This window comes from Curtobacterium sp. NPDC087080 (assembly GCF_044745105.1).
GTDB lineage: Bacteria > Actinomycetota > Actinomycetes > Actinomycetales > Microbacteriaceae > Curtobacterium.
This window is the reverse complement of the sequence record NZ_JBIUZP010000003.1, coordinates 229,921-284,519: the sequence shown is the minus strand read 5'-3', so window position 1 is coordinate 284,519 and position 54,599 is coordinate 229,921. Positions and strand designations below refer to the sequence as shown.

General features: G+C 71.7%; 59 protein-coding genes and 4 tRNA genes (1 of these 63 running past the window's edge). 45 read left to right on the top strand and 18 right to left on the bottom strand.

The annotated features are described in order from the left end of the window. Positions 1-50: 50 nt before the first annotated feature. A complete protein-coding gene (locus ACIPEQ_RS09610) occupies positions 51-821 on the bottom strand; it encodes a winged helix-turn-helix domain-containing protein (protein ID WP_126890915.1) in 771 nt (256 codons plus the stop codon). Between the two features lie 741 nt (positions 822-1,562). Continuing rightward, positions 1,563-2,198 carry a uracil phosphoribosyltransferase gene (gene upp / locus ACIPEQ_RS09605; RefSeq protein ID WP_058729799.1) on the bottom strand — a complete coding sequence of 212 codons (636 nt, stop codon included), beginning with the start codon at positions 2,196-2,198 and terminating at the stop codon, positions 1,563-1,565. A 75-nt stretch (positions 2,199-2,273) separates the two neighbouring features. Here upp and ACIPEQ_RS09600 point away from each other — a divergent pair, with 75 nt between their 5' ends. After that, positions 2,274-2,705 (top strand): nucleoside deaminase, encoded by a 432-nt coding sequence (locus ACIPEQ_RS09600; RefSeq protein ID WP_402715252.1) that lies wholly within the window; start codon positions 2,274-2,276, stop codon positions 2,703-2,705. Positions 2,706-2,800: 95 nt separating this feature from the next. Here ACIPEQ_RS09600 and ACIPEQ_RS09595 read toward each other — a convergent pair whose 3' ends face one another. Next, positions 2,801-3,757, bottom strand: coding sequence for a cation diffusion facilitator family transporter (locus tag ACIPEQ_RS09595; RefSeq protein ID WP_209824189.1), 957 nt, complete (start codon positions 3,755-3,757; stop codon positions 2,801-2,803). Between the two features lie 94 nt (positions 3,758-3,851). Between ACIPEQ_RS09595 and proC the strand changes: the two genes are divergently transcribed. After that, positions 3,852-4,682 (top strand): pyrroline-5-carboxylate reductase, encoded by an 831-nt coding sequence (proC, locus tag ACIPEQ_RS09590; RefSeq protein WP_402714956.1) that lies wholly within the window; start codon positions 3,852-3,854, stop codon positions 4,680-4,682. A 95-nt stretch (positions 4,683-4,777) separates the two neighbouring features. On the opposite strand, the gene ACIPEQ_RS09585 is transcribed toward proC, so the two are convergent. Next, the gene (locus ACIPEQ_RS09585) at positions 4,778-5,434 is read right to left on the bottom strand and encodes a TrkA family potassium uptake protein (RefSeq protein ID WP_174234693.1); all 657 of its coding nucleotides are present in this window, start codon (positions 5,432-5,434) and stop codon (positions 4,778-4,780) included. A 52-nt stretch (positions 5,435-5,486) separates the two neighbouring features. After that, positions 5,487-6,926, bottom strand: a complete 1,440-nt coding sequence (locus ACIPEQ_RS09580; RefSeq protein WP_402714955.1) for a TrkH family potassium uptake protein — start codon at positions 6,924-6,926, stop codon at positions 5,487-5,489. Between the two features lie 72 nt (positions 6,927-6,998). On the opposite strand from ACIPEQ_RS09580, the gene ACIPEQ_RS09575 reads away from it, so the two are divergent. The 5 genes from ACIPEQ_RS09575 to ACIPEQ_RS09555 all read left to right on the top strand — a co-directional run bounded on the left by ACIPEQ_RS09575 (position 6,999) and on the right by ACIPEQ_RS09555 (position 8,738). Next, positions 6,999-7,514: an ArsR/SmtB family transcription factor gene (locus tag ACIPEQ_RS09575; RefSeq protein WP_402714954.1), complete on the top strand. Its 516-nt coding sequence runs from the start codon at positions 6,999-7,001 to the stop codon at positions 7,512-7,514. Positions 7,515-7,682: 168 nt separating this feature from the next. Continuing rightward, positions 7,683-7,877: a helix-turn-helix domain-containing protein gene (locus tag ACIPEQ_RS09570; protein ID WP_058729786.1), complete on the top strand. Its 195-nt coding sequence runs from the start codon at positions 7,683-7,685 to the stop codon at positions 7,875-7,877. A gap of 125 nt (positions 7,878-8,002) precedes the next feature. Beyond that, on the top strand, positions 8,003-8,101 hold the full coding sequence (locus tag ACIPEQ_RS09565) for a 30S ribosomal protein bS22 (protein WP_003792170.1): 99 nt from the start codon (positions 8,003-8,005) through the stop codon (positions 8,099-8,101). Between the two features lie 83 nt (positions 8,102-8,184). Next, complete coding sequence (locus ACIPEQ_RS09560; protein WP_402714953.1) at positions 8,185-8,448, top strand: glutaredoxin family protein; 264 nt, start codon at positions 8,185-8,187, stop codon at positions 8,446-8,448. Further along, positions 8,445-8,738: a Dabb family protein gene (locus ACIPEQ_RS09555; protein ID WP_402714952.1), complete on the top strand. Its 294-nt coding sequence runs from the start codon at positions 8,445-8,447 to the stop codon at positions 8,736-8,738. Before ACIPEQ_RS09560 ends, ACIPEQ_RS09555 begins: the two co-directional genes overlap by 4 nt. Before the next feature lie 72 nt (positions 8,739-8,810). Here ACIPEQ_RS09555 and aspS read toward each other — a convergent pair whose 3' ends face one another. Next, on the bottom strand, positions 8,811-10,151 hold the full coding sequence (gene aspS, locus ACIPEQ_RS09550; RefSeq protein ID WP_126890923.1) for an aspartate--tRNA(Asn) ligase: 1,341 nt from the start codon (positions 10,149-10,151) through the stop codon (positions 8,811-8,813). Positions 10,152-10,291: 140 nt separating this feature from the next. On the opposite strand from aspS, the gene ACIPEQ_RS09545 reads away from it, so the two are divergent. Together ACIPEQ_RS09545 and ACIPEQ_RS09540 are read left to right on the top strand one after the other, a co-directional pair. After that, positions 10,292-10,636: a hypothetical protein gene (locus ACIPEQ_RS09545; RefSeq protein ID WP_402714951.1), complete on the top strand. Its 345-nt coding sequence runs from the start codon at positions 10,292-10,294 to the stop codon at positions 10,634-10,636. A gap of 16 nt (positions 10,637-10,652) precedes the next feature. Further along, positions 10,653-10,838 (top strand): hypothetical protein, encoded by a 186-nt coding sequence (locus tag ACIPEQ_RS09540; protein ID WP_402714950.1) that lies wholly within the window; start codon positions 10,653-10,655, stop codon positions 10,836-10,838. A 39-nt stretch (positions 10,839-10,877) separates the two neighbouring features. Here the strand turns inward: ACIPEQ_RS09540 and ACIPEQ_RS09535 are convergent, their stop codons facing one another. Continuing rightward, positions 10,878-11,252, bottom strand: coding sequence for a MerR family transcriptional regulator (locus ACIPEQ_RS09535; RefSeq protein WP_402715251.1), 375 nt, complete (start codon positions 11,250-11,252; stop codon positions 10,878-10,880). 147 nt (positions 11,253-11,399) lie between these two features. Between ACIPEQ_RS09535 and ACIPEQ_RS09530 the strand changes: the two genes are divergently transcribed. From ACIPEQ_RS09530 to ccsB, 6 genes are all read left to right on the top strand, one after another. Beyond that, positions 11,400-12,890: a SulP family inorganic anion transporter gene (locus ACIPEQ_RS09530; protein WP_402714949.1), complete on the top strand. Its 1,491-nt coding sequence runs from the start codon at positions 11,400-11,402 to the stop codon at positions 12,888-12,890. 138 nt (positions 12,891-13,028) lie between these two features. Further along, positions 13,029-13,685, top strand: a complete 657-nt coding sequence (locus ACIPEQ_RS09525) for a histidine phosphatase family protein (RefSeq protein ID WP_126890926.1) — start codon at positions 13,029-13,031, stop codon at positions 13,683-13,685. Then, a complete protein-coding gene (locus ACIPEQ_RS09520; RefSeq protein ID WP_209678561.1) occupies positions 13,685-14,296 on the top strand; it encodes a TlpA disulfide reductase family protein in 612 nt (203 codons plus the stop codon). Before ACIPEQ_RS09525 ends, ACIPEQ_RS09520 begins: the two co-directional genes overlap by 1 nt. A 45-nt stretch (positions 14,297-14,341) precedes the next feature. Further along, positions 14,342-15,040 carry a cytochrome c biogenesis CcdA family protein gene (locus ACIPEQ_RS09515; protein ID WP_402715250.1) on the top strand — a complete coding sequence of 233 codons (699 nt, stop codon included), beginning with the start codon at positions 14,342-14,344 and terminating at the stop codon, positions 15,038-15,040. 73 nt (positions 15,041-15,113) lie between these two features. Further along, positions 15,114-16,742: a cytochrome c biogenesis protein ResB gene (locus ACIPEQ_RS09510; RefSeq protein ID WP_402715249.1), complete on the top strand. Its 1,629-nt coding sequence runs from the start codon at positions 15,114-15,116 to the stop codon at positions 16,740-16,742. 8 nt (positions 16,743-16,750) lie between these two features. After that, positions 16,751-17,731 carry a c-type cytochrome biogenesis protein CcsB gene (gene ccsB / locus ACIPEQ_RS09505; protein WP_402715248.1) on the top strand — a complete coding sequence of 327 codons (981 nt, stop codon included), beginning with the start codon at positions 16,751-16,753 and terminating at the stop codon, positions 17,729-17,731. A 250-nt stretch (positions 17,732-17,981) separates the two neighbouring features. Here ccsB and ACIPEQ_RS09500 read toward each other — a convergent pair whose 3' ends face one another. Beyond that, the gene (locus ACIPEQ_RS09500; RefSeq protein WP_402714948.1) at positions 17,982-18,962 is read right to left on the bottom strand and encodes an o-succinylbenzoate synthase; all 981 of its coding nucleotides are present in this window, start codon (positions 18,960-18,962) and stop codon (positions 17,982-17,984) included. Between the two features lie 246 nt (positions 18,963-19,208). Here ACIPEQ_RS09500 and ACIPEQ_RS09495 point away from each other — a divergent pair, with 246 nt between their 5' ends. From ACIPEQ_RS09495 to ACIPEQ_RS09480, 4 genes are read left to right on the top strand one after another with little or no spacing between them, the layout of a single operon-like run. Further along, positions 19,209-19,802, top strand: a complete 594-nt coding sequence (locus ACIPEQ_RS09495; protein WP_402714947.1) for a hypothetical protein — start codon at positions 19,209-19,211, stop codon at positions 19,800-19,802. 40 nt (positions 19,803-19,842) lie between these two features. Further along, the gene (locus ACIPEQ_RS09490; protein WP_250367388.1) at positions 19,843-20,772 is read left to right on the top strand and encodes a 1,4-dihydroxy-2-naphthoyl-CoA synthase; all 930 of its coding nucleotides are present in this window, start codon (positions 19,843-19,845) and stop codon (positions 20,770-20,772) included. Between the two features lie 16 nt (positions 20,773-20,788). Then, complete coding sequence (locus ACIPEQ_RS09485) at positions 20,789-21,940, top strand: AMP-binding protein (RefSeq protein WP_402714946.1); 1,152 nt, start codon at positions 20,789-20,791, stop codon at positions 21,938-21,940. 24 nt (positions 21,941-21,964) lie between these two features. Next, complete coding sequence (locus ACIPEQ_RS09480; protein WP_402714945.1) at positions 21,965-22,960, top strand: 1,4-dihydroxy-2-naphthoate polyprenyltransferase; 996 nt, start codon at positions 21,965-21,967, stop codon at positions 22,958-22,960. Positions 22,961-22,984: 24 nt separating this feature from the next. On the opposite strand, the gene ACIPEQ_RS09475 is transcribed toward ACIPEQ_RS09480, so the two are convergent. Then, positions 22,985-23,326 carry a DUF4229 domain-containing protein gene (locus ACIPEQ_RS09475; RefSeq protein WP_402714944.1) on the bottom strand — a complete coding sequence of 114 codons (342 nt, stop codon included), beginning with the start codon at positions 23,324-23,326 and terminating at the stop codon, positions 22,985-22,987. A 78-nt stretch (positions 23,327-23,404) separates the two neighbouring features. Between ACIPEQ_RS09475 and ACIPEQ_RS09470 the strand changes: the two genes are divergently transcribed. Further along, entirely contained in the window at positions 23,405-23,797 is a 393-nt protein-coding gene (locus ACIPEQ_RS09470; RefSeq protein WP_209678549.1) for a PLDc N-terminal domain-containing protein, read from the top strand. Next, entirely contained in the window at positions 23,730-25,532 is a 1,803-nt protein-coding gene (gene menD, locus ACIPEQ_RS09465) for a 2-succinyl-5-enolpyruvyl-6-hydroxy-3-cyclohexene-1-carboxylic-acid synthase (RefSeq protein WP_402714943.1), read from the top strand. The genes ACIPEQ_RS09470 and menD overlap by 68 nt, the downstream gene beginning before the upstream one ends. Positions 25,533-25,599: 67 nt before the next feature. On the opposite strand, the gene ACIPEQ_RS09460 is transcribed toward menD, so the two are convergent. After that, positions 25,600-26,859 carry an isochorismate synthase MenF gene (locus tag ACIPEQ_RS09460; protein ID WP_402714942.1) on the bottom strand — a complete coding sequence of 420 codons (1,260 nt, stop codon included), beginning with the start codon at positions 26,857-26,859 and terminating at the stop codon, positions 25,600-25,602. 84 nt (positions 26,860-26,943) lie between these two features. Here ACIPEQ_RS09460 and ACIPEQ_RS09455 point away from each other — a divergent pair, with 84 nt between their 5' ends. The 4 genes from ACIPEQ_RS09455 to ACIPEQ_RS09440 are packed head-to-tail and all read left to right on the top strand — an operon-like array spanning position 26,944 to position 31,404. Continuing rightward, positions 26,944-27,735 (top strand): demethylmenaquinone methyltransferase, encoded by a 792-nt coding sequence (locus tag ACIPEQ_RS09455; protein ID WP_402714941.1) that lies wholly within the window; start codon positions 26,944-26,946, stop codon positions 27,733-27,735. Between the two features lie 32 nt (positions 27,736-27,767). After that, on the top strand, positions 27,768-28,844 hold the full coding sequence (locus tag ACIPEQ_RS09450) for a polyprenyl synthetase family protein (protein WP_126891284.1): 1,077 nt from the start codon (positions 27,768-27,770) through the stop codon (positions 28,842-28,844). A 57-nt stretch (positions 28,845-28,901) separates the two neighbouring features. Continuing rightward, positions 28,902-30,272, top strand: coding sequence for an FAD-dependent oxidoreductase (locus ACIPEQ_RS09445; RefSeq protein ID WP_402714940.1), 1,371 nt, complete (start codon positions 28,902-28,904; stop codon positions 30,270-30,272). A gap of 10 nt (positions 30,273-30,282) precedes the next feature. Beyond that, positions 30,283-31,404 (top strand): heparan-alpha-glucosaminide N-acetyltransferase domain-containing protein, encoded by a 1,122-nt coding sequence (locus tag ACIPEQ_RS09440; protein WP_402714939.1) that lies wholly within the window; start codon positions 30,283-30,285, stop codon positions 31,402-31,404. Positions 31,405-31,480: 76 nt separating this feature from the next. Here the strand turns inward: ACIPEQ_RS09440 and cls are convergent, their stop codons facing one another. Next, positions 31,481-32,941 (bottom strand): cardiolipin synthase, encoded by a 1,461-nt coding sequence (gene cls / locus ACIPEQ_RS09435; RefSeq protein ID WP_402714938.1) that lies wholly within the window; start codon positions 32,939-32,941, stop codon positions 31,481-31,483. Between the two features lie 11 nt (positions 32,942-32,952). Further along, positions 32,953-33,441 (bottom strand): YajQ family cyclic di-GMP-binding protein, encoded by a 489-nt coding sequence (locus tag ACIPEQ_RS09430; protein WP_022906448.1) that lies wholly within the window; start codon positions 33,439-33,441, stop codon positions 32,953-32,955. 118 nt (positions 33,442-33,559) lie between these two features. Here ACIPEQ_RS09430 and ACIPEQ_RS09425 point away from each other — a divergent pair. From ACIPEQ_RS09425 to ACIPEQ_RS09405, 5 genes are all read left to right on the top strand, one after another. Further along, positions 33,560-33,641, top strand: a tRNA-Tyr gene (locus ACIPEQ_RS09425). 143 nt (positions 33,642-33,784) lie between these two features. Next, the gene (locus ACIPEQ_RS09420; RefSeq protein ID WP_126891280.1) at positions 33,785-34,606 is read left to right on the top strand and encodes an inositol monophosphatase family protein; all 822 of its coding nucleotides are present in this window, start codon (positions 33,785-33,787) and stop codon (positions 34,604-34,606) included. 146 nt (positions 34,607-34,752) lie between these two features. Further along, a complete protein-coding gene (locus tag ACIPEQ_RS09415; protein WP_402714937.1) occupies positions 34,753-36,012 on the top strand; it encodes a peptidoglycan DD-metalloendopeptidase family protein in 1,260 nt (419 codons plus the stop codon). A 92-nt stretch (positions 36,013-36,104) separates the two neighbouring features. Next, positions 36,105-36,176 (top strand) — tRNA-Thr (locus ACIPEQ_RS09410). Between the two features lie 32 nt (positions 36,177-36,208). Next, positions 36,209-36,285 (top strand) — tRNA-Met (locus tag ACIPEQ_RS09405). Between the two features lie 264 nt (positions 36,286-36,549). On the opposite strand, the gene ACIPEQ_RS09400 is transcribed toward ACIPEQ_RS09405, so the two are convergent. Next, positions 36,550-36,927, bottom strand: coding sequence for a hypothetical protein (locus ACIPEQ_RS09400; protein ID WP_402714936.1), 378 nt, complete (start codon positions 36,925-36,927; stop codon positions 36,550-36,552). A gap of 121 nt (positions 36,928-37,048) precedes the next feature. Here ACIPEQ_RS09400 and ACIPEQ_RS09395 point away from each other — a divergent pair, with 121 nt between their 5' ends. From ACIPEQ_RS09395 to ACIPEQ_RS09385, 3 genes are read left to right on the top strand one after another with little or no spacing between them, the layout of a single operon-like run. After that, positions 37,049-37,498 (top strand): MaoC family dehydratase N-terminal domain-containing protein, encoded by a 450-nt coding sequence (locus tag ACIPEQ_RS09395; protein ID WP_126891277.1) that lies wholly within the window; start codon positions 37,049-37,051, stop codon positions 37,496-37,498. Continuing rightward, positions 37,495-37,920 carry a MaoC/PaaZ C-terminal domain-containing protein gene (locus ACIPEQ_RS09390; protein ID WP_402714935.1) on the top strand — a complete coding sequence of 142 codons (426 nt, stop codon included), beginning with the start codon at positions 37,495-37,497 and terminating at the stop codon, positions 37,918-37,920. The genes ACIPEQ_RS09395 and ACIPEQ_RS09390 overlap by 4 nt, the downstream gene beginning before the upstream one ends. Beyond that, the gene (locus ACIPEQ_RS09385; protein WP_402715247.1) at positions 37,917-38,954 is read left to right on the top strand and encodes a UDP-N-acetylmuramate dehydrogenase; all 1,038 of its coding nucleotides are present in this window, start codon (positions 37,917-37,919) and stop codon (positions 38,952-38,954) included. Before ACIPEQ_RS09390 ends, ACIPEQ_RS09385 begins: the two co-directional genes overlap by 4 nt. A gap of 123 nt (positions 38,955-39,077) precedes the next feature. Here ACIPEQ_RS09385 and ACIPEQ_RS09380 read toward each other — a convergent pair whose 3' ends face one another. After that, entirely contained in the window at positions 39,078-40,262 is a 1,185-nt protein-coding gene (locus ACIPEQ_RS09380; RefSeq protein ID WP_402715246.1) for a pyridoxal phosphate-dependent aminotransferase, read from the bottom strand. 230 nt (positions 40,263-40,492) lie between these two features. On the opposite strand from ACIPEQ_RS09380, the gene ACIPEQ_RS09375 reads away from it, so the two are divergent. The 6 genes from ACIPEQ_RS09375 (at position 40,493) to ACIPEQ_RS09350 (ending at position 44,102) form a co-directional block, all read left to right on the top strand. After that, positions 40,493-40,565: transfer RNA gene (locus tag ACIPEQ_RS09375), tRNA-Trp, on the top strand. Positions 40,566-40,585: 20 nt separating this feature from the next. After that, the gene (gene secE / locus ACIPEQ_RS09370; RefSeq protein ID WP_209678525.1) at positions 40,586-40,864 is read left to right on the top strand and encodes a preprotein translocase subunit SecE; all 279 of its coding nucleotides are present in this window, start codon (positions 40,586-40,588) and stop codon (positions 40,862-40,864) included. Positions 40,865-41,025: 161 nt separating this feature from the next. Continuing rightward, entirely contained in the window at positions 41,026-42,078 is a 1,053-nt protein-coding gene (gene nusG / locus ACIPEQ_RS09365) for a transcription termination/antitermination protein NusG (protein WP_402714934.1), read from the top strand. 122 nt (positions 42,079-42,200) lie between these two features. Continuing rightward, complete coding sequence (rplK, locus tag ACIPEQ_RS09360) at positions 42,201-42,632, top strand: 50S ribosomal protein L11 (RefSeq protein WP_017888638.1); 432 nt, start codon at positions 42,201-42,203, stop codon at positions 42,630-42,632. Positions 42,633-42,716: 84 nt separating this feature from the next. Beyond that, positions 42,717-43,406, top strand: a complete 690-nt coding sequence (gene rplA / locus ACIPEQ_RS09355) for a 50S ribosomal protein L1 (RefSeq protein WP_126891273.1) — start codon at positions 42,717-42,719, stop codon at positions 43,404-43,406. 84 nt (positions 43,407-43,490) lie between these two features. Next, positions 43,491-44,102, top strand: coding sequence for a Pr6Pr family membrane protein (locus ACIPEQ_RS09350; RefSeq protein WP_402714933.1), 612 nt, complete (start codon positions 43,491-43,493; stop codon positions 44,100-44,102). Between the two features lie 19 nt (positions 44,103-44,121). Here ACIPEQ_RS09350 and ACIPEQ_RS09345 read toward each other — a convergent pair whose 3' ends face one another. Continuing rightward, a complete protein-coding gene (locus ACIPEQ_RS09345; protein WP_126891271.1) occupies positions 44,122-44,877 on the bottom strand; it encodes a YqaJ viral recombinase family protein in 756 nt (251 codons plus the stop codon). Between the two features lie 57 nt (positions 44,878-44,934). Further along, positions 44,935-46,146, bottom strand: coding sequence for an ROK family protein (locus ACIPEQ_RS09340; protein WP_402714932.1), 1,212 nt, complete (start codon positions 46,144-46,146; stop codon positions 44,935-44,937). Between the two features lie 143 nt (positions 46,147-46,289). Here ACIPEQ_RS09340 and ACIPEQ_RS09335 point away from each other — a divergent pair, with 143 nt between their 5' ends. The 6 genes from ACIPEQ_RS09335 (at position 46,290) to ACIPEQ_RS09310 (ending at position 52,703) form a co-directional block, all read left to right on the top strand. Further along, positions 46,290-47,036 (top strand): sugar phosphate isomerase/epimerase family protein, encoded by a 747-nt coding sequence (locus ACIPEQ_RS09335; RefSeq protein ID WP_402714931.1) that lies wholly within the window; start codon positions 46,290-46,292, stop codon positions 47,034-47,036. After that, positions 47,033-48,184, top strand: coding sequence for a Gfo/Idh/MocA family protein (locus ACIPEQ_RS09330; RefSeq protein WP_402714930.1), 1,152 nt, complete (start codon positions 47,033-47,035; stop codon positions 48,182-48,184). The genes ACIPEQ_RS09335 and ACIPEQ_RS09330 overlap by 4 nt, the downstream gene beginning before the upstream one ends. A 125-nt stretch (positions 48,185-48,309) precedes the next feature. Then, positions 48,310-49,611 carry an ABC transporter substrate-binding protein gene (locus ACIPEQ_RS09325; RefSeq protein WP_402714929.1) on the top strand — a complete coding sequence of 434 codons (1,302 nt, stop codon included), beginning with the start codon at positions 48,310-48,312 and terminating at the stop codon, positions 49,609-49,611. A 175-nt stretch (positions 49,612-49,786) separates the two neighbouring features. Continuing rightward, complete coding sequence (locus ACIPEQ_RS09320; protein WP_250367367.1) at positions 49,787-50,782, top strand: carbohydrate ABC transporter permease; 996 nt, start codon at positions 49,787-49,789, stop codon at positions 50,780-50,782. A gap of 4 nt (positions 50,783-50,786) precedes the next feature. Beyond that, on the top strand, positions 50,787-51,614 hold the full coding sequence (locus ACIPEQ_RS09315; protein ID WP_402714928.1) for a carbohydrate ABC transporter permease: 828 nt from the start codon (positions 50,787-50,789) through the stop codon (positions 51,612-51,614). Positions 51,615-51,746: 132 nt separating this feature from the next. Beyond that, on the top strand, positions 51,747-52,703 hold the full coding sequence (locus tag ACIPEQ_RS09310; protein ID WP_402714927.1) for a biopolymer transporter Tol: 957 nt from the start codon (positions 51,747-51,749) through the stop codon (positions 52,701-52,703). Positions 52,704-52,707: 4 nt separating this feature from the next. Here ACIPEQ_RS09310 and ACIPEQ_RS09305 read toward each other — a convergent pair whose 3' ends face one another. Then, the gene (locus ACIPEQ_RS09305) at positions 52,708-53,439 is read right to left on the bottom strand and encodes a glycosyltransferase (protein WP_402714926.1); all 732 of its coding nucleotides are present in this window, start codon (positions 53,437-53,439) and stop codon (positions 52,708-52,710) included. Beyond that, positions 53,436-54,599, bottom strand: the 3' portion of a protein-coding gene (locus tag ACIPEQ_RS09300; protein ID WP_402714925.1) for a PIG-L family deacetylase. It continues 186 nt past the right edge of the window; 1,164 of the gene's 1,350 nt are visible here — the last part of the coding sequence; its start codon lies beyond the right edge, outside the window; it ends in the stop codon at positions 53,436-53,438. The genes ACIPEQ_RS09305 and ACIPEQ_RS09300 overlap by 4 nt, the downstream gene beginning before the upstream one ends.

Here is a 54,599-nt window from a genome sequence, read left to right as displayed (position 1 = left end):
CCTGTCCGGGGCTCGTTCGCTGCGAGTTCACCGAGCGTCGCCGGAGTGGATCAGAAGAGGTCGGGGGACGGCGTCGAGGCGTAGCGCACCGCCACGTCGGCGTGCCGGTCGAAGCGGTAGCCGACACCGCGCACCGTCCGCACGATCTCCTCGAACGCGCCGAGCTTCGAGCGCAGCCGTCGCACGTGCACGTCGATGGTGCGCTCGTTCGGGGTCTCGTCCTCGTCGTCGGACCACAGGCCCTCGATGATCGCGGCACGGTCGACGGTCTGGCCCTCGCGCAGCACGAGGAACTGCAGGAGCTCGAACTCCTTGTACGTCAGGGGAGCAGCCTCGCCGTCGAGCGTCACGCGCTTCCGGGAGATGTCGATGACGACGCCGGTCTCCTCGGGCTCGGGCTTCTCGGCCTGCTTGCGGGCGGCCACCGCCGAGCGGTCCTGCAGCGCGAGCCGGACGACGTCGACGTCACGGCCACCGGAGCCCTCGGCGGCGACGGCGACGGCGGCGTAGGTCTCGGACGACGGCACGAGCTGTGCGGTGAGGGCCTTCAGCTGCTCGACCACGGCCGCGAGGGTCGTGCCGGCGGCGGCGGCGGCGGCCTCGTCGATGCCGACGTAGAGCGCGAAGCCGCGTGCCTCGGTGCCCTCCGGCAGTGCTCGGTTCCGCTGCGGTGCGACGACCGGGCTGGTCGGGATCCCGCTCGGGACCGGCGGTGCGACGGGCGTGCGACGCGGACGGATCGGCGTGACCGTGCCGAGGTCGGTGGGCACCGTGGTGGCGGGGCGGAGGGCGGTTCGGGGCTGGGGGATCGTGAGCGACATGGCGGTTCTCCGGGCGGGGCTGCGGTGCGGTGCACCGTGCGGTGTCGAGTGCGTCGGTCCGGGTACGGCTGATCGCCGTGTCGCCCAGCGGTCCTGCGGTGGACCGGGGCCTCCCGGGAGGTACGGGTGACGGGCGGTCCGACGGAGCCTGCTGCCGCGGCGTCGTCGGGGGCTGTCACCCGGGGATCACACGCGCGCGACCGGGGTGGTGTCGCGGGGGATCCGGCTGGAACGGGTACCGATCAGGCACACATTCGACAACGCATGACCGCCGACGCCGGCAGCATGATGCCGGCGTTCTCCTGGGCCTCGGAGAGGACTCGGGAGGACACGGTTGCAGTCATGGGACGAGTATCGGCGGTATACCAAGGCGCTGTCAACCGTCCGCGCGGACGGTGACGGGAGTGGACAGGAGGTCCTCCGGCGGGACCGGCTGCCGGACGGGAGGCGCGCTGCGGGCCCGCCACGCGCCTCCCGTCCGTCGGCACGTGGACCGGGCGCGGTGCGCGGGACGCCGCGATGCGCGGGACGCCGCGGATGCGAGACGCCGGCGTGCGCGCCGGACGCCGCAACTCGGGCGAGACGCCGTCGCAATCTGCGGCGTCTCGTCGGGTCGGCGGCGTCTCGCGACGACGCCGCTGTCTCGACGGCGACGTCGCGGACACGAGACGCCCCCGTCGACACGGCCGGAGCCGTGTCGACGGGGGCGTCGTGTCGACTGGAGCGTGGGGAGAGCGGGTGCTACTCGGCCAGGCCGTAGAGGCGGTCGCCGGCGTCGCCGAGGCCCGGGACGATGTAGCCGTTCTCGTCGAGCTTCTCGTCGAGCGCGCCGAGCACGATGCTGACGTTGCGGTCGCCGACGGCCTGCTCGACGGCGGCCAGGCCCTCGGGTGCACCGAGGATGCAGACGCACGTGACCTCTTCCGCACCGCGGTCGAACAGGAAGTCGATCGCGGCGGCCAGCGTGCCACCGGTCGCGAGCATCGGGTCGAGCACGAAGCACTGCCGGCCGGACAGGTCGTCGGGCAGGCGCTCCGCGTAGGTCTGCGGCTCGAGCGTGTCCTCGTTGCGGGCCATGCCGAGGAAGCCGACCTCGGCGGTGGGGACGAGCTTGACCATGCCCTCGAGCATGCCGAGCCCGGCGCGCAGGATCGGCACGACGAGCGGACGGGGCTTCGCGATGGCGACACCCATCGTGTGCGCCACGGGCGTGTCGATCGGCGTGGCCGTGACCCGGACGTTCCGCGTGGCCTCGTACGCGAGGAGCGTGACGAGCTCCTCGGTCAGCGCGCGGAAGGTCGGGGAGGGTGTGGTCCGGTCGCGGAGCACCGAGAGCTTGTGGGTGATGAGCGGGTGGTCGGCGACGTGGACTCGCATGGTGTCGAGCGTACCGTGCCGATGGGGCAGGATCGACGCGTGGAGCACCCAGCCGGACGACCGTTCACCGCGGCGATGGACCGCGCACTCGACGAAGCGCGTGCCTGTCTGTCGACGGGGGACGTGCCGGTCGGGGCCGTCGTCCTCGACGCAGCGGGCGAGGTCGTCGCGGTCGGCCGGAACGAGCGCGAGGCCCGGCAGGACCCCACGGCGCATGCCGAGGTGCTCGCGCTGCGGGCGGCGGCCGAGGTGACGGGGGACTGGCACCTGGCCGGGCACACCCTGGTCGTCACGCTCGAGCCGTGCCCGATGTGCGCGGGAGCCGCACTCGCCGCACGGGTGCCGCGGATCGTGTTCGGGGCCTGGGACCCGAAGGCCGGGGCGAGCGGCAGCGTCTACGACATCGCGCGGGACCGGCGGTTGCCGCACCGTGCCGAGGTCGTCGCGGGCGTGCGTGAGCAGGCCTGCGCCGACCTGCTCGACGTGTTCTTCCGCGAGCGCCGCTGACGCGGCTGCGCTGATGCGCCGGTGCTGACGCGGCGGTGCCGACGCGGCTGCGCTGAGGCGGCCGCGCTGACACGGCACCGCTGACGAGCCGGCGCTCAGTCGGCGGCGCGGATGACGATCGCCTCGGTGGGCGGCCGCGGTCCGGTCCGGAGGACGTCCGGCTCGACGTAGATGACCCGCGCGATCGGGACCGCGTCGCGGATGCGCTGCTCGACCGTGTCGATGCCGGCGGCGACGTCGCCGAGGCGTCGGTCGCCGTCGACCGCGACCTTCATGCCGACCATGAGCTCGTCCGGCCCGAGGTACAGCGTCTTGAGGTGCACGATCGACTCGACCTCGGGCCCGTCGAGCACGGCGGCCCGGATCCGCTCGACGTCGGCGACGCTCGCGCCCTCGCCGACGAGCAGGCTCTTCGTCTCGATGCCGAGCACGACCGCGACCGCGATGAGCAGCAGGGCGATGAGGATGGTGCCGATCGCGTCGAACACCCCGTTGCCGGTGACCACGGTGAGCCCGACGCCGAACAGCGCGAACACGAGACCGGTCAGTGCCGCGGTGTCCTCGAGCATGACGACGGGGAGCTCCGGCGCCTTCGCCCGGCGCACGAACTGCACCCACGACTGCGAGCCCTTGTGCGGACGGGCCTCCCGCAGGGCGGTGCGGAGCGAGAAGCCCTCGAGCCCGATCGCGACGACGAGCACGGCGACGGGGAGCCACCAGTTCGCGATCGGGTGCGGGTCGGCGAGCTTCTCGATGCCCTCGTACAGCGAGAACACGCCGCCGATGGTGAAGAGGATGATCGAGACGACGAACGCGTACACGTACCGCTCGCGGCCGTGGCCGAACGGGTGCTCCTGGTCGGCTGCGCGGCGGGCGCGGCGTCCGCCGAGCAGGAGCAGGAGCTGGTTCGCCGAGTCGGCGAGGGAGTGCACGCCCTCCGCGAGCATGGCGGCCGACCCGCTGATCGCGGCCGCGACGAACTTCACGATCGCGATGCCGACGTTGGCGGCCAGCGCGGCGACGATCGCCCTCGTACCTCCCGAAGCGCTCACGGACGTCCCTTCTCCCTGCGGTGCACCGGGCCCGCACCCCGGGCGGCCCCTGACGGACCGATCCTAGGCGCGGGCGCTGGGTAGGGTCGGGACCATGACGATCGAACTGCCCCGTACCGCCATGCTCGGCGTCGGCTCCATGTCCGGCAGCGTCCTCGAGGGCCTGCTCGCCGCGGGACTCGACCCGACGACCGTCACCCTCACGACGCGGTCCGAGGAGTCGGCGGCGGCGTGGCGCGAGCGTGGCCTGGACGCGACGGCGACGGAGACCGACCCGGACGCGAACCGCGCGGCGGTCCGCGGCGTCGGACTGGTCGTGCTCGGGGTGAAGCCGTACCTGGTCGGCGAGGTCCTCGACGAGGTCGCCGCGTCCCTGCACCCCGGTGCGGTGGTCGTGAGCGTCGCCGTCGGCACCACGCTCGCGTCGATGGAGGCCCGGGTGCCCGCCGGGGTCCGTGTCGTCCGGGCGCTGCCGAACACCCCGATCGGCGTCGGCCACGGGGTCACCGGTGTCAGCGCGGGGACCACGGCGGACGCCGGTGCGGTCGCCCTGGCGTCGAGCGTCTTCGCCGCGTCCGGGCAGGTCATCGAGGTCCCCGAGTCGCAGCTCGACGCCCTGTCCGCCGTCTCCGGATCGGGACCCGCGTACGTCTTCCTGCTCGTCGAGCAGTGGCAGCAGGCGGCCGAGGAGCTCGGCTTCACGGCCGAGCAGGCCGCGACGATGGTGCAGGGGACGGTGCGGGGTGCCGTCGAGCTGCTCGCCGCGTCCGGCCGCGAGCCCGCGGACCTGCGCCGTGCGGTCACCAGCCCGAAGGGCACCACCGAGCGCGCCGTCGCCGTCCTGCAGGACGCCGACCTGGCCGGGACGTTCACGCGTGCGTCGCACGCCGCGATCGCGCGGGCCGAGGAGATCGCCGCGTCCTGACCGCGGGAGCCGCACCCGGCCGTCCGACGTGACCGGGAGCCGGACGGGAGGCCCGTGGCGGCGGCGCCACGGGCCTCCCGTCCGCCGCCGGTTCGCTACTCGAGCGCGGCGAACCGCTCCAGGTCCGTCTCGGTCCCCGAGACGATGATCACGTCGTCCTCGCCGATGACGCTGTCCGGCGTCGCCGGCACGAACGCCCTGCCCGGCGACTTGATGCCGAGGACGGTCAGGCCGTGCCGGGTGCGGATCACGGTGGTGGCGAGGTCCTTGCCGCGGACCGCCCGCGGCGGGAACATCTTGACCACGGCGAAGTCGTCGTCGAACTCGATGAAGTCGAGCATCCGGCCGGAGACCAGGTGCGCCGTGCGCTCGCCGGCCTCGCGCTCCGGGTAGACGACGTGGTTGGCGCCGATGCGGGACAGGATCGTGCCGTGCGAGCGGCTGACGGCCTTCGCCCAGATCTGCGGGATGCCGAGGTCGACCAGGTTCGACGTGATGAGCACGCTCGACTCGAGGTGCGAGCCCACGGCGACCACGGCGATCGCGAAGTCCTGCGCGCCGATCTGTCGCAGGGCGTCGATGTCGGTGGCGTCGGCCTGCACGGCGTGCGTGACCCGGTCCGACCACTTCTGCACGAGCGAGGCGTCCGTGTCGACGACGAGCACCTCGCGGTGCTGCCGCTCGAGCTGGCCTGCGGTGGCCGCACCGAAGCGGCCGAGACCGAGGACGAGCACGGGCGCGTCGTGGCTCACGGCACCGGTGACGGGGTGGGGTGCACGGCGCTCGGTGCGTGCGACGCGGCGGTCAGCCAACGATCGGCCTCTCCTCGGGACGGCGGAACAGCTGCCGGCTCTGGCTGGCGGCCAGGGCGGCGGCGATGGTCACTGTACCGACCCGACCCAGGAACATCGTGGCGGCGAGCACGTACTTGCCCGCCTCGGGGAGCTCGGCGGAGATCCCGGAGCTCAGGCCGCACGTGGCGAACGCCGAGATCACCTCGAAGAGCACCCGGTCGAGCGAGTCGCCGGTGATCTGCAGCAGGACGACCGTCATGACGGCGACGATCGTCGCTCCCCACAGCACGACGGCGACCGCGACGCGCAGCACGTCGCTCGGGATGCGGCGGCCGAACGCCTCCATGCTCCGACGGCCGCGGGCCTCGGCGACGGCGGCCAGGAACAGCACGGCGAGCGTCGTCACCTTGATGCCGCCGGCCGTCGACGCCGATCCGCCGCCGATGAACATGAGCATGTCGGTGACGAGCAGGCTCGCACCGTGCATCTGCTGGACGTCGATGGTCGCGAAGCCGCCGGAGCGGGTCATCGTCGAGAAGAAGAGTGCCTGGAACGCCGTGTGTCCCGCCCCGGCGTCGCCGAGCGTCCGGGGGTTCGAAGCCTCGAGCGCGGTGTAGACGACGGCGCCGAGCACGAGCAGCACGGCGCTCGTGGTCAGGGTCAGCTTGACGTGGATCGGCCACCGGCGCGGCGTGCGGAACTGCTTCGTCACAGCGCGGATCACCGGGAAGCCGATCGAACCGGCGACGACCGCGACCATGAGCAGGGAGAGGAACCAGTAGTCGTTGGCGAAGGGGGCGAGTCCGTCGGCGTTCGGCGAGAAGCCGGTGTTGGTGAACGCCATGGCCGAGTAGTAGAAGGCGTCGCCGACCGCCGTCCAGAACGGGTACCCCGCGGCGAGGACCGACGGCAGGATCAGCACGCCGATGGCGACCTCGATGGTCAGGGTGCTGACGGCGACCGTGAGGAGCAGCGTGCCGACCTCGCCGAGGCGCACTGCCTGGCCCTCCGGGACCGCGCCGGAGTGCGTGCGGAGCGGGTTCGAGTCGCCCGCCGCGATGAGCTTCGCGCGCAGACCGAGCCGCCGCGTCACCACGAGCCCGAGGATCGAGGCGAAGGTGAGCACGCCGACCGCGCCGATCTGCGTGCCGACGACGATGAGCACCTTGCCGAACACCGACCAGTGCGTGGCCATGTCGACGGTGGAGAGCCCGGTGACGCAGACGACCGACGCGGCGGTGAACAGGGCGTCCGCGAAGCGCGTGGGGGAGCGGTCCGCCGACGCCCACGGGGTCGTGAACAGGGTCGTGAAGATGAGGATCAGCGCCACGAAGACGAGGATCGCGAGCCGCGACGGGGATGCCCGGAGGACGTCGAGCACGCTGTTCCACCGCCGCCGCACGTCGCTCACCGGCGCGTGCCGGTCGAGCGGCTCGGTGCGGTCGAGCATCGGGCGCCTCCGGAGCCGTGGGGCAGGTCAGCGGACATGGTACATGCGCGGCCGTCCGACTAGCCTTGCCCCATGGCCGACATCTTCACCGTCGTGGCGGACCCCACCCGGCGCGAGCTGCTCGGGGCACTGCTGACGGCCTACGGGTCGGACGCCACCGGTGGCGAGCTCAGCGTCGGTCAGCTCGTCGAGAAGATCGGCGTGAGCCAGCCCACCGTCTCGAAGCACCTCCGCGTCCTGCGTGACCACGGACTGGTGACGAGCCGCGAGGAGGGGCAGCACCGCTTCTACCGGCTCGATCCGGAACCCCTGGTGCGGCTCGAGGACTGGGTGGTGCCGTTCACCGGCGCGGTGGACGCCGACGGGACCCCGGCCACGACGGCGTGGACGCTCGACGGACAGCCGGTGTCGGTGCGGCGCACCGGGACGGCGGGCCGGTCGACGGTCGAGGTCGGCACCGAGCTCGGCCGCGTCATGGCCGAGGCGTCCCACCGGGCGACGGCCGCGTTCACGGGCGCGCAGCAGGGGTGGGAGCGGGTCGTCGACCGCGGTCGGAAGCGCTTCAGGAACCGCAGCGAGGACGACTGAGCGCTCGGTCGAGTGCCGACCCAGGGCACGCTCGAGCGCCGGCGTCGCGCGAGGTCGAACGTCCGCTCGGAGTCTCCTGGACACGCGGTCCCACGCGCCCCTACACTCACCCTTGACCACACAGGTCACACCGACCCCGCGCGATCCGCGGGTACCCGAAGGCGGACCATGACCGGCAGTTTCGACGACGTGCGCTTCCTCACCGTCGCTGAGGTGGCCGAGATGATGCGCGTCTCGAAGATGACCGTGTACCGCATGGTGCACGCGGGGGAGCTCCCCGCGATCCGGTTCGGCCGGTCCTTCCGCGTCCCGGAGTCGGCCGTCGCCGAACTCCTGCGCGGCGGCATCGCCGACGTCGGCTGAGGCCGTCCCGGCCCGCGCTCGTTCGACAGGACCGCTGCGCTCCGCTAGACTCGGCCGGGTTGATTTTCCGCGGTCTCTTCGGGCCCGGTGTCCACACATCAGCATCGTTCCGAGCGAGGTCCACTATGGGTTCTGTCATCAAGAAGCGTCGCAAGCGCATGGCGAAGAAGAAGCACCGCAAGCTCCTTCGCAAGACGCGTCACCAGCGTCGCAACAAGAAGTAAGTCCAGTACTTGCACCCGAAGCCCCGGTCCGCCGGGGCTTTCGTGTTCCCGGGAGCCGTGTCGGCTCGGTCTAGGGTGGGGGCATGCCCGCCGTGACGTTCCTGACGAAGCCCGGCTGCCACCTCTGCGACGACGCCCGCCCGGTCGTCGAGCAGGTCGTGGCGGCCCATCCCGGTACCACGCTCGAGGAGCGGTCGATCCTCGACGACGACACGCTGCGCGAGGAGTACGCCGAGGACATCCCCGTCGTGCTCGTCGACGGCCGGGTCCACAGCAACTGGCACGTCGACGCCGACCGGCTGCACGGTGCCCTCGAGAAGGCAGAGCAGACCGAGGTCAGCGCATGATCCACCACGTCGTCTCCTTCACCGTCCGCGAGGACCTCGACCGCACCGCGACGATCGACCACGTCCGCGGTCTCCTGACCGGGCTGGTCGGGACCATCGGGTCCATCCGGTCGCTCGAGGTCGTCGAGAACGTGGCGTACCCGGGGAAGAACGAGGACTTCGCGGTCGTGGCGACCTTCGACGACCTCGCCGGTCTCGACGAGTACCAGTTCCACCCGGACCACCAGGCGGCGGCCGCGGAGATCCGCGAGCTCGTCACGGGGCGGGCGGCCATCGACTGGGAGCGCTGAGCCGCGCCTCCCGGCCTGCACGCGACGACGGCCACCCTCCTGTCGGAGGGTGGCCGTCGTCGTCGGTCGTGACTACGGGGTCAGGCGCGTCGGCCCGCGGAACAGGTAGGTGACCTCGCGGATGGACGGCTCGTGCAACGCGAGCATGAGCACGCGGGCCAGGCCCATGCCGAAGCCGCCGTGCGGCGGGACGCCGTAGCGGAAGAAGTCGAGGTACCAGCCGAGCTCCTCGGGGTCGAGGCCCTTCTCGACGGCCTGTGCCTCGAGCACGTCGACGCGGTGCTCGCGCTGGGCGCCGGTCGAGATCTCGGCGCCGTTGAACAACAGGTCGTAGCTGTTCGTGAGCGTCGGGTCGTCGGCGTGACGCATGTGGTAGTAGGGGCGGATCGACGCGTCGTAGTCGGTGACGAACACGAACTCCGAGCCGTGCGTCTCCTTCGCCCAGGCGCTCACGCGGCGCTCACCCTCGGGGTCCAGGTCGCCGTCGGCGCGGACCACCTCGTAGCCGCTGTCGGCGACGATCTTCCGGGCCTCGGCCAGGGTGACGCGGGGGAACGGGGCGGTCGGCACGACGAACTCGAAGCCGAAGACCTCCTCGATCTCCTTGCCGTACTTCTCCGCGACGGCGGTGAAGCCGGCGACGAGGAGCTCCTCGTGCATCGCCATGACGTCGGCGTGCGACTCGACCCATGAGATCTCGGCGTCGACGCTGGTGAACTCGGTGGCGTGGCGGCTCGTGAAGGACGGGTCCGCACGGAAGGCGTCGGCGATCTCGAACACTGCGCCGAACCCGGCGGGCTGGGCCATCTGCTTGAAGTTCTGCGGCGACTGCGCCAGGTAGGCGGTGGTCTCGAAGTACTCGAGCTGGAAGAGCTCGGCGCGCGACTCGGACGCCGACGCCATCAGCTTCGGGGTGTGGATCTCGATGTAGTCTCGCTCGACCCAGTAGGTGCGGAACGCGTGCTCCAGCGTGGTCTGGATGCGGAAGATCAGGTTCTGCTTGCGGTTGCGCAGGTCGAGGAAGCGCCAGTCGAGCCGCTTGTCGAGCGACGAGTCGTCCGCGATGGGCGTCTCCGGCTTCGCGGCGCTGACGACCTCGAGCGAGCCCACCTTGACCTCGAGCCCGCCGAGCTTCACGCGTTCGTCGTGCTTCAGGGTGCCGCGGACGTGCACGAAGGTGCCGTGCGCCAGCCCGGAGATCTCGTTCGTGATGGCGAGTCGGGCCTGGGCGTCGTCGTCGCCGTCCTCGGCCTCGCGCGTGGCGGGGTTCACCAGCTGCGCGGCGCCGGTCTCGTCACGGAGGACGACGAACTGGACCTTCTTCTGGTCGCGGACGGTCTCCACCCAGCCGGCGACGGCAACGGGGCCGTCGGGGAGGGCGGCGAGGTCGGCGATGCGGGTGCGTTCGATCACGGTCGTCGAGTCTACGGCCTCCTCCACAGGAGGGGTCGCGGTCCGTTCTCTCCACAGCTCCGGCCGGGAGGCGCGGCTCGGCCCCGGCGCTTCCGTACCGTCGTCCGCGTGGTCGGGTCGCGAGTCGAGAGGGGTCCCGGATGACGGCAGCGGGAGTGGGGCTCGCGGCCTGGCCGCCCGTCGCGGTGGCGGCGGTGGTCGCGGCTGCGGTCGGGTCGGTGCTGACCTTGGTCGGCGCGGCGGTGGGCGGCGTCTGGGCGCTGGTGCGGTGGCGGCGGGACGTGGCTCGCGAGGAACGCGACCGCGCGTGGGCGCGGTTCGTGTGGACGGTGGAGCAGGCGTGCGACCCGGACACCGGGCGAGCGGAGATCGGCAGCATCGGCGCCAACGCGATGTACGACATGCAGAACCTGCACGGCGACGACGCCGTGTTCGGGACGCTGGTGCTCGGACTCATCACGGGAAGGGACGGACATGGCGGCTGAGGATCCGGTGCTCGCCTTGATCAGACAGCGGCAGGAGGAGTGGCGGCAGCGAGTGCGTCGGCGGTACCGGTGGCGCCCGTGGAAGGCTCGCCGCCTCATCTGGGAGCACGACGAGTTGCTCCGCCGACAGGACGAGTGGCGGGCCGCACGGCGCGAGCGGGCGCGGCTCATCGAGTCCGGTGAGCTGCAGGTCGACCGGTGACCGAGCGGTGTCTTCGGCTTGCCGGGTGTGGCCCGGGACTCAGGGGAGCGTGGCGCGCAGCATGCTGAGCGTGCCGATGAACTCCTCGGCCATCCCGGCCCGTTCGACGAGCTTCGCGTGCCGGGCGCGGGCGTCCTCGAGCGACGCGTCGAGCCGGGCGGCGAGTGCCGGCTGGTCCTCGGGTGCGGCATCAGCCAGGGCGTCGACGACCCGCAGCAGCTCGGCCATCTCGTCGAGCGTGAAGCCGAGCGGCTTCATCCGCCGGATGACGAGCAGTCGCTCGAGGTCTTGCGCGGTGTACACGCGGAAGCCTCCCGTGGTCCGGCCGCTCGGCACGAGGAGGCCGACCTCGTCGTAGTGCCGGATCGTGCGCAGCGACATCCCCGCACGCTCGGCGAGCTCGCCGATGTGCATGGTGTCCAGTGCCGCCTGATCGTCGGGCGCCTGGTCGTCGGGCTTGCTTGCGGGAGAGCTCACGGTCGTCATGGTGGCAGACCTCCTTCCGTCGTCGCTCAGTGCCGCGTGCAACCCTACCCTCACGTCAGGGTAGGGTTGCCGGTGATGTCCCTCGCACCCCACGCCCCTGCGGCGCCCAGTGTCCTCAGCGCGCTCCGATCGCCCCGTCTGCTCACCCGTGAGGTCCTGGCCGGTGTGGTCACCGCCCTCGCCCTGATCCCCGAGGCGATCTCCTTCTCGGTCGTGGCGGGCGTCGACCCCGCGGTCGGGCTCTTCTCGAGCGTCGTGATCGCGGTGGTCATCTCGATCGTCGGCGGTCGACCCGCGATGATCTCGGCCGCCGCGGGCTCGGTCGCGCTCGTGATCGCGCCGCTCGTGCGGGACCACGGCATCGCCTACCTCGTCCCCGCGGTGGTGCTCGGAGGTGTGTTCCAGCTGGTGCTCGGGTTCCTCGGCGTGGCCCGGCTGATGCGCTTCATCCCGCGCAGCGTCAACGTGGCCTTCGTCAACGCGCTCGCGATCCTCATCTTCACCGCGCAGCTGCCGAACCTGTTCGGCGACGACGTACCGCTCGTGGTGTGGCCGTTGACGGCGCTCGGTGTCGGCATCATCGTCGCCTTCCCCTTCCTGACCAAGGCCGTCCCGGCACCGCTCATCGCCGTCGTCGTGATCACGGCGATCACGATCGTGTTCGGTGTCGCGGTCCCGACGGTCGGCGACGAGGGGGCCCTGCCCACCGCCCTGCCGGGCTTCGGCGGCATCACGGTCCCGCTGTCGCTCGAGACCCTGCAGATCATCGCGCCGTACGCGTTCGGCGTCGCGATCGTCGGGCTCATCGAGACGCTCCTGACCGCGCAGCTCGTCGACTCGCTGACCGAGACCCGCTCGAGCGCCTGGCGTGAGTCGTGGGGTCAGGGCATCGCCAACATCGCCTCAGCGTTCTTCGGCGGGACGGGCGGCTGCGCGATGATCGGGCAGACGGTCATCAACGTGAAGACCGCGGGCGCCAGGACCCGGGTCTCGACCTTCGCCGCGGGGGCGTCGGTGCTCGTGCTGACCATCGTCCTGCACGACCTCGTCGCGCAGATCCCGATGGCGGCGCTCACCGCGGTGATGCTCATGGTCTGCGTCGCGACCTTCGACTGGCACAGCATCCGACCGCGCACGCTCGGACGGATGCCGCTCGGCGAGACGACGGTCATGGTCATCACCGTCGTCGTGGTCGTCGCCACCGACAACCTCGCCACGGGCGTCCTGGTGGGTGTGGTGGCCGCGGCCCTCGTGTTCGCCCGACGAGCCGCGCACGTCGTCTCCGTGGTCCGCGAGCCGGTCGACGAGCGCACCGTGCGCTACCGCGTGCAGGGGGCCCTGTTCTTCGCCTCCTCGAACGACCTCGTCACGCGGTTCTCCTACGCCGAGGACCCGGAGCGGGTGATCGTCGACATGTCGGCCGCACACGTGTTCGACGCGAGCACGGTCGCGGCACTCGACGGGGTGGAGCAGCGGTACGCCCGGCACGGGTCGACCGTCGAGGTGGTGAACCTCAACACGGGATCGGTGGCGCTGCACGGCCGGCTGACCGGTCGACTGGGCTGACCGGTCGGGGCTGACCGGTTGGGGCTGACCGGGTGGGGCGGACCGGGTGGAGCCGGCCGGGCGGGGCTGAGCGGTCGCACATCCGGTGAATCCGCTGTGGGGCGGGTGATGACGGTGGAGCGACCTAGACTGGAACCCATGCCCGCGACACGGATCCACCTCGTCCGGCACGGCGAGGTCCACAACCCGGGGCGAGTGCTCTACGGTCGGCTGCCCGGCTTCGGGCTCAGCGAACTCGGCGCCCGGATGGCCGCCGCGTCGGCGACCGCCTGGCACGACGCCGGGGTGGACGTCCGACGGATCGTCGCGTCGCCGCTGCAGCGCACGCAGGAGTCCGCGGCGCCGTGGTCTGCCGCGTACGGGCTCGAGGTCTCGCTCGACGAACGACTGATCGAGCCCACGAACCGCTACGAGGGTCAGCGCCCCGGCTTCACGAAGCGTTCCATCGGGCGTCCTGCCGAGTGGCCGTGGATCGCGAACCCGTTCCGGCCGAGCTGGGGCGAGGCGTACGAGTCCATCGCGAACCGCATGCTGGCCGCCGTCACGTCCGCGTGGGAGAGCGTCGACGGCGGCGACGTCGTCCTCGTCAGCCACCAGCTGCCCATCTGGACCGTGCACCGCAAGCTCGCGGGGGAGCCCCTGTGGCACGACCCGCGCAAGCGTCGGTGCGACCTGTCCAGCATCACGACCCTCGAGCGTGTGCCCGCCACCTCGTCCGGTCGCTTCACCGAGGTCGGGTACGCGGACCCCGCGCAGTCCCTGCGTGCGTCCGCGGTCGACGAAGGAGCAGTCTGATGTCCGCACGCAGCCGGATCGTCGCCGTCGCGGCATCGGCGGTGATCGCAGCCCTGGCGCTCGCCGGGTGCTCGTCGTCGAACGACGACCTGTCCCGCCAGTACGGCAGCGGCACCACACAGAACTACATCTCGGGGACCGGAGCGGTGACCGAGGTCGCGACGGACCAGCGCAGCGCCCCGGTCGACTTCACGACGAAGGACACGGACGGCGGCACCGTCTCGGCGAAGGAGCTCCGCGGCAAGGTCGTCGTCCTCAACTTCTGGTACGCGGGCTGCCCGCCGTGCCGTGCCGAGGCGAAGTACCTCAACCAGGTGCACGACCAGTACGCCGACGACGACGTGGTCTTCGTGGGCGTCAACGTCCGTGACGAAGAGGGGACCGCGGCGGCGTTCGAGCGCACCTTCGGCGTCGACTACCCGACCGTGCTCGACGCCCGCGACGGCGCCGTGCAGCTCGCCCTGTCCGGGCAGATCGCGCCGAACGCCGTGCCCGCGACGATCGTCCTCGACAAGCAGGGCCGCGTCGCCGCCCGCGTCCTCGGTGCGATCGACGGCAAGAGCATCCTGCAGACCCTGGTCGGCGACGAGCTCGACGGCAAGGCGTCCTGACCCGTGCCCGGCAACCCCTTCGCCGACGCGATCCTGAGCGGCCAGATGCTGGTGGCGCTGCCCGTCGCCGCCCTGGCCGGACTCGTGTCCTTCCTGTCCCCGTGCGTGCTCCCGCTCGTGCCGGGGTACCTGGGGTACGTCGGCGGGATCGCCGAGGGCGGGCAGCGTCGGGGTCGCGTCGTCCTCGGCGTCGTGCTCTTCGTGCTCGGCTTCACGGCGGTGTTCGTCGCGTACACGACGGTCTTCGGTGCCCTCGGCTTCTGGCTCGTCCGCTGGCGTGACCTCATCACGCAGGTGCTCGGTGTCGTCGTGATCGTGATGGGCCTGGTGTTCATCGGACGCTTCACCTTCCTGCAGCGCACGATCAAGCCGTCGTGGACGCCCGCGACCGGTCTCGTCGGGGCACCGCTGCTCGGCATCGTGTTCGGGCTCGGCTGGACCCCGTGCCTCGGGCCGACGCTCGCCGCCATCAACCTGCTCAGCGTGCAGTCCGGCAGTGCGTGGCAGGGCATGTGGCTCGGCGTCGCGTACTGCCTCGGGCTCGGCATCCCGTTCGTCCTCGTCGCGCTCGGCGCAGGCTGGGCGACCGGAGCGATCCGTGCCGTCAAGCGCCACATGCGCACCGTCAACATCATCGGAGGAGCGATCCTGATCGTCATCGGTCTGCTCATGGTCACCGGCATCTGGTCGGCCGTCATGTCGAGCCTCGGGGCGGTGATCCAGAGCTTTGTCCCCGCGGTCTGAGCACGACGCCACCCCCGAGCGACCCGGTACCGGACCCGCTCCGGTGGACGAAGCCTCCTCGGGCGTCGATCCGATGCGCCCGTCCGACCACGTCGACAGCGCCGCGCCGACGGCAGGCAGCGACGACGGCCCGGCGCAGCCGAAGCTCGGGTTCGTCGGCTACGTGCGCTTCTTCTGGCGCCAGCTCACGAGCATGCGCACCGCGCTCTTCCTGCTCATGCTCCTGGCGCTGGCCGCGATCCCGGGCTCGCTCGTGCCGCAGCGCACCGCCGACCCGAACGGCGTGGTGCAGTACAAGGCGGACCACCCGCAGCTCTTCCCGGTGCTCGACACCCTGCAGGTCTTCGACACCTACACCTCGGTGTGGTTCTCCGCGATCTACCTGCTGCTGTTCGTCTCGCTCATCGGGTGCATCGTCCCGCGGACGAAGCACCACTGGCAGGCGCTGCGGACCCGACCGCCGAAGACCCCGGTACGCCTCGGCCGACTGGCCGGCTACCGGTCCGTGCCGGTCGAGGCGGACGCGACCACGAGCCTCCCGTCCGTCGACGACGCCGTGACCCGCGCGGCGTCCCTGCTCAAGCGGTCCGGCTACCGGGTCGAGCGGTTCGGCGACTCGGTGAGCGCGGAGCGCGGCTACCTGCGGGAGACCGGCAACCTCGTCTTCCACGCGGCGCTGGTCGGTGTGCTCGTGGCGGTCGGCCTCGGTGGCGGGTTCAGCTACACCGGGCAGCGCCTGCTGGTCGAGGGACAGACGTTCTCGAACGTCCTCGGCTCGTACGACTCCTTCAACCCGGGCCGCTGGTTCCGGCAGACCGACCTGCAGGGCTACAACCTGACGCTCGACAAGTTCACGACGACGTACGAGGAGAAGAACCTCGACGCCCTCGGCCAGGCCCTCGACTACTCCGCGACGGTGACCAGTCGCGAGAAGGGCGAGGAGCCGAAGACCAGTCGCATCGGCGTGAACGACCCGCTCTCGGTCGGGGGGACGAACGTCTACCTGCTCGGGAACGGCTACGCGATGCAGGTGACGATCCGCGACGGCAAGGGGAACGTGGCGTTCCAGGACGTCGTGCCGTTCCTGCCCGAGGACGCGAACTACACGTCCACCGGTGTCATCAAGGTCCCCGACGCCTCGCCGTCGCAGCTCGGGCTCGTCGGGTTCTTCTACCCGACCGCGTCGAAGCTGTCGACCGGTGCGTTCGCCAGCGCCTACCCGGACGCGCAGAACCCGCTCCTGACGCTGCAGGTGTACCGCGGTGACCTCGGTCTCGACAGCGGCGTGCCGCAGAGCGTGTACTCGCTCGACACCAGCGGTCTCGAGCAGATCGCCGGACGGCAGTCGAAGACCGCCAGCATCGAGCTCAAGCCCGGCCAGACGAAGACCCTGCCGGACGGCACCGGCTCGATCACCTTCGACGGCGTGAAGCGGTACGTCTCGCTCGACGTGCACCACGACCCGTCGCAGCTGTTCGTCGCCGGCTTCGCGGTGCTCGCGGTGCTCGGGCTGCTCACCTCGCTGTTCGTGCCCCGCCGCCGCGTGTGGGTGAAGGCCGTCCCGCGTCGGGGAGCCGAGCACGGCGAGTACGACCTCGAGTACGCCGGCCTGGCGCGCGGCGAGGACCCCAACCTCGAGCGCGCCGTCGACGACGTCGCCAAGAGGCACCTGTCGGACCTCGGAGTTAGGATCCCTGCGTGAACCCGGACATGACGACCAACCTCGCGACCTACTCGGTCGTCCTGACGTACTCCGCGATGGCGGTCTACGTCATCGCGTTCATCTCGTTCGCGCTCGACATGGCGAAGCGGTCCGGTCAGGTGGCGTCGGCTGCTGGCGCGGCTCCGGCTGCGAAGGCCGAACGCACCGTCGCGACGGTGCAGGGCGGCACGGTCGTGCTCGAGAAGGTCGACACCGGCCGGAGCAGCTCCGGCGGCGGCGGCACCAAGTTCGAGCGCGTCGGCATGGCGATGACGATCCTCGCGCTCGTGCTGCACGTCGGTGCCACGGTCCTGCGCGGCATCGCGGCCGACCGTGTGCCGTGGGGCAACATGTTCGAGTTCTCGCTCACCGGGACGGCGCTGATCACGCTGATCTTCCTGCTCGTGCAGTTCTGGCAGAACCTGAAGTTCCTCGGTGTCTTCATCACCGGGCTGACGATCATCCTGCTCGGCATCGCGACCGTGAACTACTGGGTGCCCGTCGTCCCGCTGCAGCCCGCGCTGCAGTCGTACTGGCTCGTCCTCCACGTCTTCGTCGCGATCGCGGGCACGGGCTTCTTCGCCCTCGGCGCCGGGCTCGCCGTCGCGCAGCTCGTGCAGACCCACCGTCAGGGTCGCCCCGCGTCGAAGCAGCTCCGCTTCATGGAGACCCTGCCCGACGCCGACCGGCTCGAGGTCCTGACCTACCGCGTGCTGCTCGTCGGCTTCGTGCTGTGGACCTTCACGCTCATCGCCGGCGCGATCTGGGCCGAGCGCGCCTGGGGCCGGTACTGGGGGTGGGACACCAAGGAGGTCTGGACCTTCATCATCTGGGTCGTCTACGCCGGGTACATCCACGCCCGTGCGACCCGCGGATGGCGTGGTGCCCGGTCGTCGTGGCTGGCGCTCATCGGCTTCGCCGCGGTGATGTTCAACTTCTCCGTCGTGAACGTCTTCTTCAAGGGCCTGCACAGCTACTCGGGGCTGTGAGCCCCGCCGGGTGTCGCTGCGGCGAGCCCGGGACGGACGGGAGGCGCGGTGCCATCGGGCACCGCGCCTCCCGTCCGTCGTGCGCAGGCTCACCTGCCTCGCGCGAGCGGGCACGATCTGTCACGCTCGGCGGTCGAGGCCGACGAGTCCCGCCCGTCCGGCGGACGTGAGCGGCACGTCCTGCGCGCTCGTCGCCGCCCGGACACCGTGCTGCCGGTTGCTCCCTCGTCGTCGCCCGCGGCCGCGGCGTCTACGTTGCGGCGAGCAGGGTGTGGACCCGCTCGAGTCGCTCGAGCCACCACGACGTGCGCTCCGGTGACGCCGCGTTCCGCTCCAGCAGCTCCCGCGACACCTCCGCGCGACGCACCGGCACCCGACCGTCGACGGGCAGCAGGGGAGGTGCGGCGACGTCCGTCTCGAACATCGCGGCCGTCCCGAGTCCGGCCGCGTAGCCCGGGGTCATCGCCGCCGCCGCGAGGAACGCTCCGGTCCCGAGCCCGACCGAGGTGTCCAGCGCACTCGAGACCACGCACGGCAGACCGGCCTCGGCCACGATCGCGCGAGCAGCGGTGACCCCGCCGAGGGGCTGCGCCTTCACGACGAGCACGTCGGCCGCTCCGGCCCGGGCCACGGCGAGGGGATCCGAGGCCCGACGGACGCTCTCGTCGGCGGCCACGGCCGCGCCGAGCCCTGCGATCCGGCGCCGGAGCTCGGCGAGCTCCGGCACGGACCGGCACGGCTGCTCGGCGTACTGGAGTCCGTACGGTGCGAGTCGCTCGAGGGCGTCGACGGCCTGGTCGACGGACCAGAGCCCGTTCGCGTCGACCCGGACGGCCGCGTCCGGTCCCATGACGCGCCGGACCTCCGCGACCCGGGCGACGTCGTCCTCGATGCTCGTGCCGGGCTCGGCGACCTTGACCTTCGCGGTCGTGCAGCCCGGGTACCGCGCGAGGAGGTCGGCGACCGCGCCCGGCCCGACGGCGGGCACCGTCGCGTTCACCGGCACGGAGTCGGCTGCGGGCACGTGCTCGGTCCACCCGAAGTCGACGGCGCTCCGGAGCCACGCGGTGGCCTCGCCGTCGTCGTACTCGACGAAGGGCGAGAACTCCGTCCACCCGGCGGGTCCGCGGAGCACCAGGGCCTCGCGGACGGTGATGCCGCGGAAGCGGACGCGCATCGGGAGCGCGACGACGTGGGCATCTGAGAGGAGGTCGGCGAGGTCGGGGATCACACCGCCATCCTCGCGCACGGGGCGTGGCAGCGACCGGACCGGCGGTGCGGGCAGCTCCGGCGGCGCGACCGGACCGGCGGCGCGACGGGACCGGCGGCGCGGGGTCGGCCCGCGTCCAGCGCTCCCGCCGGTTCCTCGGAGCCGACCGCCAGGGCCGCGCACTAGCATGCACCGGTCGGCCCAGCGTCGACGGCGCCGCGGACCACCGTGGCACGTCCGTTTGGCGACCGAGGAGAGGGAGGGCCGGTGGCGTCGGATCCGCAGCAGCGCGCCGCAGCGCAACGTGCAGCCGCGCAGCGTGCAGCGGCCCAGCGTGCAGCCGTCCAGCGTGCAGCGGCCCAGCGTTCTCCTGCGCAGCGGGCAGGCGCGCAGCCGACCGCTGCACAGCGTGCGGCCGCCCCGGTGACGACCCGGCAGACCACCAGCGCCGCCGGCCGGACCACCGGGTCCCGGACCCCCGGCACCCGGTCCGACACGGGCGACTTCGAACGCCTCATGCAGCGGAACACGGTCGACCCCCGTGTGCTCGAACGGTCCGCCCGTCGGCGCCGGAACCCGATCGTCGGCAAGATCGCCCTCGGACTCGCCGTCGTCTCCGCAGCGGTCGACGCCAGCGCCTTCGCGGTCTTCATGGGCGGGGACACCACCTTCGCGTTCGGCATCTGCTTCGTGGTGGTCTTCCTCACCCTCATCGCGGCGGTGCTCGGCTTCATCGCCGCGGTCGGTTCGTTCGGTCGCTGGTACGGCGCGGTCGGGGTCGTGCTCGCGTTCTTCGCGAACCCGGTCATCCTCATCGTGCTGCTCGTCGTCCTCGCTCCCGAGGCCCTGGCCGGCACGTAGCGCTCGCGCCGGGGTCGCACCCCGGCGATACGGTGGAGACATGGCTGCTCCCGTCTCCGACCTGTTCGACCCCGACGTCTGGACCGCCGCTCCGGTCGCGGAGCACTTCACCGACATCACGTACCACAAGCACGTGTCGCAGGGCATCGTCCGCGTGGCCTTCGACCGGCCCGAGGTCCGCAACGCCTTCCGCCCGCGCACCGTCGACGAGCTCTACCGCGCCCTCGACGACGCCCGTCAGGACCCGCACGTCGGCGTCGTCCTGCTCACCGGCAACGGTCCGAGCCCGAAGGACGGCGGCTGGGCGTTCTGCTCCGGCGGCGACCAGCGCATCCGAGGCCGCAGCGGCTACCAGTACGTCGGCGACGAGGGCGCCCCGCCGGAGGGCGTCGACCCCGCCGCCGCCCAGGCGTCGATGGGACGGCTGCACATCCTCGAGGTCCAGCGACTCATCCGCATGATGCCGAAGGTCGTCATCGCCGTCGTGCCCGGGTGGGCGGCGGGCGGCGGCCACTCCCTGCACGCCGTCGCGGACCTCACGATCGCGAGCGCGGAGCACGGTCGGTTCAAGCAGACCGACGCCGACGTGGGCTCGTTCGACGGCGGCTACGGCAGCGCCTACTACGCCCGCCAGATCGGTCAGAAGCTCGCGCGCGAGGTCTTCTTCCTGGCCGAGGAGTACTCGGCGCAGCGCGCCTACGAGATGGGTGCGGTGAACAAGGTGGTCCGGCACGAGGACCTCGAGCGCGAGGCGATCCGCTGGGGCGAGACGATCCTCGGCAAGTCACCGACAGCGATCCGCATGCTCAAGTACGCCTTCAACGCGGTGGACGACGGCATGGTCGGCCAGCAGGTCTTCGCGGGCGAGGCGACGCGCCTCGCCTACGCCTCGGACGAGGCGGTCGAGGGTCGCGACGCGTTCCTCGAGAAGCGCAAGCCCGAGTGGACCTCGTTCCCGTGGCACTACTGACCCGCGGGTCCCGACGGTGAGCCGCCAGTTGGTCCCGGTCGGCGCCTCCGACCCGTCGGCGGTGCTGCGCGGCCTGGAGGCTGCGCTCGCCGGCGGTCCCGCACTGCTCCCCGTCGCCGAGGGCACCCCGTCCCTGCCGACACCGCCGCCGTCGCACGTCGCGCAGCGGGTCGCCCTGGTGGTCGAGACGAGCGGGTCCACCGGCACCGGCAAGCGCGTGGCGCTGTCCTCGGACGCCCTGCTCGCGGGCGCAGCGGCCGCCGATGCCGCACTCGGCGGGCCCGGTCGGTGGGTGCTGGCGCTCCCGACGCACTACATCGCCGGCCTCAACGTCCTGACGCGTTCGATCGCGACGGGCACGAGCCCGGTCGTGGTCCCGCCGGGGCACTTCGACGGCGGCGCGTTCGCCGATGCGGTCGACCGGCTCGACGTCGGCCCCGAGGCGCCGCGCCGCTACACGTCCCTGGTACCCGTGCAACTCGCCCGTGTGCTCGACGACCCCCGAGCCACCGCTGCCGCGACCCGCTTCGACGCCGTGCTCGTCGGCGGACAGTCCACCCCCGCGCCGCTCCGGCAGCGCGCCCTCGACGCCGGGATCCGGGTCGTCACGACCTACGGCGCGAGCGAGACGAGCGGCGGTTGCGTGTACGACGGCACGCCGTTCGGGACGGTCCGCGCGGAACTCGTCGACGGCGCCCTCGAGCTGGCCGGGCCGATGCTCGCCGAGGGGTACCTGGACGACCCGGCGCGCACGGCGGACACGTTCGTCGAGCGCGACGGACACCGCTGGTTCCGGACCGGCGACGCCGCGACGATCGGCGACGACGGTCGGCTCCGCGTGCTCGGCCGGCTCGACGACGTCATCGTCTCCGGCGGCGAGAAGGTCCCGCTCGGCGCGGTGGAGCGCCGGGTGCGCGAGCTGCCGGGCCAGGACGCCGCGGTCGTCACCCGGCGGGCCTCGGGGGAGTGGGGCGAGGTGCCCGTGGTCGTCACGGAGCGCCCGCTGGACCTCGACACGGTCCGCGCCCACGTCGCATCGACCCTCGGGCGCGCAGCCCGGCCCGCGGCGGTCCTGGTCGTCGACGCGGTGCCGATGCTCGCGTCCGGCAAGCCCGACCGGAGGGCCGTCCGGACGCTCGCCGACCCCGGGAGCGCACCGACCCCGTAGTCGTCACGGATACGATGGTCGGCCGTGGCACGTACGAAGAACAGGACCCCGGTCAAGGGCCGCAGCGGCAACCCGGCGAAGGCCGCGGCACCGCAGCGCACGAAGCAGCGGGCGACCGCGCGGGACTGGATCGGTGGTGCCCGGCTCCGCACCCTCACGCTCGGCGTCGTGCCGGTCGTGCTCGGCACCGGCGTGGCGTTCGTCGACTCCGGAGAGCCGGGTGACTTCGGCGCCTACCTCGGGCGCGACCACCACGTGGCGGTCGCCCTGCTCGCGCTCGCGGTCGCGCTGTTCCTGCAGATCGGGGTGAACTACAGCAACGACTACTCCGACGGCGTCCGCGGCACGGACGAGTTCCGCGTGGGTCCGGCCCGCCTGACCGGGGCAGGGCTCGCGAAGCCCCGCACCGTGCTCACCGTCGCGCTCACCTTCTTCGGACTGGCGGCGGTCGCGGGGCTGGTGATCGTGCTGCTCACCGGAACCTGGTGGCTGCTCCTCGTCGGCGCTGCCGCGATCGTGGCGGCCTGGTACTACACGGGCGGGAAGAAGCCGTACGGCTACAACGCGCTCGGCGAGGTCTTCGTCTTCGTCTTCTTCGGGCTCGTCGCCGTGCTCGGCACCCAGTACGTGCAGATCCAGGCGATCACCGCGAGCGGCTGGGCAGCGGCGGTCGCGGCCGGGTTCTTCGCCTGTGCCGTGCTCATGGTCAACAACATCCGCGACGTGGACGAGGACCGTCAGGCCGGCAAGCGCACGCTCGCCGTCGTGGTGGGCCGACCCGTCGCACGGGTCCTGTTCGGCCTGTTCCTGATGCTGCCGTACGTCGTGCTGCTCTGGTTCGTGCTGCTGTACTTCCGCACCGGCTTCGCGTACTTCTCGCTCCTGCTGGCGCTGCCGGCCCTGGCGATCGGCGTCTCGTCCCGCAAGCCGCGCGAGCTCATCACGGCGCTGCAGCTGTCGTCGTTCGCGTCGCTCGCGTACGGCGTGGTCCTCGGCCTGACCCTCGTGCTCCTGCCGTAGGAGCGGCCGGGCGAGCGGCGCGGACTACTCCGCGTCGTGCTCGCGTCGCTCGCGGTGCCGGTCGGCGTCGGACACCGGCCGGTCGGCGACGGGTGCGTCGGTGTCCGCGGCGTCGGTGTCGGCCGCGTCGACGAAGTCGTCCTCGAAGTCCGAGTCGGCGTCCCGCTCCGGACGACCCCGGCGTGCGGCGATGTTCGAGGTCACCCGACCCCGCAGCCCGGGCAGCGCGATGTACGACACGAGCAGGCCGATCAGCGCGGCGCCGATCGCCGCCCAGTACCACTGCAGACCGATGACGAGCAGGACGGCCAGGGCCGCGGCGAAGATGCCGAGCCGGGCAAGGGTGTAGACGAGCCACGCTTTCACCCGACGATCCTACGTGCCGTCGTTCGTGCGCCGGCTGACGGGCAGGTCGGTCCCAGGCGCGCTGCCTAGAGTCGTCGCATGGTCCGTCTGTGGTTGATCGTCGCCGTCGCCGCCGTGGCCTTCACGGTCTACGCGGTCATCGACTGCGCGACCATGCCGCGCCAGCGCATCCGTTCCCTGCGGCGTGGGTGGTGGATCCTCCTCGTGCTCGTCCTGCCCGTGCTCGGCGGTCTGCTGTGGTTCGTGCTCGGCCGTGCTCCCGCCACGCCCGGGCCGGTGCCCCGGTACCGTGGACCCGAAGACGATCCCGACTTCCTCGGTGGCCCGCGCGGCACCGGGACACTCCGCACCGGAACGGACCAGGACGACGCAACCCTCCGAGACCTCGAGGACCAGTTCCGCGATGACCGACTCCGCGACGAACGACGCGACCGCGACGAACGAGACGACGACCGCTCCGCCGATCGCTGACGGACCGGTCGGATCCGGCAGCCCGGCCACCGACTTCGCGCTCGCGCTCCTGCGGGAGCTCGCACACGCCGGCGTCACCGACGTCGTGGTGAGCCCGGGCTCCCGGTCGCAGGCACTCGCCCTCGCGGCGGTCGCCCTCGAGCGCGCGGGCGGCACCGCCGTGCACGTCCGGCTCGACGAGCGGACGGCGGGCTTCTTCGCGCTCGGACTCGCGGTCGAGTCCGGTCGCCCGGCCGCCGTGGTCACCACCTCGGGCACCGCCGTCGCGAACCTGCACCCCGCCGTGCTCGAGGCGCACCACTCCGGCGTGCCGATGGTCGTGCTCTCGGCAGACCGGCCGGACGAGCTCCGGGGCATCGGCAGCAACCAGACCACCGTCCAACCCGGGCTGTTCGGCCCGGCGGTGTCGTTCGTCCGCGACGCGCAGGCGCCGACCGCGGACGGCGGTGTCGATGGCGACGCCGTCCGGACGCTCGCCCGCGAGGCCGTCGCCGTGGCGGCCGGACACACCGGCCAGCCCGGTCCCGTCCAGCTCAACGTCGCGTTCCGCGAGCCACTGTCCGCAGGACTCCGACCCGAGGACGTCACTGCCGTACCGGACGACGAGGTCGACACCGAGCACGCCCGTCGTCGGGTGCACACGGGACTGCCGGTCGCCGAGCTCGCGCCGGACGACGAGCCCGCCACCGTCGTCATCGCGGGCCACGACGCCGGCGAGGACGCCGAGCGGATCGCCTGGGAGCTCGGCGCGCCGCTGCTGGCCGAGGTGTCGAGCGGGGCGCGCTTCGGGCGGAACCTGGTCGTCGCCTACCGCGAGCTGCTCCGCGACCCAGAGCTCGGCGGTGCGGTGCGCCGCGCCGTCGTCCTCGGGCACCCGACGCTCAGCCGCGAGGTGCCCGCCCTGCTGCAGCGGGCCGACGTCGAGACGGTCGTGGTCCGCGGACCGGGGGCCGACCCGTTCGACCCGGCCCGAGCCTCCCGACCGGACGCCGCCACCACCTTCGTGTCCGACGTCCGCGTGACGGGCCGGACCACCCCCTCGCACCGCGCCTGGGTGGGACGGTGGGTGACGACGAGCCGCGCCCTCCTCGGGGACGGCGATGCCGGACCGGACCTCGACGCGAAGCGTTCCGGGGACCGCGCCGAGCGCAACCGGTACCTGCGGGACGAGGTCGCCCTGCGTCGTCGGCAGGTCGACCGCACCATGCTCGTCGATGCCGTGTGGGGTGCGACTTGGCCGCACGACCGCCTCGTGCTCGGCGCCTCGCAACTGATCCGCGTCGCCGACGCACACGTCCCCGGCAAGAAGGTCCGGGTGCACGCGAACCGTGGTCTCGCCGGGATCGACGGGACGGTCTCGACCGCGCTGGGCATCGCCGCCGCGCTCGAACGGACGCCGGACTCCGTCGGCACCACGCGGGTGCTCGTCGGCGACCTGACCTTCCTGCACGACCTCGGGGCACTCGTCACCGGGACCGAGGAGCCGACCCACCGCGTCCAGGTGGTGGTCGGCAACGACGTCGGCGGGGCGATCTTCCGCGGGCTCGAGGTCGCGGCGACCACCCCGGAGCAGGAAATGCGGCGTGTCATGACCACGCCGCAGCACGTGGACGTCGAGCGGGTCGTGACCGGGCTCGGCTGGTCCTACCGCCGTGCTGCGACGTGGGCCGACCTCGAGGGCGCCCTCACCGACCCGGCGCAGCGCCTGGTCGTCGAGGTCCCGTTGACCGACTGACGATCGGGCGCGTGGGCGCGTGGGCGCGTGGGCGCGTGGGCGCGGGGCGCGTCCGCACGCCCGGGCGTCAGGCGAGTGCGTCGCGGATCGGGCGGAACTTCAGCGCGGTCTCGGCGACCTCGCGCGCCGGCTCCGACCCGGCGACGATCCCTGCGCCCGCCCACGCGCGGACGGTCCCGTCGTCCTCGATCCGGGCGCTGCGGAGGGCGAGCATCCACTCGCCGTCACCGTTCGCCCCGAGCCAGCCGACGGGGCCGGCGTAGCGCCCGCGGTCGACGCCCTCGAGCTCGGCGACCAGACGGACGGCGACGTCGGTGGGGGTCCCCGCCACCGCGGCGGTCGGGTGCAGGGCGTCGGCGACGTCGAGCGAGGTGGTGCCGACCGGCAGGGTCGCCCGGACGTCCGTGGCCAGGTGCCAGAGGTTCGGCAGCTGCAGGCGGAACGGCTCCGGGTCCGCCCGGACGTCGGTCGCGACGGTCCGGAGCGCGTGCAGCAGGCTCGCGATCGCGAACCCGTGCTCCTCGACGTCCTTCGCGCTCGACGCGAGTGCCTCGGCGGCAGCCCGGTCGGACACGGGATCGGTGCCCCGCGCCGCGCTGCCGGCGAGCACCCGTGCCGAGAGCTCCGTGCCGTCGGTCCGCGCGAGGGTCTCCGGGGTCGCACCGACGAGACCGTCGACGGCGAACGTGACGCACTGCGGGTACGCGGCCGCCAGGTCGAGCAGGACCGCGCGGCGGTCGGCACCGGCGGGGAGCGTCCCGACCAGGTCGCGCGCCAGGACGACCTTCTCGGCCTCGCCCGCGGTGATCCGGCGCACCGCGTCCGCGACGGCCGCGGCGTAGGTGTCCTCGTCGACCCGCCCGGGGCCGAGGGCGACCGAGACGTGCCCGCCGACGGCCGGCACCGGGACCGAGGTCCGTGAGAACGCCAGGGGTGCGGGGTCCGGGGTCGTGTCGACGGCGGTGAGCCAGGCCTTCCCGCGGCGCCTGCCGATGACCACGCGGGGCACGACGAGCACGCTCTGCTCGGCGGAGTCGTCGGCGAAGGCGAAGGACCCGAACGCGACGAGTCCGGTGCCGCGCAGCTGCACGGGGTCGTCGACCGTGGCGCCCTGCACCAGGTCGCGCCACACCGCCGACGCCCGGCGCATCCGGTCGGGGCCGGAGAACGTGAACCGCGCCGCCTCGCCGATCCCGACGATGCCGTCCCCGCTCCGGACGAAGGCCAGCGGCGCGTCCCGCAGGGTGTGGCGGAGGACGTCCCCCGGGTCGTCGAGGATCCGGGTCGAGACCGTGAGCGTGGGGGTCGCCGTGGTGGTTCGGGTCACGACCCGATCGTACGCGTGCGGCGACCCGCCGGACCCCGGCCGGGCGTCCGGGCAGCGGTGGGCCGCGACCTCTAGGATGGTGCGGTGAGCAGAGCGGACCTGAGCAAGCGGCCGGACGAGGTGGCGGCCATGTTCGACGACGTCGCCGCGAAGTACGACCTCACGAACGACATCCTCTCGGCGGGCAACGCCCCGCTGTGGCGCGTCGCGACGGTCCGAGCGGTCGACCCCCAGCCGGGCGAGACGGTGCTGGACATCGCCGCCGGGACGGGCACGAGCGCGGCTGCGTTGGCGAAGAAGGGTGCCGACGTCACGGCGCTCGACCTGTCGGCGGGCATGATCGCCGTCGGACGTGAGCGACACCCCGAGATCACGTTCGTCGAGGGCGATGCCGAGCACCTGCCGTTCGACGACGACACCTTCGACGCGGTCACGATCTCCTTCGGGCTGCGCAACGTCAACGACCCCATGCAGGCGATCACCGAGATGCTCCGGGTGCTCAAGCCCGGCGGCCGTCTCGTCATCTGTGAGTTCTCCACGCCCCCGATGGCGCTGCTGCGCTTCGGGTACGGCGCGTACCTGAAGCGCGTGCTGCCGGGCATCGCGCGCCTGTCGAGCAGCAACCCGGCGGCCTACCGGTACCTGGCCGAGTCGATCGAGGCGTGGCCGGACCAGCAGGTCCTCAGCCAGTGGCTGCGCGGCGTCGGCTTCACGATGGTCGCCCACCGCAACCTGACCGCCGGCATCGTCGCGCTGCACCGCGGCCGCAAGCCCGTCGCGGGCGAGGTGCGCGAGTCCGTCGCCCGCCGGGCGAAGGCGCGACGCGAGCACCAGCACACCGGCGAGCAGCCGAGCGTCGAACGCGACGACGCCTGACCGGTCACCAGACCCCGAACACGGAGCAGCACTTGAACCCGAGCGTCCCGGTCGCACGTCGCGCACCGAGCCTGCGTGCCTCGCTGGGCATCGGCGAGCGGTTGTTCGCGACCCCGTCCGAGCGGCGCTTCATCAGCGCGGTCGACGACGGGCTCGAGCTCGTCGAGCAGGGCCTCGAGGAAGCCATGCGCTCGACCGACACGCTGGCGGACACCACGAGCCGGTACCTGCTCTCGGCGGGCGGCAAGCGCATCCGACCGACGCTGACCCTGCTCATCGCGCAGCTCGGCAACGGCGTGACCGATGCGGTGGTCAAGGCCGCGGTGAGCATCGAGACGACGCACCTGGCGTCGCTGTACCACGACGACGTCATGGACGAGGCGCCGGTCCGCCGCGGGGTCCCTGCCGCGCACGTGACCTACGGCAACAACGTCGCGATCCTGACCGGGGACCTGCTCTTCGCCCGGGCCAGCCTCATCACGGCCGACCTCGGGACCGAGGGCATCCGGATGCAGGCGGAGACCTTCCAGCGGCTCTGCATGGGGCAGCTGCACGAGACGACCGGCCCCCAGCCCGAGGACGACCCGGTCGAGCACTACATCCAGGTCCTCAGCGACAAGACCGGGTCGCTCATCGCCACCGCGGCCCGTGCCGGTGTGATGTTCTCCGGTGCCGACCGCGCCTACCTCGAGGCCGTCGGCACCTTCGGCGAGAAGGTCGGCGTCGCCTTCCAGCTCGTCGACGACGTGATCGACCTCGCCCCGGCGAAGGACCGCACCGGCAAGATCGCCGGCAACGACCTGCGTGCCGGCGTGGACACCCTGCCGCTGCTGCAGCTCCGTCGCCTCGCCGCCGGTGACGACGGAGCAGCCACCCTGCTCGCCCGCATCGAGCACGACGTCAAGGACGCCCCGGACGACGCGGTCGACTCGGCGCCGTACCAGTCGGCCGTCGCCGCGCTGCGGGAGCACGAGGCGACCACCGCGACCCGTACCGTCGCCGTCCGCTGGGCGGAGGACGCGGTCGCCGCCCTGGAACCGCTGCCCGACGGCACCGTGAAGCGCGCGCTGACGCGGTTCGCCGAGTCCGTCGTCGAACGCAGCCGCTGACACGAGGGCCCGTCGCGGCCCACCGGGAGCCCCCGCCCGAACGAACTGGAGACATCAGTGCCCACCCTGCGAATCGCCATCGTCGGCGCCGGCCCCGCCGGCATCTACGCCGCGGACATCCTGCTGCGCGAGGCGCACGGCACTGACGTGTCGATCGACCTCTTCGAGCAGCTCCCCGCGCCCTACGGGTTGGTCCGCTACGGCGTGGCCCCGGACCACCCGCGCATCAAGGGCATCGTGAACGCCCTGCGGGACGTGCTCGACCGCGGTGTCGTCCGGCTGTTCGGCAACGTGCGCTTCGGCGAGGACATCACGCTGGACGACCTCAAGCAGCACTACAACGCGGTGCTGTTCTCGACCGGCGCGATCAAGGACGCCGAGCTCGACGTCCCCGGGATCGACCTCGACGGCTCCCACGGCGCGGCCGACTTCGTGAGCTGGTTCGACGGACACCCGGACGTGCCGCGCACGTGGCCGCTCACGGCGTCGAGCGTCGCGGTGATCGGCAACGGCAACGTCGCGCTCGACGTGTCGCGCATCCTCGCGAAGCACGCGGACGACCTGCTGACGACCGAGATCCCGGCGAACGTGTACGAGGGGCTGCAGGCGAGCCCGGTCACCGACGTGCACGTCTTCGGACGGCGCGGTCCGGCGCAGGTGAAGTTCACCCCGCTGGAACTCCGCGAACTCGGCGAGCTCCGCGATGTCGACATGGTCGTGTACGACGAGGACTTCGACCACGACGAGGCATCGCTCACCGCGATCCAGACCAACAAGCAGGTCATGGTGATGAACCGCGTCCTGGAGCAGTGGCGCACACGCGAGGTCGGGCAGGCCAGTCGCCGGCTCCACCTGCACTTCTGGGCGAAGCCCGTCGAGATCGTCGGCGAGGACGGCCACGTCACGGCGCTGCGGTACGAGCGCACCCGGCCGAACGGCGAGGGCGGCGTCGAGGGCACGGGGGAGATCCGCGAGCTCCCGGTGCAGGCCGTGTACCGCGCGGTGGGGTACTTCGGCTCCCCGCTGCCCGGTGTGCCCTTCGACGAGACGACCGGCGTGATCCCGAACCGCGAGGGCCAGGTGCTGGACGAGGACGGTTCGCCGGTCCCCGGCGTCTACGCCACGGGCTGGATCAAGCGCGGCCCCGTCGGGCTGATCGGGCACACCAAGTCCGACGCCATGGAGACCGTCCAGCACATCGTCAACGACCAGGCCTCCTGGTGGACTCCGGCCGATCCGTCGCCCGAGGCGGTCCCGGCCCTGCTCCGCGAGCGCGGCGTGGACTACACCGACCTCGACGGCTGGCACGCGCTGGACGAGCACGAGCAGGCCCTGGGCGCTGCGGAGGGACGCGAGCGCATCAAGGTCGTCCCGCGTGACGAGATGGTCGACGTGTCGCTCCGACGCGCTTCGTCGCCCACGAGCTGATCGCAGCACGATGACCGCCGCACGCCCCGCACCGCCCGCCGCGATGCGGGGCGTGCTCGTCGCGCCCGGTCGTCTGCAGGGCGTCGACGTGGCGCGGGCGCTCGCGCTGCTCGGCATGATGGCCGCCCACATCGGCGGCATCGCGGACGAGGTCGACTGGGGAGACCCTGGCACCTGGTCCGCCGTGGCGCACGGACGGCCCTCCACCCTGTTCGCGGTGCTCGCGGGCGTCTCGATCGGTCTGACGAGCGGACGGACGGATCCGCCCGGACCACCGGTCATCGGGCGGATCCGGGCACGACTGGCGATCCGGGCCGTCGCGGTGGTCGCGGTCGGGCTCCTGCTGATGGCCCTCGGCACGCCGGTCTACGTGATCCTGCCCACGTACGGCGCCCTGTTCCTGCTCGTGCTCCCGGTGCTCCGCTGGCGCCCCGTGTGGCTCCTCGTCGTCGCGTCCGTGTGCGCACTGCTGTCACCGGTCGTCGCGCTCGCGGTCGTGCCGCTGTACGCGGGCGCCGGGATGTGGGAGGTGCAGCTCGGCCTCGTCTACCCGGTGGTCACCTTCCTGGCGTACGTCCTGGTCGGCCTCGCGGTCGCCAGGATCGGCCTGGAGGCACGGCGCGCGCAGGTCGCGCTCCTCACGTCCGGCGCACTGGTCGCCACGGCCGCGTACGTGGTCGGGAACGTCCTGGCACCGGTCCCGGCCGGTGCCGTGTCCCAGGCGTTCCCCGGGGTGCCGTGGGCGCCGGACGACAGCGCGGGAGCGTCGGCCCTCGCACAGCTGCTGCTGTCCCCGCGCGACCACTCCTCGTCGGTCGTCGACGTCGTGGCGACCGCCGGGGTCGCGGTGGCGGTGATCGCCCTGTGCACCCTGCTGTTCGACGGTCGCGGTCGGACCGCCGCGCGGATCGCGTTCCCGCTCGCCGCGGTCGGGTCGATGCCGCTGACGGTCTACGCGGGGCACCTGCTCGTCATCGCGCTGCTACCGGAGTACCCGGAGTCGGGCACAGTGTGGGCGTGGTTCGCGATCGGTTCGGTGCTCTTCGCGATGCTGTGGCGTGCGTTCCTCGGGAGCGGGCCGCTCGAGCGCGTGGTCGCGCGGCTCACCCGACTGGTACCGGCCGCGCGCTGACGAGTGGAGCGGTGATCCTGGAGCGCGCCCAGGGTGACCGGGGAGGCGGGCGTGCGCCGCGCCTCCCGGCAGGGGCCTACTGCAGGGCGGCGGTGAGCCGCGCGACGTTGTCGAGGACCTGCGATCGGCGCGGGCGCTCGAGCCACGCGTCCAGCGTGAGCTCGAAGGACGCGTCCTTGTACGCGTCCTGCACGCCGCGCAGCGCGTCGACGAAGCGCTTGCCGCGCACCATGACGGAGACCTCGAGGTTCAGGCTGAAGGACCGCATGTCCATGTTGCTCGACCCGATGACGGACACGTCGTCGTCGATGGTGAAGTGCTTCGCGTGCAGGATCGTCGGGGCCCGGTACAGCCAGATCCGGACGCCGGCGCGCAGGAGCTCCTCGTAGTAGGACCGCTGCGCGTGCCACGTCATCGCGTGGTCGCCCATCTCGCCGACGAAGAGCTCGACCTCGACCCCGCGCTGGGCGGTCGTCGTGATGGCGTAGAGCATCGAGTCGTCCGGCACGAAGTACGGCGAAGTGATCGACACCTTCTCCTGGGCCGCGTAGAGCAGGGCGTTGAAGAGGCGCAGGTTGTTCTCGCCGTCGAAGCCGGGCCCGGACGGCACGACCTGGCAGTCGAGCGCGTCGCCGCGGTCGGCGCGCTGCACCGGGTCACTCTCGCGGAGGAGGAGTTCGTCGGTCTCGCTGTACCAGTCGGTCACGAACAGGGCGTTGAGCCCGGCGACGACCGGCCCCTCGAACCGGGCGAACAGGTCCTTGTAGACCATGCCCTTCTCGATGTGCGACTTCAGGTCGTACGACGGGTCGATCAGGTTCTGCGACCCGGTGAAGGCGACCGACCCGTCGATCACCATGATCTTCCGGTGGTTGCGGAGGTCGGGGCGCTGGAACTTCCCCTGCAGCGGCTGCAGCGGGAGCATGAGGTGCCACTCGATGTCCGCGCGGTCGAGGAAGGCGAGCGTGTCCTTGTAGCCCGGGTACCCACGGCTGGCCCAGTGGTCGAGCAGGAACCGGACCGTGACGCCGCGCGCCTGCGCCCGGGCGAGGGCCTCGAAGTACGGCCGGGTCGTGTCGTCGAGCGTCGCGATGTAGAACTCGACGTGCACGAACCGCCGCGACTGGTCGATCGCGCGGGTCATCTCCTGCACGGACTCGTACGAGTCGGGGTAGAGCTCGGCGGAGTTGCCGCCGACGAGCGGCATGGCGCCGAGCTCACGGTTCAGCTTCGTCACGCTCTCGAGCCACGGCGGCCACGGGTGGTCGCGGCGCACGCGCTCGATGCCCTCGGTCTGCTCGAGGATGTACGCGTTGATCTCCGTCTGCTTCTCGCGACGGGCCTTCGGCAGCTTCGTCGACCCGATGACCAGGAAGACGACGAACCCGATGTACGGGATCAGGAAGATCGCGAGCAGCCAGGCCGTCGCGGTCTGCGGCTTCCGGTTGTACGGGACGTAGATGATCGAGAAGACGCGGATCGCCAGGTCCAGCAGGACCAGGAGGACGGTGACCGCGACGCCGAGCCAGTGCTCCACGGGGTGCGGCGCTAGCGGAAGTTGATGAACTGCAGCGGCACGTCGAACTCTTCACCCTTGAGGAGCTGGATCGTGTTCTGCAGGTCGTCGCGGCTCTTGGAGGAGACGCGGAGCTCGTCACCCTGGATCTGGTTCTTCACGCTCTTCGGGGCGTTCGCGCGGAGGAACGCGCCGATCTTCTTCGCGACGTCCTGCTCGATGCCGTTCTTGAACTTCACCTCGATGCGGTACTCCTTGCCCGAGGGGTAGGGGTCGCCGGCGTCGAGGCTCTTCAGCGAGATGTTCCGCTTGATCGCCTTGCTCTGCAGCACGTCGAGGACGGCCTTGGCTCGTTCCTCGGAGTTCGCCTTGATGAGGACGTCCTCGCCGCTGAACGCGATCGATGCGTCAGCGCCCTTGAAGTCGTACCGCTGCTCGATCTCCTTGGCGGCCTGGTTGAGGGCGTTCTCCGCCTCCATCTTGTCGACCTTGCTGACCACGTCGAAGGAACTGTCTGCCATGCCGCACAGCCTAACTGCGTGGCGGGGTGCCGGTTCGGTGGTCACGAGCACCCTCCGGAGTCCGGTATGCTCTTCAGCGCGCCTTCGGTTGGTGACCACACCGGCCGGGTGCGCACACGGCAAGTTACCCAAGCGGCCAAAGGGATCTGACTGTAAATCAGCCGGCGTAGCCTTCGGGGGTTCGAATCCCTCACTTGCCACATCGAACAGCCCCGTCCACCACGGACGGGGCTGTCGTCGTTCACGGGGTCTGTCGTCGTTCACGGGGCTGTCGTTCCCGGGTCGGTGCCGTGCCGATGGTGGGCTGGCGTCCTTCCGGGTCGCGATCCGGCAGGCTGGTGCCATGCCCGACACGCTCACTCCCGCCCAGTTCGCCGACCTCGCTGAGTCGATCGCCCGCGAGGCCGCTGCGCTCGCAGCTCGCCGACGTGCGGAGGGCGTCGAGGTCGCCGACCGGAAGTCGAGCATCGTCGACGTCGTCACGGCTGCCGATCGCGAGGTCGAGGACCTCGTCCGCACCCGGATCGCCGAAGCGCGACCCGACGACGGCTTCCACGGCGAGGAGTCCGGCTCCGGTGCCGGGTCGACGGGCATCACGTGGGTGGTCGACCCGATCGACGGCACGGTCAACTACCTGTACGGCAGCGAGCAGTACGGGGTGAGCATCGGCGTGGTCCGGGGGAGTGCGGACCCGACGCAGTGGGAGGCGCTCGCGGGGATCGTCGTGGCACCGGCGACCGGCACGGTGTGGCGCGCGGTGGCCGGCGAGGGCGCGACGCGTGACGGGATCCCGCTCCGGGTGTCGACGCCGGCATCGCTCGCCGAGACGCTCGTCGCGACGGGGTTCGGCTACACCGCCGACCGCCGTCGTGAGCAGGTCGCGGTGCTCGCCGGGCTGATCGGGGAGGTGCGGGACGTCCGGCGCGCGGGAGCTGCGTCGCTCGACTGCTGCGCGGTCGGGGCCGGAACGGTGGACGCCTACTACGAGCGCGGCATCAACCCGTGGGACATGGCAGCCGGGTCGCTCGTCGCCGCCGAGGCCGGGGCGTCCGTCCGGATCTGGGAGGCCGGTGGCACGCGGTCGTTCCTGTTCGCCGCGCCGGCGGTGGCGGACCAGCTCGAGGCCCTCGTGCGCGGGCTCGAGGCCGAGGTGCTCGCCGACTGACCGCGGGTCGGACCAGCGCTGCGCGGGCTGCACGGTCGTGCACGCGACTGGCGGCGCGGGACCGCCCCTGCTAGCGTGCTGCAGTCCCGTTACCTGCTCGTTACCAACGAGCGCCTCGTGCCCCGATCAGGATCAGCCCCGAACACATGCCCCACGCCTCCCAGCCGACCGTGCCGACGCCCACCCGCTCCGAGACCGCGACCGAACCGGTCGTGCACCTGACGCGACGCGCACGCATCGAGGCCGAGCGTCGTGCCGCTGCGACGGTGTCCCCGCGCCCCTCGACGGCTCAGCAGTCGCCGGTGGTCGCGCCGTCGTTCGACGAGCTCGTCGCCCCGGTGACGCCCGCCGCCCCGGCCTCCCCGATCGACCTCGCCCCGGCCTCCCCGGTCCGACCCGCGCCGTCCGCGGGTGCGGTCACCCCGCCGGCCCCCGCCTCACCGGACGTCGCGCCTGCGGTCGACGCCTCGCGCGCACCCACCCCTGCGGTCGAGGCGGACCGTTCCGCTGACGTCCGACGCTCCGCGACCGCTCCGACGTCGCGCGCCGGTCGAGTCTCGGTGTCCGGTGCTGCCCCCGCGGCCGATCGAGCCTCGCAGGCCGGCCGCGTCCGTGCGCGTCGGACCGCCCCGGCCGTCCACGTCGACCGCGCGACCCGTCACATCGCCGGTGCGACCACGCCCGTCACCCCGGCCCCGGGTCGCCGGGGAGACGCCTTCCGTCGGAACGCCTCCCGCGTCACCGCCGTGGGGGCGCTGCTCTTCGCCGCCGGGCTGGTCGTCTCGACCTCGCTGCCGGCACAGGCCCTCTGGGTCCCGCCGGCGGACACCACCACGGCCCGGACCACCGCCGACGGCGACGGCCAGTCACTCAGCGTGGGTGACGGTGCCACTGACGCGGAGACCACCCGCGACCAGTACTCGGTCACGGCCGCGACGCAGTACAAGAACGTCGACGCGTCGAGCTTCTCGAACGACCCGAACGGCTCGATCCAGTGGCCGTTCCTGACCGGCGTCCCGATCACCTCGGGCTTCGGCGGCCGCCAGGTCGAGGGCTGCTCGTTCTGCTCGACGAACCACATGGGCGTCGACTTCGCCCCGGGTGAGGGCACGCCGATCCGGTCCGTCGCCGCGGGCACCGTGATCAAGGTGCAGGCGCACGACGGCGGGTTCGGCAACGACGTCTGGGTGCAGCACGACGTCGACGGCAAGCAGTTCGTCAGCGTCTACGGACACATGAAGGACGGCACCTTCAAGGTCGTCACCGGGCAGGAGGTCGCCGTCGGTGACGAGCTCGGCGAGGTCGGCTCGACCGGCAACTCGACCGGACCCCACCTGCACCTCGAGATCCACGTCGGCGGGGTCCCCGTGGACCCGCTGGCCTGGCTCCGCGCGAACGCGAACTAGCGGAGGAGCGGCGGCACGCCCGGGCGACACGTCCGGTTCCCGACCACCGCCGCTCGTCTGCTACGCTCGTCTGGTGCCGCCGAGCGGCACTCGCCCCGATAGCTCAGTGGTAGAGCACTTCCATGGTAAGGAAGGGGTCGTCAGTTCAATCCTGACTCGGGGCTCCGACCCGGAGCCGTTGTCGCTCCGGATCTCTGGCGGGGTAGCTCAGTTGGTTAGAGCACACGACTCATAATCGTGGGGTCACGGGTTCAAGTCCCGTCCTCGCTACCACAGGCCCGGCGGCCAGTTCGCCGGGCTTTCGTCGTTCCCGGGGCCACCGTGATCCCGGGCCCACCGTGACACCCGGGCAGCGCGCGGTCGGGGCCAGGGCACCATCGGGCTCGTCGGCGCTCGACGTGCAGCGCGGTCGGACCGCCCGATCCTTCCCGTAACGGGCGGTGTACCTGGCGTGATCGGGCATGCCTGGTCGTTCTGCCGGACCAGGCACGCCCGATGCGACCAGGTATGCCCTTTGCGACCAGGTACGCCCGGGGCTCAGCGCGGGGGAGTGGCCAGCACGCCCGCGGTACGGAGCGCTCGCTCGAGCGTCGCCTCCACCTGCTGCCACGCGCTCCGCCGGCGTCCCGCCCCGATGCCCCCACCGGACACCGCCGTGCCGTGCTGCGCGTGGCGGAGCGTGATCGTGGTCGACGTCCCCGTGACGGTCGTCGAGAGCTCGTACCGCCGGAACTCCCGCGACGGGTGCACGAGTGCGCCGAGCAGGATCGTCAGCAGCCGGTTCCCGGTCGTTGCGGTGATCGTGCCACCCGTCGACTCGACCCGGTGTCCGGTCTGACGGAGCGCCGCGCTGGCGACCTCCATCGCGGTGCAGCGGTCACCCGTGTGGACCGCGTACTCGGTCGTGTGCTCCATGCGTCCCTCCCCGTCCCCGGAGTCGTGCTCTCGGTGTCCCCCCGGACGCCGTGGGCCGAGCCTAACCGATGCAAGCTCATGGAACGGGAGCGTGTCGCGGGTGCTCGGTAGACTCGCACCCGTGTCAGTGAACCCCGAGCTCGTCGGCAGGACGTTCCCGCCGGCCCAGCCCTACCTGGTCGGTCGCGAGAAGGTGCGTGAGTTCTCCCGCGCCGTGTTCGCGACGAACCCGATCCACCACGAGCCCGATGCCGCCCGCGCCGCCGGGTACGCCGACGTCGTCGCACCGCCGACCTTCGCCGTGGTCGTGCAGGAGGCCACGCTCGCCCAGCTCCTGGCCGAGCCGGACGCCGGCATCGACTTCTCCCGTGTCGTGCACGGCGAGCAGTCCTTCACCTACGACCGGCCGATCGTGGCCGGCGACGAGCTGACCGCCACGCTCACCGTCACCAGCGTCAAGACCCTGGGCGGCAACGCCATGGTGACGGCGGAGAGCACGATGCAGGACGCCTCGGGGGAGCACGTCGTCACGGCGACCTCCACCCTCGTGGTCCGAGGAGACGACGCATGACCACCGCACCCGCCACCGCGCTCGAGGTCGGCACCGTCGTCGCCGAGCGCGAGGTCCACCTGACCCGCGACGCGCTCGTCCGCTACGCCGGGGCCTCCGGCGACTTCAACCCGATCCACTACCGCGACGACGTCGCGGCGTCGGTCGGCCTCCCCGGCGTGCTCGCGCACGGCATGCTCACGATGGGACTCGCCGTCCAGCCCGTCTCCGAATGGCTCGGCGACCGCGGCTGGGTCGAGCGCTACGGCGTCCGCTTCACGCGCCCGGTCGTCGTCGACCCGGAAGAGGGCGCGACCGTCGGCGTGGTCGCCAAGGTCGGCACCGTCGACGACCAGGGCCGTCCGCAGCGCATCGACCTCACCGTGACCGCCGCCGGGCAGACCGTGCTCGGCAAGGCGCAGGTCACGGTGGCGTTCCGCTGACCGTGGCGACGCGACTGGCCGACCTCACGACGTTCCGGGTGGGCGGCCCCGCGGCGACCCTCCTGGTCGCCGACACGACCGACGAGCTCGTCGCGCACGCGCAGACCGCGTGGCAGGACGACGAGTGGCTCGTCGTCGGCGGCGGCAGCAACCTGCTCGTCGCCGACGAGGGCTTCACCGGCACCGTCGTGCTGGTCCGGACGCACGGCGTGGACGCCGAGCCCGACGCGGACGGGGTCACCGTCCGCGTCGCGGCCGGTGAGCCGTGGGACCGGTTCGTGGCGACGACCGTCGAGAACGGTTGGACCGGCCTGGAGGCGCTCAGCGGCATCCCGGGCACGGTCGGTGCCTCCCCCGTGCAGAACATCGGCGCCTACGGCGTCGAGCTCTCCGACGTGCTCACCCGGGTCGAGTTCCTCGACGCGTCGACGGGGGAGCGCGCGTGGGTGGACGCAGCCGAGCTGGCGCTCGGCTACCGCACCTCGACGCTCAAGCACGGACGTCGGGGCGTGGTGCTCACGGTGGAGTTCCGCCTCGGCACGACCGTCGACCAGGGGGTGCCGGTCCGGTACGCCCAGCTCGCCGGGTCGCTCGGCGTGGACCTCGGCACCCCGGTCGACCCGATGACGATCCGCGAGACGGTCCTGCGGCTCCGCGCCGCGAAGGGCATGGTGCTCGACGACGCCGACCCGGACACCTGGAGCGCGGGTTCGTTCTTCACCAACCCGATCGTGTCGGCCGCGTTCGCCGAGACACTCCCCGCCGAGGCCCCTCGTTGGCCGGTGGGCGAGGACGTCAAGCTCAGCGCCGCCTGGCTCATCGAGCACGCGGGGGTCCACCGCGGGTACGCCGTCCCCGGGTCGCACGCCGCCATCTCGTCGAAGCACACCCTCGCGCTGACGAACCGTGGCGGGGCGACCGCCGCCCAGGTCGCCGAGCTCGCGCGGTACGTCCAGGTGACCGTCCTGAACCGCTTCGGGGTCTCGCTGGTGCCGGAGCCGGTCGTGGTGGGGGACCTGCTCGCCGCGAGCTGACCACCGGACGCACGCCGCGCCTCCCGGCCGACCGTCAGGGGCTCGCGGAACGCAACGTGGGCGGTTCCTCGCAGCGGTACAGCGCTGCGAGGAACCGCCCACGTTGCGTGGTGCGGAGGGGGTCTACGCGGAGAAGAACGCCGCGAGGCGGCGGACGCCCTCGGCGATGTCGTCGTCGCCCAGCGCGTAGGACATCCGGATGTAGCCGGAGGGGCCGAAGGCCTCGCCCGGGACGACCGCGACCTCGGCGTGCTCGAGGATCAGGTCGGCGAGCTCGAGCGTCGTCGTCGGGGTCGAGCCCGCCCACTCGCGGCCGAGGAGCGCCGTGACGTCGGGGTAGACGTAGAAGGCGCCCTTGGGGGTCGGCGTGACGAAGCCCGGGATGGCGTTGAGCCCCTCGACGATCGTGCGGCGGCGGCGGTCGAACGCCTCTCGCATCGCCGCGACCGGCTCCTGTGGGCCGGTGAGCGCCGCGATCGCTGCGCGCTGTGACACGTTCGCGACGTTCGACGACAGGTGCGACTGCAGGTTCGACGCAGCCTTCACGGCATCGGCCGGGCCGATGAACCACCCGACGCGCCACCCGGTCATGGCGTACGTCTTGGCGACGCCGTTGACGAGGATCGTGGTGTCGGCCAGGGCCGGTACCGCGTCGAGGATGCCCGTGAAGGCGACGTCGTCGTAGACCAGGTCCTGGTAGATCTCGTCGCTGATCACCCAGATGCCGTGCTCGAGCGCCCACTCGCCGATGGCCTTCGTCTGCTCGGCCGAGTACACCGAGCCGGTGGGGTTCGAGGGCGAGCAGAAGAGCAGCGCCTTGGTCTTCGGGGTGCGGGCGGCCTCGAGCTGCTCGACCGTGACGAGGTAGTCCTGGTCGCTGCCGGCGAAGACCTCGACCGGGGTGCCGCCGGCCAGGGCGATCGCCTCGGGGTAGGTGGTCCAGTACGGGGCGGGGAGGAGGACCTCGTCACCCTCGTCGACGACGGTCTGGAAGGCCTGGTAGACGGCCTGCTTCCCGCCGTTCGTGACGATGACCTGCGACGGGTCGACGGTGGTGCCGGACTCGCGAGCGGTCTTCTCGGCGATCGCGCGCTTGAGCTCGGGCAGGCCCGTCGCGGGCGTGTAGCGGTGGTTCGCCGGGTCCTGCACGGCCAGGACGGCCGCCTCGACGACGTGCTGCGGCGTGGCGAAGTCCGGCTCGCCCGCGGCGAACGAGATGACCGGGCGACCGGCGGCCTTGAGTGCCTTCGCCTTGGCATCGACCTTGAGCGTCGCGGACTCGGCGATCGCGGCGATGCGCGACGCGATGCGCGGACGGTCGGAGGTCGCGTCGACGGAGACGGACTCGCCGGAGGTCCTGGCGTGCTCGGGGGTGGTGGACTCGGGGCCGGGGGCTGCGGTGCTCACGGCCGCCAGCCTACCGGGACGGCACGCCGGGGGGAGGGGCCGAGTGGACAGCGTGTGACGGACTCCCGTACACTCGACCACCGGCGCACGGAACGGTGACGGAACGTGCGCTCGGGGGTTCCGACCCCTACAGGGCGGTGGCTCAATTGGTAGAGCAGCGGTCTCCAAAACCGCAGGTTGCAGGTTCGAGTCCTGTCCGCCCTGCAAGTCTGGAAGGTGTGAAGGTGGCGAGCAAGGACATGGAGACGACGACGGATGACGTCGTCGCAAAGGCCAAGGCCGACCGTGCTCAGCGTGGTGGCCCGATCGCTGCCGTCGTCCTCTTCATCCGCCAGGTCATCGGCGAGCTCCGCAAGGTCGTCACACCGACCCGCAAGGAACTCTTCAGCTACACCGGCGTCGTGCTCGTGTTCGTCGTCGTGATGATGATCCTGGTGTCGATCCTCGACTTCGTCTTCGGACTCGGCGTCGGCTACGTCTTCGGCAACGGTCCGACGGTCTGATCCGTCGTGGGCCGGCCCGAGCGTGGCCGGTCCGACAGCGGTCGCTCCGCGTCCGTCCACCAGACCGGATCCCAGGAGGAGTACGGTCGCCCGAGACGGCGACGGGAGCACCCGCTCCGGCCGAACACCCGATCCGCACCACCGAACGGAAAGAATCGACAGTGTCTGACTACTCCCGCGACGACATCGACCTCGCCACGGCTGCCGAGCAGTCCTCCGAGGTCGAGGAGAACCAGGAAGGCGACGTCGAGACCGCCGAGGGCCGATCGGTCGAGTCCGCCGAGGAGCGCGCGATCTCCGTCGAGGACGAGGACGACGACTCCCTCGGGCTGAGCGACGAGCCGGACGACGGCACCGTCGACACCTCGATCGACGAGGCGCTCACGGCGCTGGCCGAGTCCCGTGACCCCGAGGCCGACGCCGTCGTGGACGACGCGCTCGAGATCGACTCCGCCGACGAGGCCGAGGCAGCCGTCGAGGCCGTCGAGGACGAGGAGGAGACCGAGCTCGAGGACGCCTCCGCAGCCGAGGCGAACGAGACGCTCGCCGCGGACGAGGCGCTCGACGCCGACGAGACCGACGACGAGCCCGCCGAGGTCGACCCGTACGACGCGTTCAAGGCCGAGCTGCGGATGAAGCCGGGCAAGTGGTACGTCATCCACTCCTACGCGGGCTTCGAGCGCCGCGTGAAGTCGAACATCGAGAACCGCATGATCTCGATGTCGATGGAGGACTCGATCTACCAGGTCGAGGTCCCGATGGAGGACGTCGTCGAGATCAAGAACGGGCAGCGCAAGCTGGTCACCCGCGTCCGGATCCCCTCGTACGTGCTCGTCCGCATGGACCTCAACGAGGACTCGTGGTCCGTCGTCCGCCACACCCCCGGCGTCACCGGCTTCGTCGGCAACGCCCACAACCCGACGCCGCTGCGCTTCGACGAGGCGTTCGGCATGCTGAAGTCGCTCGTCCAGGTCGCCGAGGCCGCGCCCACCAAGGGTGGCGCGAAGTCCGGCGGTGCCGCACAGGCGCAGCCGCAGGCCGAGGTCGACTTCGAGATCGGCGAGACGATCACCATCAAGGAGGGCTCGTTCGCGGGCCTGCCGGGTTCGATCTCCGAGATCAAGCCGGAGAGCGGCAAGCTCACCGTCCTCGTCTCGCTGTTCGAGCGCGAGACCCCGGTCGAGCTCAGCTTCGACCAGGTCACCAAGCTGTAGTAAGCTACTGAGGTTTGGCCCCGCGTGCTGTGGCATGCGGGGCTTCACCGCGGTCCGGATCCGCCGGGCCAGCGGGAGAGTGCACGGGTCCCCGTGCGTTCGATTCCAGGAGGAAGCACAACATGGCACCGAAGAAGAAGGTCACGGGCCTCATCAAGCTGCAGATCAACGCGGGCGCCGCCAACCCGGCCCCGCCGATCGGTCCTGCGCTCGGTCAGCACGGCGTGAACATCATGGAGTTCTGCAAGGCGTACAACGCCGCGACCGAGTCGCAGCGCGGGAACGTCGTGCCGGTCGAGATCACCGTCTACGAGGACCGTTCGTTCACGTTCGTCCTCAAGACCCCGCCGGCCGCAGAGCTGATCAAGAAGGCTGCGGGTGTGCAGAAGGGGTCCTCGACTCCGCACACGGTCAAGGTCGCCAAGATCTCGATGGACCAGGTCCGTCAGATCGCCGAGACCAAGCAGGCCGACCTGAACGCCAACGACATCGAGCAGGCCGCGAAGATCATCGCCGGCACCGCTCGTTCGATGGGCATCACGGTCGAGGCGTAAGCCTCAGCGCCCCACACACCCCGACCCCTTTCCGTGGGAGAGCCTCGCCGGCTCGTCAACCACGTAGCTCCTGAGGAGAACACCATGGCGAAGAAGTCCAAGGCCTACCAGGCCGCGGCCGCGAAGATCGAGGCCGACAAGTTCTACACCCCGACCGAGGCAGTCGCCCTCGCGAAGGAGACCGGCTCGGCGAAGACCGACTCCACGGTCGAGGTCGCGCTGAAGCTCGGCGTCGACCCCCGCAAGGCCGACCAGATGGTCCGCGGCACGGTCATCCTGCCGCACGGCACGGGCAAGACCGCCCGCGTCATCGTCTTCGCCGTGGGCGCTGCGGCCGAGGCCGCCATCGCCGCCGGTGCCGACGAGGTCGGTGGCGACGAGCTCATCGCGAAGGTGGCCGAGGGCTACACCGCGTTCGACTCGGCCGTCGCGACGCCGGAGCTCATGGGCAAGGTCGGTCGTCTCGGCAAGGTGCTCGGCCCGCGTGGCCTCATGCCGAACCCGAAGACCGGCACCGTGACCCCGAACGTGGCGCAGGCCGTCAACGACATCAAGGGCGGCAAGATCGAGTTCCGCGTCGACAAGCACGCCAACGTGCACTTCGTCGTCGGCAAGGCCTCGTTCACGCCGGAGCAGCTCGACGAGAACATCTCCACCGCGCTCGAGGAGATCGTCCGCCTGAAGCCGTCCGCTTCGAAGGGCCGCTACATCATGAAGGGCGCCGTCTCGACGACCTTCGGTCCGGGCATCCCGCTCGACGTCAACGCCATCTGATCGACTGATCGGATCAGGAAGGCCCGCACCGACTCCGGTGCGGGCCTTCCTGCGTACCGGGCCCTGTCCCGATAGCGTGGCAGCGTGCGGACCCTCGTCAACTCCCTCCGGCTCGTCGCCGTGATCGCCGTCGCGGCCGCGGTGCTCGCGCAGTGGCTCGTGACGTCCCGGACGCCCGGGTACCTGTTCTGGAACTTCTTCGGCTACTTCACGATCCAGTCGAACATCGTCGTCGCGGTGGCCTTCGCGCTGACGCTCGTCGCGGCGGCCAGGCGGAAGCGCGGTGACCTGCTGCTCAGCGGCTTCCGTGGAGCGGCGACGGTGTACATCGCCACGACCGGCGTCGTCTACAACACCCTGCTCGTCGGGGCCTCGGTGTCGAACTCCGTGCCGTGGTCGAACGACGTCCTGCACAGGTGGATCCCGGCGTACGCCGTGCTCGACTGGCTGCTGTTCTCCGACCGGGCGCGACTGCTGCTGCGGCACGTGTGGTGGTTCCTGGTCTACCCGGCCGTGTGGCTCGTCGTGGTGCTCGTCCGTGGCGCCACCGACGGGTGGGTCCCGTACCCGTTCCTCGACCCGGCGCAGGGCTACCTCGTCGTCGCCCTGTACTGCCTCGGCGTCGCGGTCTTCATCGGGCTGATGGGCATCCTCGTGGTGGGGATGAGCCGGCTCCGCCTGGTGAAGGTGCCGTGACGGTCTGGATCCGCAAGGACTAGACCCGGAACGCCCGCAGCTTGTCGAGCACCAGGTCGGCGAGCTGCACGAGACCGCGGATCTGGTCGTCGTCGCGGTCGACCCACCGGCACTCCGGCTCGTCGGCGACGGGCACGAAGTCGTCGTGGCGTTCCCAGACGAACAGGGTCCGGTCGGCGCCGAGGACGTACTGCTGCCACCAGACCTGGCGCAGGTAGTGCCGGGGGATGCTCCGCCAGGCCTTGCCCGTGGTCTTGATCTCGGCGAGCACGAGGCGCTGCGAGGCGTCCCAACCCACCCCGTCGGGCGTGGCGAGGTGCGCGCGGTTCGTGCTGGCGTGGAACAGGTGCGCGGACGGTTCGATGCCGTGCGTGGCAGCGACCCAGGCGGCGATCACGGGCTCGCGGTCCTTGCCGTGCTCGGTCCAGGCGTTGCCCGAGAACCGGGAGCCGTAGCGCTTCTCGGCGACGACGGCCTCGACGGCGCGAAGCGAGGCGAGCCGTGCGACGTCGGTCGCGGTGATGCCCATCGCGCGGGCACGGAGCCACGCGACCCGGTCCGACGAGTGGGCGACGATGCGTTCGGTGTGCCCGCGGAGTGCGGTGAACGCGTCGTGGACGCCCGGCGCGGAGCGCGGACCTGCGGCAGACCGACCCACGGGCGCGGCGTCGCGCGCGGCCGAGCGTGCGCCGGACGAGGCCGGCGTGGCGGAGGCGGGGAGGGCCTCCAGGCCGGGGTCCAGGTCGCCCCACAGTGTGGGCTGCACGATCGTCACCCGACGATTCTCACCCCGCGGACCGACACGGCGCGAACCGACGCGCGACGTCCGCGCTCAGGAGACGAGTGCCCGCCCCTCCGCGTAGGCGACGAGCTCGTCGACGCCGGCGGGGGAGAGCGCGTAGCCGATGGCCAGCGCGGCCGCGCCCTGCAGCGCGGCGACGGACCCGGCCCGGGACTGGGCGATCACCAGGTGCTCGGTGGCGAGGGGCATCGAACGGGCGTAGACGACCTCGCGGACGCCGGCGAGCAGGTGCTCCCCAGCTCGTGTGATCGAGCCACCGAGCGCGATCACCGACGGGTTCACGAGCGAGACGCACGTGGCGAGCACCTCGCCGATGTCCCGTCCTGCCTGCCGCACGGCGCCGATCGCGTCGAGCTCCGAGCGCTCGACCAGTGCGATGACGTCTCCGCTGGTGTGCACGTCGTGACCCTTCGCGCGCAGGGCGCGTGCGATGGCCGGGCCCGAGGCGACGGCCTCGAGGCAGCCGGTGTTGCCGCAGTGGCACGGCACGTCGCCGGCGCGCGACACCCGCACGTGACCGATGTCGCCTGCGGTGCCCTGTGCGCCGCGGCGGAGCTGCCCGTCGGAGACGATGCCCGACCCGATGCCCGTCGCCACCTTGACGAAGAGGAGATGGTCGACGTCCGCCCAGCCGTGCGCGCGTTCCCCGAGCGCGGCGATGTTCACGTCGTTGTCGACCAGGACGTGCGCGGAGAGGTGGCCGCGCAGCCAGCCGGGGACGTCGAAGCCGTCCCAGCCGGGCATGATCGGCGGGTTCGCCGGTCGGCCGGTGGAGAACTCGACGGGACCGGGGACGCCGATGCCGATCGCGACGACGTCGCCACGGGTGCGGCCGACCTCGTCGAGCAGCGTGTCGACGGTCTCGACCAGCCAGGTGAGGGTGGGGACCGGGCCGGCGGCGATGTCGATCGCGGCCTCCCGGGTCGCGAGCGGCGCACCGACGAGGTCCGTCACGGCGACCCGTCCGTGCGAGGCGCCGAGGTCGGCGGCGACGACGAGGCGGGCGCGGGGGACGAGGGCGACCTGGGCCGGCGGCCGACCACCGGTCGACGCAGCGGTCTCGACGGGGCCCACGAGGCCCACGTCGACGAGGGCGTCGAGGCGCACGGCGATCGTCGAGCGTGCGAGTCCCGTCAGGGCGGCGAGCTCCGCCCGGGTCCGCGGTACGCCGTCGCGGAGGATCTGGAAGAGCTCGCTCGCTCCGACCGGAGGCGACGCTGCCGTCCGGGTGAAGTCGACCATGTCGGGAGTGAAGCACACATCGAACGCGCCGCGCAACGAAGACTGTCGAGGACGTCACAACTTTTGCTTGACCGCCGACAGAAGCGGCCATAGTGTGACGCTCGATCACTGACGATCCACCATCTCGACGAGGAGAACCCCTGGTGACCCAACCCCTGTCGGTCCAGCTCTACACCGTGCGTGACGCCCTCTCGGCGGACCTGCCGGGCACGCTGCAGCGCATCGCCTCCATCGGCTACACGAACGTCGAGGCCTTCGGGTTCGTCGACCGTGCCGAGGAACTGCGCGACGCCCTGGCCGCGGCCGGCCTGCAGGTCCCGAGCGGCCACGCCCGTCTGCTGGACGCGGGGGAGCAGGACCTCGAGCGCATCTTCCACGCCAGCGTCACGGTCGGGCTCGGCACCCTGATCGACCCGCACATCGATGAGGCCCGCTGGACCACCCGCGAGGACGTCGAGGCGGTCGCCCGCGAGCTCAGCGCCCTGGCGCCGCGCGCCGCCGACCACGGGCTCGTGCTCGGGTACCACAACCACGCGTTCGAGTTCTCGAACCGCATCGACGGCGTGAGCGCCTACGAGGTCTTCGCCGACGCGCTGTCCGACGACGTCGTGCTCGAGCTCGACACCTACTGGGTGACGGTCGGCGGTGACGACCCGGTCGCGATCCTCGGCAAGTACGGCGACAAGGTGCAGTTCCTGCACGTCAAGGACGGCGACGGATCGCACGACGACAAGCGGCAGGTCGCGGTGGGGAACGGCATCATGCCGATCCGCGACATCGTCGCCGCGGCGCCGGACGCCCTGCACGTCGTCGAGCTCGACGACCACGACGGGGACGTCTTCCAGGCCGTCGCCGACTCCTACGCATTCCTGCAGGGGGTCCGCGCATGAGCACCACCGACACCACCGCGACCCCGTCCGCGGACACCGCGCGCCGCACGGGCCCGGTCGGCGTGGGCGTCATCGGCGCCGGCGTCATCTCGGACCAGTACCTGTCGAACCTCACGGTCTTCCCCGACGTCGAGGTCCGCTTCATCGCCGACATCGACGAGCCGCGGGCCGCCGCCCAGGCCGAGAAGTGGGGCGTCGCCGGGTCCGGCTCGGTGGAGCAGCTGCTCGCCGACGACGACATCGAGATCGTCGTCAACCTGACGATCCCCGCCGCACACGTCGAGGTCGCCCTGCAGGTCCTCGCCGCCGGCAAGCACGTCTGGGGCGAGAAGCCCTACGCGCTGGACCGGGAGAGCGCGACGCGGCTCCGCGACGCGGCCTCGTCCGCCGGTCTGACGGTCTCCGTCGCGCCGGACACCTTCCTCGGCGCCGGGCTCCAGACCGCGCTCCGCACCGTCCGCGAGGGCCGGATCGGCACCCCGCTCAACGGGTTGACGCTCTTCCAGAGCCCCGGCCCGGAGTCGTGGCACCCGAGCCCCGAGTTCCTCTTCGCGGTCGGCGCGGGTCCGCTCTTCGACATCGGCCCGTACTACATCACCACCCTCGTGCAGGCGTTCGGTCCGGTCGCCAAGGTCACCGCGACGGCGTCGAAGGCCCGCGCCACGCGGGCCATCGGCTCCGGCCCGAAGGCGGGCACCGAGTTCCCCGTCGAGGTCCCGACGAACCACTCCGCCCTGATCCAGTTCGAGAACGGCGGGAGCGCGCAGAGCGTCTTCTCGTTCGAGTCCGACCGCGGCCGCACCGGCTTCGTCGAGATCGCGGGGGAGACGGGCACGGTCGTGTTCCCCGACCCCAACAACTTCGACGGTGACACCGAGCTCTACGCGCACGGCGCCGAGGAGCCCGAGACGATCCCGGCGGTCGGCTCCACCTACTCGCGCGGCACCGGCGTGGTCGACCTGGCCCGCTCGCTCCGCGCCGGCGAGGAGAACCGGGTCCCCGGCGCCCTCGCCTTCCACGTCCTCGACGTGATGGTCTCCATCGCCGAGGCAGCCGAACGTGGTGAGACCGTGCTCGTGGAGAGCACCGTCGCACCATCCCCGACCCTCCCCGAGGGCTGGGACCCCGCGGCGTCCACGCTGGCCTGACGGCCACACGTCCCCGGTCGAGGTCGACCGGGGCGGGACACCGCACCACACAGCAGCACCCGACAGCACGACCAGCACCACGCACCACCTCCTGCACCACCTCAACGACGAGAAAGTAGAGAGTCATGCGCACTGCCATCCGCGCACTGGCCATCACCGCGGCCGCGGCACTCACCGTGACCGGCCTCGCAGCCTGCTCCTCGGGATCGTCCGGTTCGTCCGGCGACTCGAAGACGCTCACCTACTGGGCGTCCAACCAGGGCACGTCCCTGCAGAACGACAAGGAGGTGCTCACCCCCGTCCTCGAGAAGTTCACCAAGGAGACCGGGATCAAGGTGAACCTCCAGGTCATCGGCTGGAACGACCTGCAGACCAAGATCACCACCGCCGTCACCTCGGGCCAGGGCCCGGACGTGGTCAACATCGGCAACACCTGGGCGACGTCGCTCCAGGCCACGGGCGCCTTCCAGGAGTTCGGCGACTCGGAGATGCAGGCCATCGGCGGCGCCGACAAGTTCGGCAAGGTCGCGCTCTCCACCGGCGGTGCTCCCGGCAAGACCGTCACGAGCGTCCCGCTCTACGGTCTCGCCTACGGCCTGTACTACAACAAGCAGATGTTCCAGGACGCCGGCCTCGAGGCACCCACCACGTGGGAGGACCTCACCGCCGACGCCAAGAAGCTCACCTCGGGAGACAAGTACGGCTTCACCATCGCCGGCGGGTCCTACACCGAGAACGCGCACTTCGCCTTCATCACCTCCGCCCAGAACGGCGGCGAGTGGTTCGACAAGGACGGCAAGCCGACGTTCACCGACAAGGCGAACGTCGACGGCATCAAGCGCTACCTCGACCTGATGCAGTCGGACAAGGTCGTCAACCCCTCGAATGCGCAGTACGACAACGGCACGCAGGCGGTCTCGGACTTCGCGAACGGCAAGGCCGCGATGATGCTCACGCAGAACAACGCGAACGCCACGATCACGTCGCAGGGCATGACCGCCGACCAGTTCGGTGTCGTCCCCTTCCCGACGACCGCTGACGGCAAGGACATCGCGTCCTTCCCGGCCGGGATCAACCTGTCGGTCTTCAAGAACACGAAGAACAAGGACGGTGCCCTCAAGTTCGTCAAGTACATGACGAGCGAGGACACGCAGGCCACGCTGGACAAGCCGTACGCGGCCCTCCCGGTGCTCGCCTCGGCTGCCGACTCGGTCACCGACGAGCAGACGAAGACGTTCCTCGACATCTACAACAACAAGGCGAAGCCGCTCCCGCTGGTGCCCGCCGAGGACCAGTTCGAGTCGACCGTCGGCAAGGCGATGAACGACATGTTCGCCAAGATCGCCACCGGCGGCACGGTGTCCGACAGTGACATCGAGACGGCCCTGCAGACCGCGCAGGACCAGGTCTCGCAGTCGGTCGGCTAAGTCGGCCGGGAGGCCCGGGGTGCGTCCGCAGGACGCGCCCCGGGCCTCGCCCCCTCCACACCCGGCCCCGTGCCGGGGGTGAGCCGATCGGCTCACGCTGGTCGCCCCTCCAGGCCGCTGCCACGGCCCGGTGGGCGGCGCACCCGATCCCGTCCTCGCCGGAAGGCCACCACCCATGACCACCTCGGTCCTGCCCGACTCCGAGCGCATCGACCTGACCCACACGAAGGCCCCGACCCTGTCGGGGCCGCAGCCGGGTCGGAAGCCGAAGCGCCACTGGCTGCCGTACGCGCTCGTCGCGCCGGCGGTCCTCTTCGAACTGCTCATCCACATCGTGCCGATGCTCACCGGCATCTGGATCTCGTTCGTCCAGCTCACCAAGTACTTCATCGCGAACTGGGGGGCCGCGCCCTTCGCCGGGCTGCGGAACTACTCGGTCGCCGTCGACTTCGACCAGGCCATCGGCAAGGGCGTCCTCAACTCGTTCCTCGTCACCTGCGGCTACACGGTCATCGTCGTCGCGCTGGCGTGGACCTTCGGCATGGCCGCGGCGGTCGCGCTGCAGAAGCCGTTCAAGGGCCGCGGGCTCTTCCGCACGCTCTTCCTCGTGCCGTACGCGCTGCCGATGTACGCCGGCATCATCACCTGGAAGTTCATGTTCCAGCGGGACTCGGGTGCCGTGAACCACTTCCTCGTCGACCAGCTCGGACTCTTCGGAGGGCAGGGACCGTTCTGGCTGATCGGCTCGAACGCGTTCGTCTCGGTCGTCGTCGTCGCGATCTGGAAGACCTGGCCGTTCGCGTTCCTCATGCTCATGGCCGGACTGCAGTCGGTGCCCAACGACGTGTACGAAGCCGCGTCGGTCGACGGTGCGAAGCCCTTCCGGCAGTGGCGCTCGATCACGCTGCCGATGGTCCGTCCGGTGAACGTGACGCTCGTGCTGGTGATGTTCCTCTGGACGTTCAACGACTTCAACACGCCGTACGTGCTGTTCGGCTCGACGGCGCAGCCGCCGGCCGCCGACCTGCTCAGCTTCCACATCTACAACGCGTCGTTCATCACCTGGAACTTCGGTTCCGGCGCTGCGATGAGCGTGCTGCTCCTCATCTTCCTGCTCATCGTCACGGGCATCTACCTGGCCGTGACCAACCGGAGGTCCGTCCGTGCGTGAAACAATGGGCGCCAAGTCCTTCAAGGTCGTCACGATCGTCCTCCTGACGTTGTTCACGGTCGTCCCGCTCTACGTGATGGTCACCACGGCGATGAAGCCGCTCGGCGACGTGCAGAACGACTTCACGTGGATCCCGACCAACATCACGTTCCAGCCGTTCATCGACATGTGGTCGACGGTGCCGCTGGCGAAGTACTTCGTGAACTCGCTCGTGGTCTGCACGATCGCAACGCTGTTCTCGCTGGTCATCGCGACCTTCGCCGCCTACGGCGTCTCGCGCTGGAACTTCAAGGGCAAGAGCACCTTCACCACGGCGGTGCTCTCCACCCAGATGTTCCCGGGCGTGCTGTTCCTGCTCCCGCTGTTCCTCATCTTCACGAACCTCGGGAACGCGCTCGGCATCCAGCTCGTCGGGTCGTGGCTCGGCCTGATCATCACCTACCTGACGTTCACGCTGCCGTTCTCGATCTGGATGCTCTCTGGATACTTCGAGACGATCCCGCGGGAGCTCGACGAGGCCGCGATGGTGGACGGCTCCGGCCCGATGGGCGCGTTGTTCCGGGTCATCCTGCCGTCGGCCCGCCCGGGTCTCGTCGCGGTCGGCATCTACTCGTTCATGACCGCGTGGGGCGAGGTCCTCTTCGCCTCGGTGATGACGAACGGTGACGGGCAGCTGCTCGCGAACGGCCTGCAGCAGTACTCCACGCAGACGAACGTGTACTGGAACCAGATCATGGCGGCGAGCCTGGTCGTGAGCATCCCGGTCGTGGTTGCGTTCCTCATCGTGCAGCGCCAGTTCGTGGCCGGCCTGACCGCGGGCGCGGTGAAGTAGGCGGCGCTCAGGCCCGCCTGCAGACCCGAGACTCGGGCTGGGCGACACTCCTCGCGGCCGTCGGGCCGAGAGCCGTCGCGCAGCCCGAGTCTCGTCACGTGTGCAGCGCGATCAGTGAGACAGGATGGACGCATGACCGAGACCCGTGGGCGGCAGCTGCTGCCCGGACAGACCAGCCGGGTGCACGTGTACGACGTGGCCTCGCGGACGAGCCGACTCGTGTTCGAGTCGAGCGAACTGCTGGTCGAGGCGCCGAACGTGCTGCACGACGGCACGATCGTCCTCAACGGCGGGGGCGACCTCTGGCTCCTCCGGCAGACCGGGCCGGTGCTCGACGAGACCGCGCTCGTCCCGGTGCCGATGCCCGGTGTCGCCGAGATCAACAACGACCACGTGCTCGACCCGTCGGGCGAGTCGGTCGTGGTGAGCGCCCGCGACGGCGAGCTGTACCGTGTGCCGCTGCCCGACGGCGGATCGGCGACGCGCATCACCGACACCGCGTCGGTGCTGCCGGTCGTGCGGAAGTACTACCTGCACGGGATCGCCCCGGACGGCTCGGCCCTCGCCGCGATCGTCGGGGAACGCACGCCGGAGGGTGTCTGGACGACCGACGTCGCCCTCGTCGACCCGGCGACCGGGGCCACGACGTTCCTGACCCGCGACGGACACCCGGACGACGGCTGCACGATCACGCCGGACGGCCGGACGCTCCTGTTCAACACCGAGCGCTTCACGCCGGGCACCGCCCAGCTCGCGTCGCTCCGGCTGGGGTCCGACGGCGGCGCGTCCGACGGTGCTGCTGGTGGCCCGGTGCGGATCACCGCCGACGACCGGGTGGACTGGTTCCCGCACCTGTCACCGGACGGCGCGCACCTGCTCTACCTGTCCTACGAGCCCGGCGTGCAGGGGCACCCCGCGGACCACCGGGTCGAGCTGCGGCTGCTGCCCGGGGTCCTGGCGCGCGGTGCACGGCTCGCCGTCGTGCCCGAGACCCTCGTCGCGCTCGACGGGGGTCAGGGGACGGTCAACGTGCCGCCCTGGTCGCCGGACTCGCGCTGGTTCGCGTACTGCGACTACCCGGTCACCTGAGCCCTCAACCGGCGTCGCCGTACGTGCGACGGAGGTGCTCGGCGTAGCCGCCCGGGGTCCTGCCGGCGAAGCGCCCGCTCGTCACCACCGGGAGCTCGGTCGTCGCCCGCACGTCGAGCCCGAGCGCCCGCGCCCGCTCCACCAACCGGACGTCCTCGTGCTCCGGCACGGGGTCGAACCCGCCGAGTGCGGTGTCGGCGTCCGCCCGCACGCCGAGGTTCGCGCCGTGCACGTGCCCGAGCGTCGCCCCCGGCGGGTGCGCCGTCCGCCAGCGCTCGAGCACGGCGGGGTCGAGGTCGTCCGGGTCCGGGACCACCGCGCCGACGAGCACGTGCGCCCCCGCGAGCAGGGCGTCCACCTGCTGCACGAGCCACTGTGGGTGGACGCGCGAGTCGGCGTCGGTGTGCGCGAACCAGTGCCGAGCGGGCGACACCGTCCGGGCGAGTGCCCTCGCGTGCGCGGTCCCGACGGCCCGCGCACGCCCCACGCCGACACGGGCCGAGGTCCGGACGTGCAGCCGCCCGGTCCGCCAGAGCGGGTCCGCTCGTCGCGCCGCCTCGACGATGCCGGCGGTGCCGTCGGTGCAGCCGTCGAGGACGAGCGTGACCCCCGAGCGGACCGACGGGTGCGCCGCCTGGAGGGCCTCCACGGCCGCGGCGAGCGCGGCGAGGGCGGCGCGGACGGTGGCCTCCTCGTCGTGCACGGGGACGACGACGTCGATGCGCGCCGCACTCACCGGACGAGTCCCTCGGCCCGGCCGACCGAGGTGACGGCCGGGCCCGGCAGCACGCTGAGCACGAAGTCCTCCTCGACGTGGTGCACGAGCGCGGGCCGTGGCCATCGGGCGACCAGCCGGGCGTCCACGGTGTCACCGTCGGTCACCGCGTCGTCGTCGGGGTGGCGCCAGTGGCAGGCGACGAGCACGCCGTCGTCGTCGAGCGTCTCCAGCACCCGGTCCACGGTCCGGTCGAGGTCGTCCGGCGACAGGTAGTAGCCGACCTCGGAGAGCACCACGAGGTCCCACCGCCCCTCCGGCCACTCCGCGGGGAACGCGGCCGTCTCGAAGCGCGCGTCCGGGGCGCGGTGCCGTGCCCGCTCGATCGCCGCGGCGGCGACGTCCGTCCCGAGGACCGCGTCCGCCCGTCCGGTCAGCGCCGCGGTGAGCACCCCGGTCGCGCAGCCGAGCTCGAGCGCCGACCGGAAGCGGGGACGGGGCAGCGCGGCCAGGGTGACGGCACGCTTCCGCTGCTCGTACCACGAGCCCTCGAAGTCCCACCCCTCGGGCTTCCGGGCGTAGTGCGCGTCGAAGGACTCCCGAGAGCGGGACCGCAGCGGCGCGAACAGCCACTCCTCGGCGCGCAGGTGGTGGGCGGCGTGGCGGTCGTCGACGATCGCCTCGTCCCCGGGGGCGTCCGACAGCGGCAGCGTCTGCGAGGGGTACGCGGCCAGCGCCCGGCCCTTCCGGTCGCGGACGTCGGCGTCGAGGACGAGCGCGCGGGCCCGGTCCCACGGCGCGGTCGGGGCGGCGGGGTCGTCCCAGTGCCACGCCCACACCGGGTATGCGAGCAGGTCCGCGCCCGGCGTCGCGGCGACCGCCTGCTCCGCGACCTCGCCGGCGATCCGGTGGTCGCGGTGGCCGTCCCCGCGCCACGGTGCGACGACGAGCGTCGGACGCGGTGCCCCGGCGAGCCGGTGCTCGAGTGCGGCCCGCAGCACGTCGGCGTGCTCGCGCACCGCGCCGTCGGGCACGTCGAGCTCGGTGGCACCGGCGGTCGGGTGCAGGACCCGGAGCGCAGCCCGGAACTCGTCCGACCGACGCGGGGCCAGCTCGGCCGGCGTCGTGGTGGGGGAGTCGGGGTGGGAGTGCTCGCCGCGGGTGACGAGGAGCACGTGGAC

What these genes read in the sequence shown, in the direction of transcription:
- ACIPEQ_RS09570 (WP_058729786.1), top strand. Translation starts at nt 7,683, where the DNA reads ATGACCGGCAGTTTCGACGACGTGCGCTTCCTCACCGTCGCTGAGGTG.
- ACIPEQ_RS09530 (WP_402714949.1), top strand. Translation starts at nt 11,400, where the DNA reads ATGTCCCTCGCACCCCACGCCCCTGCGGCGCCCAGTGTCCTCAGCGCG.
- ACIPEQ_RS09525 (WP_126890926.1), top strand. Translation starts at nt 13,029, where the DNA reads ATGCCCGCGACACGGATCCACCTCGTCCGGCACGGCGAGGTCCACAAC.
- ACIPEQ_RS09515 (WP_402715250.1), top strand. Translation starts at nt 14,342, where the DNA reads ATGCTGGTGGCGCTGCCCGTCGCCGCCCTGGCCGGACTCGTGTCCTTC.
- upp (WP_058729799.1), bottom strand. Translation starts at nt 2,198, where the DNA reads ATGCGAGTCCACGTCGCCGACCACCCGCTCATCACCCACAAGCTCTCG.
- ACIPEQ_RS09390 (WP_402714935.1), top strand. Translation starts at nt 37,495, where the DNA reads ATGACCACCGCACCCGCCACCGCGCTCGAGGTCGGCACCGTCGTCGCC.
- ACIPEQ_RS09600 (WP_402715252.1), top strand. Translation starts at nt 2,274, where the DNA reads ATGGACCGCGCACTCGACGAAGCGCGTGCCTGTCTGTCGACGGGGGAC.
- proC (WP_402714956.1), top strand. Translation starts at nt 3,852, where the DNA reads ATGACGATCGAACTGCCCCGTACCGCCATGCTCGGCGTCGGCTCCATG.
- ACIPEQ_RS09400 (WP_402714936.1), bottom strand. Translation starts at nt 36,927, where the DNA reads ATGGAGCACACGACCGAGTACGCGGTCCACACGGGTGACCGCTGCACC.
- ACIPEQ_RS09340 (WP_402714932.1), bottom strand. Translation starts at nt 46,146, where the DNA reads ATGGTCGACTTCACCCGGACGGCAGCGTCGCCTCCGGTCGGAGCGAGC.
- ACIPEQ_RS09310 (WP_402714927.1), top strand. Translation starts at nt 51,747, where the DNA reads ATGACCGAGACCCGTGGGCGGCAGCTGCTGCCCGGACAGACCAGCCGG.
- ACIPEQ_RS09440 (WP_402714939.1), top strand. Translation starts at nt 30,283, where the DNA reads ATGACCGCCGCACGCCCCGCACCGCCCGCCGCGATGCGGGGCGTGCTC.
- ACIPEQ_RS09565 (WP_003792170.1), top strand. Translation starts at nt 8,003, where the DNA reads ATGGGTTCTGTCATCAAGAAGCGTCGCAAGCGCATGGCGAAGAAGAAG.
- ACIPEQ_RS09325 (WP_402714929.1), top strand. Translation starts at nt 48,310, where the DNA reads ATGCGCACTGCCATCCGCGCACTGGCCATCACCGCGGCCGCGGCACTC.
- menD (WP_402714943.1), top strand. Translation starts at nt 23,730, where the DNA reads ATGACCGACTCCGCGACGAACGACGCGACCGCGACGAACGAGACGACG.
- ACIPEQ_RS09560 (WP_402714953.1), top strand. Translation starts at nt 8,185, where the DNA reads ATGCCCGCCGTGACGTTCCTGACGAAGCCCGGCTGCCACCTCTGCGAC.
- ACIPEQ_RS09470 (WP_209678549.1), top strand. Translation starts at nt 23,405, where the DNA reads ATGGTCCGTCTGTGGTTGATCGTCGCCGTCGCCGCCGTGGCCTTCACG.
- ACIPEQ_RS09610 (WP_126890915.1), bottom strand. Translation starts at nt 821, where the DNA reads ATGTCGCTCACGATCCCCCAGCCCCGAACCGCCCTCCGCCCCGCCACC.
- ACIPEQ_RS09580 (WP_402714955.1), bottom strand. Translation starts at nt 6,926, where the DNA reads ATGCTCGACCGCACCGAGCCGCTCGACCGGCACGCGCCGGTGAGCGAC.
- ACIPEQ_RS09520 (WP_209678561.1), top strand. Translation starts at nt 13,685, where the DNA reads ATGTCCGCACGCAGCCGGATCGTCGCCGTCGCGGCATCGGCGGTGATC.
- ACIPEQ_RS09430 (WP_022906448.1), bottom strand. Translation starts at nt 33,441, where the DNA reads ATGGCAGACAGTTCCTTCGACGTGGTCAGCAAGGTCGACAAGATGGAG.
- ACIPEQ_RS09545 (WP_402714951.1), top strand. Translation starts at nt 10,292, where the DNA reads ATGACGGCAGCGGGAGTGGGGCTCGCGGCCTGGCCGCCCGTCGCGGTG.
- ACIPEQ_RS09315 (WP_402714928.1), top strand. Translation starts at nt 50,787, where the DNA reads ATGGGCGCCAAGTCCTTCAAGGTCGTCACGATCGTCCTCCTGACGTTG.
- rplA (WP_126891273.1), top strand. Translation starts at nt 42,717, where the DNA reads ATGGCGAAGAAGTCCAAGGCCTACCAGGCCGCGGCCGCGAAGATCGAG.
- ACIPEQ_RS09320 (WP_250367367.1), top strand. Translation starts at nt 49,787, where the DNA reads ATGACCACCTCGGTCCTGCCCGACTCCGAGCGCATCGACCTGACCCAC.
- ACIPEQ_RS09510 (WP_402715249.1), top strand. Translation starts at nt 15,114, where the DNA reads ATGCGCCCGTCCGACCACGTCGACAGCGCCGCGCCGACGGCAGGCAGC.
- ACIPEQ_RS09555 (WP_402714952.1), top strand. Translation starts at nt 8,445, where the DNA reads ATGATCCACCACGTCGTCTCCTTCACCGTCCGCGAGGACCTCGACCGC.
- rplK (WP_017888638.1), top strand. Translation starts at nt 42,201, where the DNA reads ATGGCACCGAAGAAGAAGGTCACGGGCCTCATCAAGCTGCAGATCAAC.
- ACIPEQ_RS09420 (WP_126891280.1), top strand. Translation starts at nt 33,785, where the DNA reads ATGCCCGACACGCTCACTCCCGCCCAGTTCGCCGACCTCGCTGAGTCG.
- ACIPEQ_RS09575 (WP_402714954.1), top strand. Translation starts at nt 6,999, where the DNA reads ATGGCCGACATCTTCACCGTCGTGGCGGACCCCACCCGGCGCGAGCTG.
- ccsB (WP_402715248.1), top strand. Translation starts at nt 16,751, where the DNA reads ATGACGACCAACCTCGCGACCTACTCGGTCGTCCTGACGTACTCCGCG.
- ACIPEQ_RS09535 (WP_402715251.1), bottom strand. Translation starts at nt 11,252, where the DNA reads ATGCACATCGGCGAGCTCGCCGAGCGTGCGGGGATGTCGCTGCGCACG.
- ACIPEQ_RS09330 (WP_402714930.1), top strand. Translation starts at nt 47,033, where the DNA reads ATGAGCACCACCGACACCACCGCGACCCCGTCCGCGGACACCGCGCGC.
- ACIPEQ_RS09415 (WP_402714937.1), top strand. Translation starts at nt 34,753, where the DNA reads ATGCCCCACGCCTCCCAGCCGACCGTGCCGACGCCCACCCGCTCCGAG.
- ACIPEQ_RS09490 (WP_250367388.1), top strand. Translation starts at nt 19,843, where the DNA reads ATGGCTGCTCCCGTCTCCGACCTGTTCGACCCCGACGTCTGGACCGCC.